Origin of the sequence: Duganella caerulea (assembly GCF_040362985.1) — a bacterium.
GTDB lineage: Bacteria > Pseudomonadota > Gammaproteobacteria > Burkholderiales > Burkholderiaceae_D > Rugamonas > Rugamonas vulcania.
The window spans coordinates 57,018-114,688 of sequence record NZ_BPWJ01000012.1 but is presented as its reverse complement, the minus strand read 5'-3'; the positions used below and the strand labels follow the sequence as shown (position 1 = coordinate 114,688).

Sequence of the window (57,671 nt, the reverse complement as noted above, 5' to 3'; positions counted from 1 at the left end):
GCAGGCCGCGCAGCGCGCCGCCGGCGCCGCCGTGGCCGCGACCGACGCGGTCATCGACGGCGAGATCGACAACGCCTTCTGCTCGGTGCGTCCGCCCGGCCACCACGCGCGCCCGATCGAGCCGATGGGCTTCTGCCTGTTCAACAACGTGGCGGTGGCGGCCAAGCACGCGTTGGATGTGCGCGGGCTGGCGCGGGTGGCGGTGGTGGACTTCGACGTCCACCATGGCAACGGCACCGAGGAGGCGCTGCTGGACGAGCCGCGCGCGCTGATGGTGAGCTTCTACCAGCATCCGTTTTATCCGTACACCGACCCGCTGCCGATCAGCGGGCACATGGTCAACGTGCCGGTGCCGGCGCACACCAAGGGCGACGGGGTGCGCAAGGTCGTGCTGGAGCAATGGCTGCCGGCGCTGCACGCGTTCAAGCCGGAGATGATCTTCATCTCGGCCGGCTTCGACGCCCACCGCGAGGACGACATCGGCGGCATGGGGCTGGTCGAGGCGGATTATGCGTGGATGACGCAGCAGGTGATGGAGGTGGCCCGGCTGTACGCCAACGGCCGCGTGGTCAGCTGCCTCGAGGGCGGCTATAACCTGTCGGCGCTGGGCCGCAGCGTGGTGGCGCACGTGAAGGCGCTGGCCGACCTGTGAGCGCCGCTGGCGGTCAGTGATCGTCGGTCAGTTGATCGAATGCGCGGCGATAGCGGGGCAGGCGGCGCTCCAGCGTGTTTTGCGATTGATGGTTGGCGTGCTCCACCAGCGCCAGCGCGGTGGTCAAGGCGTCGCTCATCGATTTGGCCGCGGCCGTCATGGCGTCGGCGGCTGACAGGGGCTGCTTCGCGGCGCGCTGTTGCAGCTGGTTGCGCAGGCGGGCGGCGCTGGCCCAGTTTTTTTCGCCGGGCAGGAGTAGCCAGAGATCGCGCCAGGCGTTGCGGCCGTCGCCGGCGATTTGCACGGCCATCTGGCGCGGCGATACGGCCTCGCCCCGGAAGATGATTTCCTCTTCGACCACTTCGGCGTAGTACGCCATTCCGTTGTAGCTCATGCGCAGGCGGCTTGTTTCCGGAATGAAGAGCTGCTTCCATTGGTAGCCGCGCACGGGGGCTGCTGCGGCGCGGGTTTTTTCCATCCAGTCACGAATGGCGATGATGATCGCTTCCGCCGGCGACAGCGTGCTGCCGTTCTTGCGGAGAAAACTTTCCAGCTCGGTGTATGCGGCGGGTGCTATCTCACAGGTCCTTGCGGCATTCATGCTCGTTCTCCTTGTGCGTTCTGTCTCGTTTTGTCTCGTTCTGTCTCATTGGACCTTGTGCGCCGCACAAAGTTCAAACGAGACAAAACGAGACAGAACGAGACAAGCAAACGAGCACGAATGCCGCAAGGGTGGATTTCAGGACCCGGCGTCTATACTCCCGGCAAGGAAGCGGGCTGTACGCTAAGGCGCGAGAGCGAGTCGCAGGTTGGCGAGGATGGCGGCGTAAAGTTCCGGTGTGAGCTCGCCCGACAGGCTGTAGACATCGGGCGCGTTATCAACGAACAAATAGGCGTATTGCGAATTTGGGGGCGTGGACTGAATCCAGTACGCATGCACCTTATCGCGCGAGGCGTGCGTGTAGCTGATCGCGCTGTCCAAGCCTTCCACTTTTCTGATTTTCGCCCATGGACTGGTTTCATTCACTGGTTGGCCTAGTTGGTTGAGGAACTGATACGCAGACAGTTTTTGCCCGTATTTGCCCGCCAGCTCTGGTGCCGGTATGCTGGAGAGGACCACGTCATGCCTGGCGTCCCCGTCGGCAGGAACCAGATGCACCGAGGAGGCCATGCTGGCGGAGATAAAGATCTTGCCAATGAGCGCGGGCGGCAGCTGGATTTCCAGAGTGCCGAATTGGAGTGTCATGCAGCCGGTGCAACCTGCTTTTTCTGGCCATTCGATCTGTTCCAGGGTGACGGGGTGTGCTGCGTATGCGGGAACAAGCCAGCCGCTTACCGTCAGCAGCAACAAGGGGCGTGTCAGGCGCATCGCGACGACCTTGATAACAACTTCGACGATGCTATGCCAAGTGCCGCCATGTCCAAGGCCGTTCTCCATTTGTAAATCACTGTCCGAGCGCAGGTGAAAGATAACCGTTTTCGGTATGCATTGAAAAGGCCCCTGCCAAGTTGGCGGATCAGCCATGCAATGGATGCCTGGCCGCCGGGCGGGGAGGGGATCCAGCAGAACGCAGACGAACATTTTTGTGTTTCTGCCAGCATGATGCCAAATACTTTTGCAACGTCTTCATTGACGTCGCCGTCCCAAACCGGCAGGACATTCGCATAGCGGTAAAGCGCTTGAATCATACCTTTGATTTCAGCCTTCTCTGCGTCGGTTGTCATTTTCACTCTCCATTGCGCCGGTGAATTCCAGCGGAACCTCCACTGTAGGTAGGTATCCAGCGAGGATGTTGATCGCTATTAAAGGCGCAGACAGTTGCGTACTCATGTCCAGACAGTATGCTGTCAAATGAAAACGCCCTGCCGGGCGGCAGGGCGTTGGATATCACGCTGCGGGCCGCATCAGGCGGCGACGTTGCGCCCGCTCCTGGCCGACCAGCGGTACAGGCCCCACACCATGGCCACGCCGAGGATCAGCGCCACGATCATGGTCTGCGCCTCGCTCAGCGAGTTGGCGATGGCCAGCGGCTCGCCCTTGCCGGTGACGACGATCAGGCCGGCCAGCGCGACGTTGAACAGGCTCTCGCCGACGATGAAGCCCGACATCACCAGCACGCCCAGGCGCTTGGCGGTGTCGCCGCCGACCTTGTGCTCCATCGCGCGGTCGAACAGGTAGCCGGTCACGGCGCCGATGCACACCGGCGTGATCACCGCGCTGGGCAGGTAGATCGCCAGACCCACGCCCAGCGGCGGCAGCGAGTACTTGCCGTTGCTCGAGCGCTTCAGGCCGAAGTTGATCAGCACCAGCAGCAGGCCGACCAGCGCGCCGTAGCCCAGCAGGTCCCAGCGCAGCTGGCCACCGATCACGCCCTTGGCCAGCGTCGAGATCAGCAGCGCCTGCGGCGCGGCCAGCGGCTGGTCCGAGATCGAGTTGAGGTTGGGCGCGCCGACGAAACCGTTGGCGTGGTTGAGCAGCTCCAGCACCGGCGGCACCACGCAGGAACCGGCCACCACGCCGATCAGCAGGCCGACCTGCTGCTTCCACGGGGTGGCGTCGACCAGCTGGCCGGTTTTCAAGTCCTGCAGGTTGTCGTTGCCGATCACCGCCACCGCCAGCACCACGGTGGTGACGAACAGCGCGTAGGCGATCAGCGCCTGCGCCACTTCCGGGCCCATGATGCTGCGCCCGACCATGCCCACGCTCAGCGCGGCGCCGAGGATGGTGAGGATGGCGATGCCCGACACCGGCGAATTGGAGGAGCCGATCAGGCCCGCCATGTAGCCGCAGACGGCGGCGGCGAACATGCCGGCGATCAGGATGTAGCCGATGCCGACCGCCACCAGCGGGAAGGCCAGCGACGACAGCGGCCCGCCTTGCAGGAAGGAGGCCAGCAGCCAGCCGGCCGGCACCATCGACAGCAGCGTGACCAGGCCGACCACGAAGATCGGCAAGTCCTGCTCGGTGCGGTCCAACACGCCGCCATTGAGCTTGGCCTTGCGCGCCGATTCCATGGCCGACTTCAGGCCGCCCAGGATAGGCTTGGCCAGGCCGGCCAGCGTGATGATGGCGGCCATGCCGATCACGCCGGCGCCCATCATGCGCACTTCCTTGGACCAGATGCCCAGCGCGTGGGCCGAGGCGTCGACGCCGGCGGCGGCCGGCGACAGGTGGGTCATCAACGGCACCATGATGCCCCAGGCGATGACCAGGCCGGCCAGCATCGCGATGCCGACCGTGATGCCCATCAGGTGGCCGGCGCCGATCAGCGCCAGCGAGCTCGAAGCGCCGATGCCGGTGGCGCCCGCGCCCGCGCCGCTGCCGGTGCGGAAGTAGATCGCGACCTCGCCGGCCATCAGCTTGACGGCGGCGCCGGCCGCGAACACGGCCGATGCCAGGCTGCCCCAGATGACAGCCCACAGGCCGGCCTTGCCCTCGGCCGCGCCAGCGCGCGAGGCCATGCCGACCTTGAGCACCTCGGCCGCGGCCACGCCCTCGGGATAGGGCAGGTCGGACTGTGACACCAGCGCGCGGCGCAGCGGCATGGTGTACATCACGCCCAGCACGCCGCCGATGGCGCAGGCGCCGAAGGTGGGCCAGAACGGCACCTTGGCCCACCAGCCGATCATCAACAGGCCAGGCAGCACGAAGATCACCGAGGCCAGCGTGCCGGCCGCCGAGGCGATGGTCTGGACGATGTTGTTTTCCTGGATGGTGGCGTCCTTGAAGGCGCTCAGCAGCGCCATCGAGATCACGGCGGCGGGGATCGAGGTGGCGAAGGTCAGGCCGACCTTCAGGCCCAGGTAGACCTGCGCGGCGGTGAACACCAGCGTAATCAGAATGCCCAGGATGATCCCGCGAACGGTGATTTCCTTGGGGTTGGATGGTGCAGCTATGCTCATCTTCAGCACTCCGGTGGAGAAAATAATATTGTTGATATGGTCAGGAAACGGAAAAAGCGCCCCATGATATCCGAAGTCCAGACGGGGTAGCAGGTAAAATAGCGGATTGTCAGAACGAATTTGAAGGTCAGAGCATGTCGATACAATGGTACCCGGGGCACATGAACGCCGCCAAGAAGAAGGCGGCCGAGCAGATGGAGAACACCGATCTGGTGATCGAGGTGGTCGACGCGCGCCTGCCCGAGGCCAGCACCAACCCGATGGTGGAGGAGCTGCGCAAGTTCCGCCAGCGTCCATGCCTGAAGATCCTCAACAAGATCGACCTGGCCGATCCTGCCGCCACGGCGGCCTGGGTGGCCTACTACAACGCGCAGGAGGGCGTGACCGCGTTCGCGATGACGACCAAGAAGCCGGCCGACGTGGCGCGCGTGCCGGAACTGGCCAAGCAGCTGGCGCCGCACCGCGGCGTGCCCACCAAGCCGCTGCGCATCATGATCATGGGGATCCCCAACGTCGGCAAGTCGACCCTGATGAACGCCCTGCTGAAAAAACGCGTGGCCAAGGTCGGCGACGAGCCGGCGGTGACCAAGCAGCAGCAGAAGCTCTACCTGGACAAGAACACCATCCTGGTCGACACGCCCGGCATGCTGTGGCCGAAGATCGCGCTGCCGAGCGATGGCCTGATGCTGGCCGCCAGCCACGCGATCGGCTCGAACGCGCTGATCGAGGAGGAGGTGGCGGTGTTCCTGGCCGACGAGATGCTCAAGCACTACCCGCAGCTGCTGGTGGCGCGCTACGGCTTCAAGGACATCGAGAGCTTCGACGGCATCGCGGTGGTGGAGGGCGTGGCGGCCAAGCGCGGCTTCCGCCAGAAGGGCGGCGACCTGGATTTCGAGAAAGCCTCGCACACCTTCCTGGGCGACTACCGCAGCGGCATCCTGGGCCGCATCTCGCTGGAGACGCCGGCCACCCGCAAGGAGCGGCTGGAAGAGCACAACGCCGAGATGGCGGTGAAGGCCGCCGAGAAAGCCGCCATCGCCGCCGCCAAGGCCGAAGCCTACGCCAACGGCAAGCGCGGGACCTAAGCAGCTAAGCCGCTTCGCCGCCTAGCCGAAGCGGAAGCTCGACACCGCCAGCGATCCCATGAACGCGTCCTCGTGATACGGCACGGACGCCGCGTCATTCTCCGCCGCGCCCAGCGCCACCATCAACGGCAGCAGATGCTCCTCGCGCGGATGCGCCATGCGCGCGGCCGGCGCCTGCTCCCACGCCAGCAGCTGCGCCGCACGCTCCCGCGGCGGCAGCGCCATCGCCGCGCGCAGCCAGCCGTCGAAGGCGTGCGAGGCCGCCGCGCCCTGCGCGTTGAAGGCGCGCAGATTGTGGTAACTCAGCCCGCTGCCGACGATCAGCACTCCCTGCTCGCGCAAGGGCGACAGCAAACGGCCCACCTCCAGGTGCGCCGACGGATCGAGCCCGCGCTTGAGCGACAGCTGCACGATGGGTACATCCGCATCCGGATACACCGGATACATGGCGCTGAAGGTGCCGTGGTCGAAGCCGCGCTGCGGATCGAGCTTCGCCGGATGGCCGCCGGCCTCCAGCAGCTGCTGGACCTGCGCCGCCAGCTCCGGCGAACCGGGCGCCTGGTAGCGCACTTCGTAGGTGTGCGGCGGGAAGCCGCCGTAGTCGTAGATCATGGGCGGCGCGGCCGACGACGACAGCGTGAACTCGTGCTCCTCCCAATGCGCGGTGATCACCAGCACCGCCTTCGGCGTCACGCCGATCTGGCGCGGCATGTCGCGCAGCGAGGCGTCCAGCCGGGCGTACAGATGGCCGACCTGGTCCATCATGAACGGCCAGGGGCCGCCGCCGTGGGACAGGAAATAGGTGGGCAAGACTTTCATGGCAAAGCTCCGGTATGAGTATGACACCACTATAAGCACCGGCGCGGCGCCGATCAATGCACGAAATGTAGATAGGTCCTATCTAAAATGTGAATGATCGTGGCGCGCGCGTATAATCCCCGGCTTCCGCCGCCCGCCACCATGCCCATGACCACCATCACCTATGAAGCGCGCCTGTTGAGCACTGCCTTGCTGGCATGCGCCACAGTGTGCGCCATACCCGGCGCCCACGCCGGCGTCACCGTGCGCGACGACGCCGGCAACAGCGTCACCGTCGCCAGGCCCGCGCAGCGCGTCATCGCGATGGCGCCGCACATCACCGAGCTGCTGTTCGCGGCCGGCGGCGGCGAGCGCGTGGTCGGCGTGATGAACTACAGCGACTACCCGGAAGCGGCCAAGCGCCTCCCGCTGGTGGGCAGCAACGCCACCATCGACATGGAGCGCGTGCTGGCGCTGCGCCCGGACCTGCTGGTGGTGTGGAAGAGCGGGAACACCGCCGGCCAGCTGGAGCAGCTCAAAAGCCTGGGCATCCCGATCTTCTACAGTGATCCGCAAAAGCTCGAGGAAGTGGCCACCAGCCTGACCCGCCTGGGCCAGCTGATGGGCACCGAGCCCGCCGCGCGGAAGGCCGCGCAGGACTACCGCCAGCGGATCGCCAAACTGTCCGCCACCTACGCGCAGCGGCCGGTGGTGCGGGTGTTCTACCAGATCTGGGAAAAGCCGCTGTTCACGCTCAGCGGAGAGCACATCGTCAGCGACGTGATTCGCGTCTGCGGCGGCCAGAACGTGTTTGCCGCGTTGAAGGCGCCGGCGCCCACCGTCAGCACCGAGGCGGTATTGCAGGAGGACCCGGAAGCGATCATCGGCGGCGTCGCCCACGACGCCGAATCGGGCATCAACATCTGGAAGCAGTACCGGGGCATGCAGGCGGTCCAGCGGGGCAACCTGTTCATGCTGGGTGGCGAACAGCTGGTGCGCGCCACGCCGCGCATCGCCGACGGCGTGGCGGCGCTGTGCGAACGGCTGGAGACGGCGCGCCGGCGCCGGCCCTGAGGCTTAATGCCGCCCTAATTTGCACGGCGCGGAAAAAGTGGTAACCTCGCGGCGTTTGCCACTCACCTGATTGAAGGACTGTTATGCGTTTCCTGAGCTTCCTGCGGCCGCTGATCGCCACCGCCGCCTTCGTGGCCGTCGCCGCCGGCGCCCATGCCGCCGAATTCAAGAACGGCGTGGACTTCAGCACGGTGGACCTGACGACCCGCCCGGACACCGGCAAGAAGGTCGAAGTGCTGGAAGTGTTCATGTACCACTGCCCGCACTGCAACGCGCTGGAGGCGCCGCTGGCGGACTGGGTGCGCAAGCAGGGCGACAAGATCGTGTTCCGCCGCATGCACCTGGGCGAGGACGCGCAGGCCAAGGCCTTCTTCACGCTGGAGGCGATGAACGCGCTGGGCAACGGCATGCACGAGAAGCTATTCCACGCCATCCACGTCGAGCATAACCGCCTCAATACCGACCAGATGATCCTCGACTTCGTCGTGAAGAACGGCGTCGACAAAACCAAATATCTGGAATTTTTCAATTCGTTCGCGGTCCAAACGAGGATGAAGCGCGGCACGCAGGTGACCAATCAGTATAAAATCGACAGTGCGCCAACCCTGGTGATCGACGGCCACTACACGACGTCGCCCGCGCAGGCCGGGCACGACCTGGCATCGGTCCAGGCGGCGCACGCGGCACTGTTCGCGGTGATGGATAGCCTGGTAGCCAAGTCGGCCCAGGAACGCGCCGGTAAAAAGTGAGGATAGCCATGAAACAGATCAGCGACGAACAGAAGGCGGCCGAGGGCGAGGTCATGAAGATCTACAAGGAGTCTTCGCCGGTCATCGAGACCTTGTTCGAGTGGGCCTATATCAACCACGTGGCCTGGAGCCTGGCGGTGCTGGCGCTGGGCTTCATTGTCTGGCTGCTGATCGCGCTGACCAACGCCGAGAACCAGCGCAACGCGCTGATGACCAAGCAGTGCGCCGATCCCGTCTTCAAGGGGGAACTCGACAAGAAGTGCCTGCACACCGTGCACTCGCGCGAACACTGGTGGCAACACGTCGGCTACGCGCTGACGCACGTCAGCCCGGAACGATAAACCTTCCCCAAGCCCGCAGCAGCGGGCTTTTTGCTTGATTGTGTGCCCGATGAAACAAGTGATGGTGGTGACCGGCGGCGGCCGGGGCATAGGCGCGGCGACCGCGCTGATGGCGAGCCGGCGCGGCTACGCGGTCTGCATCAACTACCTGCGCGACGCGCAGGCGGCCGAGCTGCTGCGCGCGAAGATCCTGGCCGAGGGCGGCGAGGCGATCGCCGTGCAGGCCGACGTCGGCGTGGAGGCCGACGTGCTGCGGCTGTTCGCCACCGTCGACGCGGAGCTGGGACCGTTGACGGCATTGGTCAACAACGTCGGCGTGCTGGAACGGCAGTGCCGTTTGACGGAGATGTCGGTGGAGCGCCTGCAGCGCGTGTTCACCACCAACGTGATCAGCTACTTCCTGTGCAGCAGGGAGGCGGTGAGGCGCATGTCGACCGCCAGCGGCGGGCAGGGCGGCGGCATCGTCAACCTGTCGTCCGGCGCGGCCCGGCATGGCGGGGCGAATGTCTACATCGACTACGCCGCGTCCAAGGGCGCGATCGACGTGCTGACCCTAGGCCTGTCGAAAGAGGTCGCGGCGGAAGGCATACGGGTGAACTGCGTGCGGCCGGGGATCATCTATACCGATATCCACGCCAGCGGCGGCGATCCGGATCGCGTGGCGCGGCTGGCATCGACCGTGCCGATGCAGCGCGGCGGCCAACCGGAGGAAATCGCCGAGACCATCCTGTGGCTGCTCGGCCCACAATCGTCCTACGTCAGCGGCGCCATCGTCGACGCAGGCGGCGCGCGCTAACGCACGGCGATCTTCAACCGCCGCAAGCAGCTGTTTCAACGGCCAGGCCAATTCCGGCGCGGCGGCGGGCGGCGCACAATCCGGGCCTCCCCACAACGAAAGGACTGCCCATGAAACGCTCCCTCCTGCTGACCGCCTTGCTGCTGGCCGGCGCCGTCAACGCCAACGCCACCGACCTGACCGAGCAAGCCGCCCGGCGCTACGCCGCCTTCTGGAACATCGGCGACCCCGCGCTGGCCAAACAGGCGCTGGCCCCCGACTTCATGGACCGCACGCTGCCGGCTGGCCGCGAACAGGGCGTCAACGGCCCGCTGCAGGCGTCGAAAGGCTTCCGCACCGCCGTCCCCGACCTGAAGGCCGAGATCACCGACATGGTGGTCAACGGCGACCGCGTGGCTGTGCACCTGCACTTCACCGGCCACTTCACCGGCAGCTTCGGCGCCACCAGCGGCAAGGGCCAGCCCATCGACTTCCGCGCCTTCGACCTGTACCGCGTGGCCGACGGCCGCATCGCCGAGAACTGGCACCTGGAAGACAACCTGACGCTGTTGCAGCAGATGGGCGTCATGCCAGGTCCGCAAAGCGCTCCAGCAAAAACGCAATAAGCAGCGCGATGCGCGGCGGCTGGTATCGGTTGCGGTGATACAGCAGGTTGAGCGGCGCGCTCTCCGTGAAGTACTCGTCGAGCACCGTCTCCAGCCGCCCGGCGCGCAAATCGCCGGCGATGTCGAGGATGGACTTGTAGGCGTAGCCCTGGCCGGCGATGGCCCACTTGCGTATCACCTCGCCGTCATTGCTCTGCTGCGTGCGGCGCACGCGCACCGCGCGCTTCTCGTCCGCCTCGTCGTTGCTGCAATAGCGCCATTCCTGCATCGGCCCCAGCGCCGTCACCAGCACCAGCGTCGGCAACCGCGCCAGCTCCTCCGGCGTGGCCGGGCCGCCCGTCTGCGCGATCAGCGACGGCGCCGCGCACACCACCCGCCGGCTCGGCGCCAGCACGCGCGCCACCATCTCGCTGTCGGCCAGCTGGCCGTAGCGGATCGCCAGGTCGATATCGTCCTGCACCATGTTCGCGGTCGAATCGCTCAGCGTCAGCGCGTACTGCAGCTCGGGATGGCGGGCGCGGAATTCGTCCAGCATCGGCATCAGTACATTGCGGCCCAGGTCCGACGGCGCCGAGATCTTCACCATGCCGCGCACATTGTCGCCGCCCGCGTGCAGGCCGGCTTCCGCTTCCGCCATCAGCGCCATCGCCTGTTCGCTGAAGTGGCGGTACATCTGGCCCTCCTCGGTCAGGCGCAGCTGGCGCGTGGTGCGCTCGAACAGCTTGACCTGCAGCGAGGCCTCCAGCCGCTGGATGCAGGCGCTGGCCGCCGCCGGCGACATGCCCTGCTTGCGGCCTGCGGCGGAAAAACTGCCCAGCAGCGCCGCGTCCAGGAACAGGCGGATGGTGCTGAAACGATCGGCGCCGTTATCCATGGATCACCACCGTGCAGGTCGTGCCGGCCACCAGGTCCAGTCCCTTCGGCAGGTGGTCGATGTGGATGCGCACCGGCACCCGCTGCGCCAGGCGCACCCAGTTGAAGGTCGGGTTGACGTCGGCCAGCAGCTCGCGGCCGGTGTTGGCGTCGCGGTCGGTGATGCCGTGGGCGATGCTCTCGATATGGCCCTGCAGTTGGGCCGCGCCACTCATCAGGTGGACCTCGACGGCGTCGTTCACCTTCAGCAGCGGCAGCTTGGTCTCCTCGAAATAACCGACCACGTAGAACGAGGCGCTGTCGATCATCGCCAGCTTGGCCGCGCCGACGGCGGCGAAGTCGCCCGCGTGCACATTCAGGTTGGTGACGTAGCCAGTGACCGGCGCGCGCACCACCGTGCGTTGCAGGTTCAGCTCCGCCAGCCGGCGCGCAGCCAGCGCGGCCTGGTACTGCGCCGCCGCCGTGCCGACCGCGTATTGCGCCATCTCCTTGCTCTCGGCCGAGACCACGGCGTCGTCCAGCCCCGCGCGGCGGCTGGCTTCCTTGCCGCGCCGGCCTTTCTCCACCTGCTGCGAGGCCAGCATGGCGTCGGCCTGCGCCAGCGCGTCCTGGTAGCGCGCCTTGTCCACCTCGAACAGCACATCGCCCTGCTTGACCAGCTGGTTGTCGCGCACCTTCACCTCGGTGACGGTGCCGGCGACATCGGCGCTGATGGTGACCACGTCGGCCTTGACGCGGCCGTCGCGGGTCCAGGCGGACTCCATGTAACGGTCCCAGGCCGAACGCCCCATCCACAGGGCGGCGGCCACCAACAGCATGGTCAGGAAAAAGCGGAAGATTTTGGATGCGCTCACGGCGGCCTTTCTGATAAGGGGTGGATTATTTGTACAGCGTGACCAGCAGGGCGCTGAAGATGCAGACGAACAGGCAAAGCCGCGCCAGCGCCGGATGCCAACTGTGGCGGTAGGCGCCGAGGTGGCTCAGGGCGCTGTTGAGCACCAGTTGCAGCAGCACGCTGACGAGGAACAGCGGCAGCACGCCGGGCAGCAGCACGCCAAAAAAGTCTATCTCACGCGGCATCGGCGGTTTCTCCTGTAGTGATCTGGTCCAGCAGGGACGTGTAAATGGAATGCAGGTCGGTCAGCGCGGTTTGCAGGCGCAGCTGGCGTTCCGGCGTGGCGGTGGGCAGCGCGGCGCGCACGCTGGCGCCGGCGTCCAGTATCGATTGCAGCGCCGCCTGGCCGCTGGCGCTGGACGGCCCCCGCAGGTGGGCGGCCAGTTCGGCCACCACCCGCTTCAGTGCTGCCGGCACCGGGCCCGGTTGCGACGTGGCGATCAGCTGGCGCAGCTCGATCACGGCGTGGCCCAGCTCCAACAGCGTCAGGCCCTGGCGCACCACGGCGCGCACCGGCGCGCCGGGCGCGGGGCCGGAGGCGGCGTTCAGTTGGCTGAGCAGGTCGCGCACGCGGTTGTCGAAGCGGCGCTTCAGGCGGTACATCGGGGCGGTGCAGGCGCGCTGCGCCTCGCGCCACAGCGCGGCGGCCACGTGATCCTTCTGGCCCATGGTGTGCTCGGGCAGCACCACCTTGAACATCAGGTAGGCCACCGCCACGCCCAGCGTCAGCGACAGCTCGCTGCTGATGAAGCTCTCGACGTCGTAGTGCATCAAGTTGGTCGGCACCACCAGCGTGGCGCAGAACATGCAGATGCCGATGCCCACGCCGGCCCAGCGCGGGCTGGTGATCAGGTAGCTGCCCAGCGCGAAGATCGGCAGCGCGGCGATGACCAGCGTCGGAAAGTCGTTGGCGCGGGCGACCAGGAAGAATTCGGTGACGAAGGCCAGCGGCGTGGCTACCAGGAAGCCGGTCAGCACCTGCTGCACCATCGCGGTCGGGCGCGGCGAGGACGAGGCCAGCGCGCAGAAGATGGTCGCCATCAGGATGGCGTTGCCGACGTAGGGCCAGGCCAGCCAGTACCACGCGGCGGCCGTCAGCAGCAGGGCGACGCCGGCGCGGAAGCCGCTGGCGGCGACGATGGCCGGCGGCGTCTTCGGCGAGTAGGCGCCGGGATCGCTGACCTGCTGGCGCTTCTCCTGCGTCAGGCCGTGGTACAGGCAGGCGAAGGCCTCCATGTCGCGCGCGTAGCGCTCCAGCAGCTCCACCGCCGTGTCGAAACTAATGCGCTGCGCGCGTTCCAGCGGCACCGCGCCATCGGCGGCCGGCCGTGCGTCTGCGGCGGCCAAGTGCGCGTCGGCGGCGGTGCCGGCCAGCGTCCCGTCGGTGCCGGTGGCCGGCTGCGCGCCAACGGCATCGTTGGGCTGTCGCACGTCAGCAGCGGCATCCATCTGCGCGCGGGCGGCGGCGGTGTCGGCCGCCAGCCTTGCACGCATTTGCGCCATGCGCTGCGGCGTCAGCTCGTCGCGCATGGCCTGCGCCAGGTGGGCGTGCATCGGTTCGATCAGCGCCAGCACTGGCTGCGCATGGGCCGGCGCCGCGCCGCGCAGGCGGTGGATCAGGCGGTGCAGCGTGTAGAAGGTGGTCAGCACCGCCATGAACGCGGCATTGAAGGCGTGCAGTTGGCGCGTGTGTGCGCGCGCGTGCCCGGCCTCGAAGAAGGCGGCGGCGCGGCCCGATTCCAGCGCGGCGATGTCGGCGGCGAACTTCAGGTGATTGAGCTCCGTCTCGGCCGGCGACAGGCGCTGCTCCAGCACCTGGATGCTGAACGCGATGAAGCTGGCGTAGCGCGCCTGCACCGTGCGCATCACGGCATGCGAATGGCGGCGTGGGAAGACCACATCATGCACCACGGCGGCGCAGATGATGCCCAGCCCGACCTCGGTCACGCGCGTGACGGCCAAGGTGAACACGTGTTCCGGCGCGTCGATCGCGGGCACGGCGATCATGCAGGCGGTGTACCCGGCCAGCACAAAGCTGTACGACTGCTGGTTGCGGTGCATGGCCGCGCCGGCGGTGCACAGGGCGATCCACAGCGCCACGCCGACGAACAGCAGCGGCGGCGATTGCGGGAACAGCGCCACCAGCAGCAGCGCCGCCGAACAGCCGACCAGCGTGCCGAGAAAACGGTAGAACGCCTTCTCCAGCACCATGCCGCTGCTGGGCAGCGCCAGGATGACGGTGGTGGCGAGGGCGGTGTAGGGAGCGTCGAGGCCGAGGCGGAAGGCCAGCCACAGCGCGGAGAAGGAAGCCAGCATGGTCCTGGCGACGAACAGCCAGCGCGGGCCCTCGGTATTGAACCAGCCGGCCGTCTCCTGCGCCAGCCAGCGCCATGCTCCCCTTGCCGCGCTTGGGTCCTGGTTGGGAGTGGCGGCTTGGGGAGGGTTCATGGCGGTCGGTTCAGGCTAGGTTAGTGCTTCCAGGTTGTCCAGCTGCCTTTTGAGCAGCGCTTCAAGTACTTTAACTTCTTCGGCGGTGTAGCCGTCGTAGGCGCGGGTGGTGGTGCCCCAAACTTCCGGCAGCACCTTCGCGGCCAGCTCGCGGCCGGCGTCGGTCAGCGTGATCATCACGCAGCGGCGGTCGCCGGGCCGGTTGCCGCGCGAGATCAGGCCCTGGGCTTCCAGGTCGTTGCACACGCGCGTCAGGTTGGCCGGCTTCTCCATGCAGGCCTCGCCCAGCGTGGACGCCGTCGAGGTCTCGTCGTCCGAGCCATACAGCACGGCCAACACCATGTAGCTGGCGTCGACCAGATCGTATTTGCGCAGCGCCGCGTTGCTCAGGTCTTTCATCCGCTTCTGGATGTGATAAGTCATGCGCAGCACGCGCATCAAATCCTCTGGGAACTCCGGCATTCGGGCATGGATGTTTTTAAGGCGTTTTTTAGTCGCTTCAAAACTGCTCATTGCCTGCTCCTCACTAATTTTCAAGGATTTGATTGTACTATCTAAGCGTCAGGGCAAATCCAGTTTTATGCCGCCGCCCAGCGCAGCCATCAACAATGTGTAGTTATCCAGTTGTTTGCTCGCCACTTGCGCCATCTGCTGCTCTTCGTTCAATAAGGTGATCTGCGCATTGATCACATTCAGCGCGTCGGTCATGCCGGCGCGGTAGGCGCGTTCGGCCAGTTCCTGCTGGCGCCGCGCCGCGGCCAGCGCGCGCTGCGCCAGCCGGTCCTGCCGCCGCACCGAATCGATGCGCACCACCGCGTTGGCCACGTCGGCCATCGCCTGCACCACGGCGGCGTTGTACTGCTCGACCGCACCATCATAGAGCGCGGTCTGGTTGCCGAGTTGGGCGCGCAGCCGGCCGCCTTCGAACACCGGCAGGCTGACGGCCGGCGTCACACCGCGCATCGCCGAGCCGCTGTCCAGGAAGTGACCGAAGCCCAGCGACTGCAAGCCGACAAACGCCGCCAGGTTGATGTTCGGGTAGAACTCGGCCTTGGCGCCGGCGATGCGCGCGCCGGCCGCTTCCACCCGCCAGCGCTGGGCCGCGATGTCGGGCCGGTGGCCGACCAGCTCCGCCGGCAGCGAGGCCGGCACCGCGCCGCCATGGCCGGCGTCGAGGGCCAGCATCGGCCGGGCGATCGCGTCGCCATCGCCCGGTCCCTTGCCGATCAGTGCCGCCAACTGGTTGCGCAGCAGGGCGATCGACTCGCCGATCTGCTCATGCTCGCGCCGTCCGGCCGGCAGCGTGGTCTCGATGCTCGCCACCTCGATCTCGCTGGCCAGACCGGCGGCCTGACGCTTGCGCGTGATCTCCAGGATGCGCTGGCGCTGCGCCAGGTTCTGCGCCACGCTGTCCTGCAGCGCGTACTCCAGCGACAGCTGGATGTAGCTGCGCACGACCGCCGACGCCAATGTCAACCGCGCCATCTGCGCCTCGGCCGACGCCATGTGCACCTCGTCCAGCGCGGCGGCCAGCGCGTCGCGGTTGCGCCCCCACAGATCCAGGTCGTAGGCGCCGGATAGCGTGGCCGTGTTCTTCCACGCGTAGTTGCCGGCCAGCGGAGCGGGCACGGTGCTGTGCGCGGAATACAGTTCGCGGTCGGCGCTGGCGGAGGCGGTCACCTGCGGCAGCGTGCCGGCTTTGGCGACGCCGGCCAGCGCCTCGGCCTGGCGCACGCGCGCCTGCGCGGCGCGCAGCGTCGGGCTGTCGGCCAGCGCGGCGGCCACCAGGCGGTTCAGCTGCTCATCGTGCAGCGCCTGCCACCATTGCTGCTCCGGCCATGCCACATCGGCGCTGGCGGCGGCGATGGCCTTGCCGGGATTGAGTTCGGCCGGTTTCAGCGCGCTGGCCTGCGGATGGATGCGGCCCATGTCGGCGCAGCCGGCCAGCAGCGCCAGCGCGAAGGCGGCGAGGGCGGTTGACTGGATGGCGCGCGGCGGTTTCACTGGACGGGCTTCCGATTACTTGACGTGGTGTTTCTTGGTCTGGGCGACGTCCATGTCGGCTTCGTTCTCGATCAGCGTGCCGTTCTTGCGCGCTTCCAGGAATTCGGCCTGCACTTGGGCGCGGGTCAGGCCGGCCGGTTGGGCTTTGGTGGTGGTCGCCAGCGCGCCGTTGGCGACGGCCGTTTGCGCGGCGGCGCTGCCGGCGGCGGTGCTCGTGGCGGCGGTGGTGGCCGGCGCGGCGTTCTGCGCGAAAGCGTTGGTGACGGTGGTGGCCGTGGCGGCGATCGCGAAGGCGGCGGTGGCGGCGGCTTTGATCAGGTTTTTGGTCGTGATGCTCATGGCGTTGCTCCTTGGTTTGGCTGCTGGGATGGAGTAACTATAGAGATGAATATTACATTTGTAAAGTAAAAAATACCTATGAGAACGATAGCCTTTATGCGCGATCCCGCACGGAACGGCCACGGCGGCGGTGGTCAAATGGGTGTTTTCAGAGGGAGGGACAGATCATGTCTGACAGTACCTTGGACCCGGACAATATCCCGGTCGGCACCGACCGCACACTGGGGCGCGGCCATGGCTCGCGGGCGCTGGGCCCCAGCGACAACTCCGACAGCGGCAGCGATGTCGCAGGCGAGCCGGATATCGGCCTCGATAGCGACACCGATGCAGAAGGCACCGGCGAGCGCGCCGGCGTGGACGTCGAAACGCTGCCGGCCGATACCGACATCGGCTTCGATCACGTCGAAGCGATCCCGGTGGTGGATGGCGAGTTCCACGAGGAGGTGCCGGAAGAGGGCACCGAGACCGAGCGCCCCGAGCGGCGCGACTGGTCGCGCACCGGCTCGACGCCGGCCGCGCGGCCTTAATGCGGGCTATCTGCGGGCGATCTGCGGGCGATTTATTTGTGGCTGGACGATCCGGCCCACAGATTGATGTCGCCTTCCTTGGCCAGCTGGTCGATGTCGGCCAGCTCCTTGGCGGTGAAGGCCAGGTTCTGCAACGCCGCCACGTTCTCGCGGATCTGCGCGCTGCTGCTGGCGCCGATCAGCGTGGACGTGACGCGCGGATCGCGCAGCACCCAGGCCAGCGCCATCTGCGCCAGCGTCTGGCCGCGCGCCTTGGCGATTTCGTTCAGGCCGCGCACGCGCGCCAGGTTTTCATCGCTCAGGTGCGCTTTCTGCAGAGAGCCCCCGCCCGGGCGGTTCACGCGTGAGTCCTGCGGAATCCCGTTCAGGTATTTGTCGCTCAGGATGCCCTGCGCCAGCGCGGTGAAGGTGATGCAGCCCATGCCCTGCTTGGCCAGCGTATCGAGCAGGTCTTCCTCGATCCAGCGGTTCAGCATATTGTAGGATGGCTGATGGATCAGGCACGGCACCTTCCACTCGGCCAGCAGGCGCGCCGCCTCAGCGGTCTTCTCGGCCGAATACGACGACACGCCCACATACAGCGCCTTGCCCTGCTGGACCGCGTGCGCCAGCGCGCCCATGGTTTCCTCCAGCGGCGTGTCCGGATCGAAGCGGTGCGAATAGAAGATGTCGACGTAGTCGAGGCCCATGCGCTTCAGGCTCTGATCCAGGCTGGCCAGCACGTACTTGCGCGAACCGCCGCCCTGGCCGTAGGGGCCGGGCCACATGTCCCAGCCGGCCTTGGTGGAAATGATCAGCTCATCGCGATACGGCTGGAAGTCGGCCTTGAACAGATGGCCGAAATTGGATTCGGCCGAGCCGTACGGCGGCCCGTAGTTGTTGGCCAGGTCGAAGTGGGTGATGCCCAGGTCGAAAGCGGTGCGCAGCATGTCGCGCTGCGAGGCGAGCGAGTTGGTGTCGCCGAAGTTGTGCCACAGCCCGAGGGACATCAGCGGCAGTTGCAGGCCGCTGCGGCCGCAGCGGCGGTATTGCATCGCTTCGTAGCGGTGCGGCGAGGCGTGGTAGGTCATCTGGATACTCCGGGATGGAAGAGAGGTGTTCCGGATTATAGGCATGCCGGCCCGATTGTGCAGATCGTGGCGTGCAATCCAGCCGTCGATTCCGGCAAACCATCGCGGCTGCTGGCGTTTCGTCGCATTCCGCAGGACGCCACGCGGCGGTTTTGGCAAGCTGCCGGTTTTATCCTGGAAGCCGGCCAGATGTTCAGACTATCGTTATCCATGCTGCGGCGCGACTGGCGCGCGGGCGAGTTGCGCTTCCTGCTGGCGGCGCTGATGCTGTCGGTGGCGGCGTTGTCGTCGGTGAACTTCTTTACCGCGCGCATGGGCGCCGGCATCGCGCGCAACGCCAACCAGGTGCTGGCCGCCGACCTGGTGCTCGCGTCCGACCAGCCCTTGCCCGCCGACCTGCGCGCCGAGGCCCAGCGGCGCGGCCTGCGCAGCGCCGACACGGTCGCGATGCTGAACATGGCGCTCGCCGGCGCGGACGGGCAGGGTGCGTCGATGCTGGTCGCGCTCAAGAGCGTGAGCGACACCTATCCCTTGCGCGGCCACATGAAGCTGCGCCGCGACGGCCTGCCGGATGCCGCGGCCGCGTCCATCCCCGCGCCCGGCACCGTGTGGGTCGATCCGACCCTGACGGCGGCGCTGAACCTGCGCGTCGGCTCCACGCTGCGCATCGGCGAGCGCACGCTGACGGTGGCCGGCGTGATCGCCTCCGAGCCCGACGCCGCCGCCTCCTTCCTCACGCTGGCGCCGCGCGCGATGATCAACAGCGCCGACCTGCTGTCCACCAATCTGCTCCAGCAGCATGCCATCGCCACTCACCGCCTGCTGGTGGCTGGCGAACCGGCGCAGGTGGCCGGCTTCGAACAATGGGTGAAGGCGCGCATCGCCGCCACGCCCAAGCTGGGCATCGAAATCAGCACGCTCGCCTCGGCGGGCAAGGAGAGCCAGTCCATGCAGGACCAGGGGCGGCAGTTCCTGTCGCTGGTCGGGCTGTTGTCCGCGCTGTTGGCCGGGATCGCGGTGGCGATGGCCGCGCGCCGCTACGTGCAGCGCCACCTCGACGCCTGCGCCGTGCTGCGCTGCCTCGGCCAGACCCAATCGCAGCAGATCCGCATGTACCTGCTGGAGTTCCTGATGCTGGGCGTGGCCGGCAGCGTCATCGGTGTGCTGCTGGGATTCGGTTGCCATTTCGTGCTGCTCGAATGGCTGGGCAAGCTGGTGGATGCCGACCTGCCGCCGCCCGGCTGGCAGCCCGCGCTGCAAGGCCTGGTGGCGGGGCTGGCGCTGTTGCTGGGCTTCGCGCTGCCGCCGCTGCTCCAGATGCGCAACGTGTCGCAAGTGCGGCTGCTGCGCCGCGAGCAGGAAGCGCCGCAGGCGCGCACCATCGCCAGCTACGCGCTGGGCGCCGGCGTGTTCGCCGCGCTGCTGGTGTGGCAGACCGACGACGTCATGCTCGGCCTGATCGCGGCCGCCGCCTTCGCGCTGTGCGGCTTGGTGTTCGGCCTGGCGGCATGGCTGGGCGTTGGCGCGCTGCGGCCGATGCGCGGCCTGTTCAACCATCCGGCCTGGCGCTTCGCCATCACCGACATGCGCCGCCGCCCGGCGGCCAGCATCACGCAGATCGTCGCGCTGGCGCTGGGCCTGACCGCTTTGCTGCTGCTGACGGTGGTGCGCGCCGATCTGCTGTCCGCATGGCGCCAGGCCACGCCGGACGGCGCGCCGAATCACTACATCATCAACATCGAGCCTGACCAGCGGCAGGCGCTGGAGGCGCGCCTGAAGCGCTACGGCCAGCCGACCATGCATGTGCTGAGCCGTGGGCGGCTGGTCGGCATCAACGGCAAGCCCGCCAAGTCGGACGATCCGCGCGCCAAGGAGATGGTCGAGCGCGAAATGGAGATCGAGCAGGCCGATACGCTGCAAGCGCCGAACACCATCACCGCCGGCCGCTGGTACGAGGGCGCCGCCGCCGAAGTATCGGTCGACCAGGGCATCGCCGAAATCCTCGGCATCAAGCTGGGCGACCGCCTGACCTTCGACGTGGCCGGCGAGACGCTGGACGTCAAGGCCACCAGCCTGCGCAAGGTGGACTGGCGCGCGCACCAGGTGGGCGCCGCCTTCGAAGTGGCGCCCGGCCTGATGACCACCATGCCGGCCACGCTGGCGACCACCGTGTACGTGCCGGCGGACGACCAGCGCTTCTCCTACCTGCTGGCGCACGACTACCCGAATGTGAGTGTGCTCGACATCAGCGCCTTCATCCAGCGCATGCAGGACACGCTGGCGCAGGTCAGCGCGGCGGTGGAATTCCTGTTCGCGTTCACGCTGATGTCCGGATTGCTGGTACTGTACGCTGCGATGGCGGTATCGCTGGACGCGCGCAAGCGCCAGGCCGCGCTGCTGCGCGCGCTGGGCGCCACGCGCCGGCAGCTGTCGCAGGCGCAGTGGATCGAGCATCTGCTGACCGGCGCCCTGGCGGGCGTGTTGGCGGCCGGCGGCGCGACTGCCGCCAGCTGGGCGCTGGCGCGCTTCAGCTTTCACCTGGCGTGGCAATGGTCGCCGTGGTTGTGGACCGCCGGCCTGCCGGCAGGCGCCTTGTGCGCGCTGGCGGGCGGCTGGGCGGGCTTGCGCAACGTGCTGAATCAACCGCCCTTACTCAGTCTTCGGGAAAATTAGGAGTAGCAATGACGAATTTGAATCTCGCGGCCAGCCTGCTGCGGCCGGCGATAGCGGTAAAAAACCTGGGCAAGCGCGTGAGCGACGCCACCGGTGAACTCACCATCCTGCACGACATCGACCTGACGGTGCAGGCAGGGGAGACGCTGGCCATCGTCGGCGCGTCCGGCTCGGGCAAGTCCACGCTGCTGGGCATCCTGGCGGGGCTGGACCTGCCGACCAGCGGCACGGTGGAACTGGAGAACACCGACATCTTCCAGCTCACCGAGGACGGCCGCGCCGTGTTCCGCCAGCAGAACGTGGGCTTCGTGTTCCAGTCGTTCCAGCTGCTGCCGCACCTGACCGCGCTGGAAAACGTCATGCTGCCGCTGGAACTGCGCGGCGAGGCGCACGCGAGCGAGAAGGCGAAGGCCATGCTGGAGCGGGTGGGCCTGTCGGCCCGCTTGCGCCACTATCCGAAGTACATGTCCGGCGGCGAGCAGCAGCGGGTGGCGCTGGCGCGCGCCTTTGTCTGCGAGCCGCCGTTGCTGCTGGCCGACGAGCCGACCGGCGCGCTGGACGCGGCCACCGGCGCCGCCGTGATCGAGTTGATGTTCGCGCTGAACCGCGAGCGCGGCTCGACGCTGGTGCTGGTCACGCACGATTTGTCGATCGCCGCGCGATGCGGCCGAACCGTCACCATGAACGCCGGCCGCCTGAGCGCCGCCTGAGAGAGGAACGAATGCGATTGCCACAGCTGATGTTGATCCCTGTGCTGGCGCTGGCCGGCGCCGCCGCACACGCCGACGGCCTGGCCGATTTGAAGGCGGCATTGGAGCACCTGCAGGAACCGGTGCCGTTGAAGGCCACGCTGGATTCGAACGTCTGGCGCCGCAACGGCGAGGGCAAGGACGCCGACGAGACCAGCGGCCAGGCCGCGGTCGGCATCGAGGATGGCCAGCGCGGCATGCAGCTCAGTTATAGCCGCGACATGCTGGCCAGGCTCGATGCGGAAGCGACGGCGGTCGCCCGCAATCCCAACGCCAAGACGCCGACGCTCAACGCCGCCCGCGAATTCAGCCCGACCGACCTGCGGCCCATGATCTCGGCCGCCAGCAGCCTGGCGCAGATGCTGGAGAAGACCAGCTTCCTGAGCGAGAAGGCCGACGTCTACCAGGGCAAGCCTGCGCGCGTGCTGACCTTCGCGCAGGGCATCGACGTGCTGGCCGACAGGGACCGCAAATACGTGAAGGAATTCGATGGACGGCTGAACGTGTGGATCGCCGCCGACGGCACGCCGCTGGCCAGTCGCATCACGCAGAGCATGCATGGCCGCGCCTTCATCGTCATCACCTTTGAGGCGAAGAACGAGGAATCCAGCGTCTACGCGCTGGCGGGCAACCGCCTGGTATCGATTCGTAAGGAGAGCCGCAACACCGCATCGGGCGCCGGCGAGAAGAGCGAGTTCAAGATCGTAAAGACCCTGCAGCTCCAATAAAAAAAGGGCCAAGTCCTGGACTTGACCCCTTGGCCTGCAAGCTTACAATCAGGCGAAGTTGGCTGCTGCGAAGTCCCAGTTGGCCAGCTTGAAGAAGGTCTCTACATACTTAGGACGCGCATTGCGGTAGTCGATGTAGTAGGCGTGTTCCCACAGATCGCAGGTGATCAGTGCTTTGGCGTCGGTGGTCAGCGGGGTGGCGGCGTTGGAGGTGTTGACGATGTCCAGCGAACCGTCGGCTTTCTTCACCAGCCAGGTCCAGCTCGAACCGAAGTTGCCCACGCACGACTTGGTGAACTCTTCCTTGAACTTGTCGAACGAACCCCACTTGGCGTTGATCGCGTCGGCCAGCGCGCCCGATGGTGCGCCTTTGCCGTTCGGGGTCAGGCCGTTCCAGTAGAAGGTGTGGTTCCACACCTGGGCCGAGTTGTTGAAGATGCCGCCGGACGATTTCTTGACGATCTCTTCCAGGGACAGGTTTTCAAACTCGGTGCCCTTGATCAGGTTGTTCAGGTTGGTGACATACGTTTGATGGTGCTTGCCGTAGTGGTATTCCAGTGTCTCTTGCGAGATGTGCGGCGCCAGGGCGTCGATGGCGTATGGCAGTGGTGGCAGGGTATGTTCCATTGTTCTTCCTTGTGTTGGTTTGACGATGTGAAAAAATCGAGGTGATTCTTGCCGAAACGTCCGTCATTGTAAAGCGGTTGCGCCATCGGTGCAGAAAAGGCCAGATTTCCGTGTGGCTATCTCGATCAGCGCACGCGGCGGGTGGTTTCGCGCACGATCAGCTCCAAAGGCGGCACTTCGCCCCGTGCTTCCTCGCCGTTGATGATGCGCAGCAGCGCCTGGGTGGCGATGCGGCCGATGTCATACAAGGGCTGGCGTATAGTCGTTAGTGGCGGCGTGGTATAGGACGAGCCGGGCAGATCGTCGAAGCCGACCAGCGAGATGTCGTCCGGCACGCGGATGCCCTTGCGGTACAGCGCCAGCCGCGCGCCATACGCGCTCAGGTCGTTGGCCGCGAACACGGCGGTGAACTGCTGGTGCGTGTCGAACAGCCGGTTCATCGCCAGCATGCCGCTGGCCTCGTGGTAGTTACCCTCGACGATCAGGTCCTGGTCCAGTTCGATATTCGCCTCGCGCAGCGCGCGCGTGTAGCCGGCCAGGCGCTCGGTGGCGTCGATGTTGTTGGCCGGGCCGGAGATGAAGGCGATCCGCCGGTGGCCCAGCTCGATCAGATGATGCACCGCCATGCAGGCGCCCGATTCGTTGTCCAGCTTGAAGCCCAGCGCGCTGCGGGTCTGCAATGCGCGGCCGGTGGAGACGATGGGGCGCTGGCTGGCGAAGCCCAGCACGGCCTGGTCCGACATGCGGCCCGACAGCAGGATGATGCCGTCCACCTTGCGCGCCAGCAGCAGGCGCATGCGATCGGCCTCCTCGTCCGCGTTCCAGTGGCCGCTGACGATCACCGAGGCGTAGCCGGTGCCTTTCAAGCCGTCGTCCACGCCGCGCAGCGTTTCGTCGAAGAAGGGGGAGGAGATGTCCTGCACCACGATGCCGATGGTCATCGAGCGGCCTTTTTTCAGGCCCTGCGCCATCTGGTTGGGCGCGAACTTCATCTTGTCGATGGCGGCCAGCACGGCCAGGCGCTTGTCGTCGGACACCTTGGCGGTGCCGTTGAGGATGCGCGACACGGTGCTGGGGGACACGCCCGCCTGGCGCGCTACATCCATCAGGGTCGATGGGCCGGAAGAGTGGGGGACGTCTGCCAAGGCAATTCCTGTTGTGATCGTTATTCTGTGAAAACCTTTTCGCCGAAGATTACCATAAAATTCACGCTTTCCCGGCCAAATCCACCCCCGATGCCGCATTGACTTTCACGACGATACGGTATTTAATGAAAAAGGCGCTTGAAATCGTTTTCATAAGCGATGTGACATATAATCAATCCGCCGGCAAACTACAAGAAACCAGGAAGAGACATGCAACGCGAATCGTTTTCGCACCTCGCCAACGGCCCGCGCCTGCTGGCCGACATCGGCGGCACCAGCGCCAGCTTCGGGCTGGAGACGGCCCCCAACCGGATCGAGGCGATCTGGATCACCGACTGCGCCGCCTATCCCACGCTGGGCGCGGCGCTGGTGGCCTACCTGTCGCAGCCGGCCACGGTGGCGGCGGGCGGCTACCAGGCGCGCTTCGCCGGCATCGCCATCGCCAATCCCATCGACGGCGACTGGGTGACGATGACCAACCACCACTGGTCGTTCTCGATCGAGGCGGTGTGTTCGCAATTCAGCCTGAAATCGCTGGTGGTGGTGAACGACTTCACCGCGCTGGCCAGCGCCTTGCCCTACCTGGCGCCGGACCACAAGCGCCAGATCGGCGGCGGCGTCGCGCGCGCCGGCGCCACCATCGGCCTGGTGGGCGCGGACGCGGGGCTGGGCGTGTCCGCCCTGGTGCCGGCCGGCGAGCGCTGGATCGCCATCGACAGCGAGGGTGGCCACAGCACCTTCGCGCCGATGAACGAGCGCGAGATCGACATCCTGCGCTACGCGCGCCGCTACCACGAGCATGTGTCGAGCGAGCGGCTGGTGTCGGGCATCGGCATCGCGCTGGTGTACCGCGCGCTGGCCGAGCGCGCGCGCGTCGAGCCGCAGGACCTGAACACCGCGCAGATCATGGAGCGCGGCCTGCACCGCCTGTGTCCCGTGTGCGAGGAGACGCTGGACGCCTTCTGCGACATGCTCGGCACCGTGGCCGGCAACGTCGCGCTGACCTTGGGCGCCAAGGGCGGTATCTACATCGGCGGCCGCATCGTGCCGCAGATGAGCGAATTCTTCGAGCGCTCCGGCTTCCGCGCGCGCTTCGAGCAGAAGGGCCGCTTCTCCGACTACCTGTCGCACATTCCCACCTTCGTCATCACCGAACAATATCCCACGCTGATCGGCATGTCGGCCATGCTGTCGGCCGGCTGATCGCAGCATCACAGCGCCATCTGCGGCTCCAGCGGCAGGCATAGTTCGCAATCCTGCGCCTCCACGCAGGCGTCGCGCTGCTCCGGTTCGTAGCGCTCGAAGCAGGGGCGGGCGGCCGCCTTGTAGCGGCCATACAGCACGCCCTCATGCAGCAGCCGGTGCCACGCATCCTTGCTCAACACCCTCGGGCCGATGAAGCGCAGCACCGCGTGCGCGCCACCGGCGATGGTTTTGATCGGCATGCCGGCCGGCGCCACGAAATCCCCCGGCACCTCCACGCAGACATCGTAGCGGCACTTCTCCGGTGCCGTGATGTCGGGATCGTCCAGCCCCATGCCGAAGCGCGGCGACGGCGGCAGGTTGTGCTGGCGGCACCAGGCGTCGAGCTGCGACCACTGCGCCGCGCTGTCCTCGTCGTAGGGGCCGAAGTGGCGCGTGTAGGCCACGCGCGCGGTCGGCAGACGGACTATGCGCACCGGCCCGTTCTGGCCGGCCACCGGACCCTGGCTGCTGGCGGCCGCCATGTCGCGCTGCCGGTCGCGCCAGCGCGACGGCGACAGCCCGAAGTGCTGGCGGAAGGCGCGGGCGAAGCCGTCGGCGGTGTCGAAGCCGCAGTTCTGCGCGATCGCGGCCACCGAATCGGACGAGTACAGCAGCTGCGAGGCCCCGGTCTCCAGCCGGCGCCGTCGCACGTAGGCGTGCGGCGCCTCGGCGCTCCACTGCTGGAAGCGGCGCAGAAAATGGTAGCGCGACAGATGCGCCTGGGCGGCCAGGCAGTCGAGGTTGAGGTTCTGGCCCAGATGCCCATCGATATAGTCCAGCACCTGGTTGAGCCGGTGCTCCAGCGGACGGGACGTCGGGGATGGCATGTGCATGGGTACTTGCTCCGGATTATAAAACGGGAAATGCTGTCAATATAAAAAGACAAGTGAAACGTTTCCATCATAGTCATCTCTTTTCGTCAAGGCCAGCACCGTTACATGTGTGTGGTTGAAAAGACACTCCGAAGGCTGCGCAACTTTGAACGGGTGGAGGGCTGTCGATCTGTCTATGCTTTATCTGTGTGCAATGTTGTTTTTGATATCGCACACGGAAGATCTCTTAAAAATAACTATGGAGACTAAGCTATGACAACAAGCAGACTCTGCAAACTATCGCTCGCGGCCGCCATCACGCTGGCCTACAGCGCACCCGGCATGGCCGCATCCAGCTGCGACCGTTACGTCTCGTACCCGGTGCTGGGCGAGACCTACACCGTCATCAGCAACTTCTGGAACGACAAGGCCACCGGTTCCCAGTGCATCAACGTCAACCAGGACACCGGTGAGTGGAACCTGAGCAGCGCGCCGTCCTCGCCCGACAGCACGCCGGCCGCCTATCCGGCCATCTACAAGGGCTGCCACTGGCACTCGTGCACCAAGGACAGCGGCCTGCCGCTGCAGCAGAAGGCGCTGACCTACGCGCCGACCCGCTGGCGCACCACGCCCGGCGCGGCCGGCGGCTGGGACGTGGCCTACGACATCTGGTTCAACACCACGCGGGAGGCCCCGGCCAGCGGCCAGCCGGACGGCGCCGAGATCATGATCTGGATTAACCACAACGGCACGCCGCAGCCGGCCGGCAGCAAGACCGGCAACGTTAACCTCAACGGCATGAACTGGGATGTGTGGACCGCATGGAACACGCCGAACGGATGGCCGCGCTGGAACATCGTCTCCTACGTCGCCACCTCGCCGGTGAACGAGGTCAACTTCGACCTGGTGCCGTTCTTCCGCGACTCGGTCGCCCGCAAGGCGGTCGACAGCAACTGGTGGCTGTTGGACGTCGAGGCCGGCACCGAGATCTGGCGCAACGGCTCCGGCTTCAGCAGCAGCAACTTCGACGTGCAGTTCCACACCGACCCGGTCGCCGGCATCGACCCGACCAAGTGGTACGCCGTGGTCAACAAGAACAGCGGCTCCTGCGTCGACGACGCCGAATACGGCACCAGCAATGGCGCCGTGGTCCAGCAATGGGCCTGCGACAGCCGCGGCGCCGCCAACCAGCAATGGCAGTTCACGCCCACCGACAGCGGCAACTACCGCGTCAGCAGCCGGCAGGCGCCGGCGCTCGCGTGGGACGTGGCCGGCTGGGGCACGGCCAACGGCTCGGCGGTCCAGCTGTGGACCTACGGCGGCGGCAGCAATCAGCAATGGCAGGCGGTGGACCAGGGCGACGGCCACTACAAGTTCGTCGGCCGGGCCAGCGGCAAGTGCCTGGACGTGCCCGGCGCCTCCACCTCCGACGGCGCGCGCTTGCAGGTCTGGGACTGCAACGGCACGCCGGCGCAATCGTTCAAGTTGATCGAGCAGTAAGCAGGGAGCAGTAAAAGTTCATCGCTTCGCCCGCCGCGAAGTTGCCGGCCCCGATGCGGGGGCCGGCTTTTTTACAATAATAAACAGGAGACCTATTTTGCACGCGATGACGAAGAAAACAATAATGAGCCTGGCGATAGCCAGCGCCTTCAACCTGGCCGCACACCACGCCTACGCCGCACCGGCGGACGCCGCCGACGCCGCACCCAAGGTGGTCGGCACCGACACCGACAAGGACGGCATCCCCGAAGTGAAGGTGACGGCGACCCGCTACTCCACCTCGCTGCTGAAGACCCCGCTGGCGGTGACCGCCTTCACGCAGGACAAGCTGACCCGCCAGGGCATCACCACCCTCAAGGGCATCTCCGGCGAACTGCCCAACGTGCAGATGACCGAGGCCAACGACTCGGCGGTGCAGATCACCATCCGTGGCATCAGCGCCACCAACTTCACCGAGATCGGCGACCCGTCGGCCGGCCTGCACGTGGCGGGGCTGTACTCGCCGCGTCCGCAGGGCGCGCAGGCGCTGATGTTCGACCTGGAGCAGGTGGAAGTGCTGCGTGGCCCGCAGGGCACGCTGTTCGGCCGCAACTCCACCGCCGGCAGCATCAACATCATCCCGGCCAAGCCGGAATTCGGCAGCACCTACGGCAGCAGCTCGTACGAGATGGGCAGCCTGCACATGAAGCAGCTCAACATGATCCAGAACATCGCCGTCAACGACTGGCTGGCGCTGCGCGCGACATTCATGAAGGTGAAGAAGGACAGCCGCCTGAACCAGCTGCAGGACTTCACCGGCTACACCGACAAGGGCTTCGCCTCGGTCTTCCCGCCCGGCACGCCGCTGGTGGACCAGCGCTACAACACCAAGGTGGACGCGGCCCACGCCTACAACAACCAGGACGAGTGGGCCGGCCGGCTGGCCGCGCGCATGAAGTTCGGCCGCGATGTCGAGTGGCTGCTGACGGGCGAGAAGTTCCAGAACAACGGCGCCGGCTACGTCAACGTGCGCGATTGCGACCAGGGCGCCGGCACCCGCTACGCCTGCACGCGCGGCCAGTGGGATGTGCTGATCAACGTGCCGGGCCAGACCGACATGACGATCAACACCGTGCGCTCGCAGGCCACCTGGAACGTCAACGCCAACACCACGCTGGACTACGGCTTCGCCTGGGCCGACCAGCAGCGCAGCCAGGTGCACGACGACGACAACGGCTTCCATCCGCTGCCGTTCCAGGTCGAGGTCAGCCTGCCGCTGCAATCGGGCGGCAACTGGGGCACGTGGCCGGTCAAGGACAACGCCACCCGCACCCACGATTCGCGCTACAAGTCCACGGTCAACGAGCTGCAGCTCAAGCAGAATTTCGGCGCGCTCAAATACGTCGCCGGCCTGTTCTGGATGCACGAGAAAAACCAGATCAACTTCTCGCAGGAGACCTTGGTCTACGGCCCGTACGGCGCGCCGATCTCGCAGTATTACGCGCAGCCTGACCGCGAGATCGACGCCAAGGCCGCCTTCGCGCAGGCCGATTGGACCTTCGCGCCGACGTGGACCGGCACCGTGGGCGGCCGCTTCAGCCGCGACAGCAAGTCCGACAAGGGCGGCCTGAATTACGGCGGCGACAGCTGGGGCGGCAACTACCCGAACGCCTACTATCTTGGCCTGTACAACCCCGGCGTGCCAGGCTCGCCGGGCTGGCGTCCGCATAACGGCAACGACCTGACCACGGCGATGGGCCCGAACAACGGCCCGCAAGCCTTGCTCGGCTTCGGCGCCCCGACCCCGAACGACCACGCCGACAGCTGGCGCAAATTCACGTGGCGCCTGGGCCTGAACAAGCAGATCAACGCGCAGGAGATGGCGTATGGCTCGGTCTCGACCGGCTACAAGTCCGGCGGCTTCGGCGACAAGCACGACCTGTGCGGCGGCATGCAGTGCGTGAACGGCCCATCGCCCAACATCTCGTACACGCCGTACGGCCCGGAGACGGTCATCAACTTCGAGCTGGGCTACAAGGCCAAGCTGCTGGAGAACCGTTTGGGCCTGTCCGTGGTGGCCTTCTTCCAGCGCTACAAGGACATGCAGATCACCGGCGACAACTTCTTCGCGCAGGTCATACCGAAGAGCCCATGCACCTCCGATCCGGCGTGCGACATCCAGCACGGCTGGCAGACCGTCAACGTGGCCAAGGTCAACATCCCCGGCCTGGAAATCGAGTGGGACTACAAGCCGTGGGCGGGCGCCAAGATCGGCGGCTTCGCCAGTTACATCAAGCCGACCATCCACGACTATGATTCCTACAACGACGGCTACCTGTGCAACGAGCGCATCGAGTTCAACTCGGTATCGAAGTGCCCCGAGGTGTACAGCGGGCCGGAGGCGCGCCTGCGCGGCCGCCGCGCGCGCAACCTCGAAGGCAACACGCTGCCGAACGCGCCGAAATACACCTTCGGCCTGAACATGTCGCAGGACTTCCCGCTCGACAGCGGCTACAAGCTGACGGCATGGGGTGGCATGCGCTACCAGAGCAAGATCTACTTCGACCTGCTCAACTTCGACGATCCGCATATCGGCCTGTCGCAGAAGGGCTATGCCAAGGGCGATGTCTCGCTCAAGCTGGCCAGCCCGGACGACAAGTGGTACGTGGAAGGCTACGTGCGCAACGTGACCGACACCTGGGCCAAAACCTGGGGCGGCGCGGCGACGGGCGGCCAGATGCAGGCCGGCTACATCGAACCGCGCACGGTGGGCGGACGGCTGGGCATCAACTACTAACGCACTTGTGGCACGGCAGGCGGCGGTTCGCCGCCGCCTGTTTTTAAAGGAGATATCTTGAATTCAGAATTGAATCTGCGCCCGCTGGCCATCGCGCTGGCCGCGGCCCTGACGCTCGCCGCCGCCACGGTCATCGTTATCGCCGCAGGCTTGCCCGCATATGCCGCCGACGCCGCAACGCCCGCCGCCGTTCCTGTGGCCGAACGTACTTGGATGGACACCTCGCTGAGCGCCGACCGCCGCGCCGAACTCGCGTTGAAGGCGATGACGCAGAAGGAGAAGCTTAGCTGGGTAATGGGTTGGTTCGGCTCAGACTTCGGCGACAAAAAACGCAATCCCGCCGCGCTGCCTTTCTCGGCGGGTTATATCCCCGGCACGCCGCGTCTCGGCTTGCCGGCCTTGTTCGAGACCGACGCCGGCTTGGGCGTCGCCTCCCAGGCCACCAAGACGCCGCGCGAGCGCACCTCGCTGCCATCCGGCCTGGCCACCGCCGCGACGTGGGACCGCAAGCTGGCCTACAACGGCGGCGCGATGATCGGCGCCGAGGCGCGCGCCTCCGGCTTCAACGTGATGCTGGCCGGCGGCGTGAACCTGCTGCGCGAGCCGCGCAACGGCCGCAATTTCGAATACGCGGGTGAAGACCCGCTGCTGGCTGCCACCATGGTGGCGCAGCAGATCAAGGGCATCCAGTCGAATCACGTGATCGCGACGATGAAGCACTTCGCCGTCAACGACCAGGAGACCGGCCGCTTCATCCTCGACAGCCGCATCGGCGGCGCCGAGAACCGCATGTCCGACCTGCTGGCCTTCCAAATGGTGCTGGAGCAGTCCGACCCCGGCTCCGTCATGTGCGCCTACAACCGCCTGAACGGCGCCTACGCCTGCGAGAGCGACTACCTGCTCAACCAGGTGTTGAAGAAGGACTGGGGTTACAAGGGTTACGTCATGTCCGACTGGGGCGCGGTGCACAGCACCGTGGCCGCCGCCAACAACGGCCTCGATCAGGAATCGGCGTGGGAGTTCGACAAGACCACGTACTTCGGCGTCGCGCTGGAGGAGGCGGTCGCCAACGGCCATGTGCCGCAGGCGCGCCTGGACAACATGGTGTTCCGCATCCTGCGCGCCATGTTCGACAAGGGCGTGGTCGATCATCCGGTGGCGGAGGGCGGTGCGATCGACTTCGCCGCGCACGGAGTGGTCAGCCGCACCGATGCCGAGGATGGCATGGTCCTGCTGAAGAACGCCGGCGGCGTGCTGCCGTTGAAGGCCGGCGCGAAGAAGATCGTCGTCATCGGCGCGCATGCGGATGTGGGCGTGCTGGCCGGCGGCGGATCGTCGCTGGTGTATCCGGTGGGCGGCAGCGCCGTCACCGGCATCGGACCGGCCACCTGGCCAGGTCCGGTGGTCTACCATCCGTCGTCGCCATTGAAAGCGATCCAGGCGCGCGCGCCAGGCGCCAGCGTGGTCTATCACGATGGCGTGGACGCCGCCGCAGCAGCCCGCGCGGCGGCCGACGCCGATGTGGTGCTGGTGTTCGCGCAGCAGTGGACCGGCGAATCGTTCGATGCCGCCTCGCTGTCGCTGCCGGACAATCAGGATGCGCTGATCTCCGCCGTGGCCAAGGCCAATCCGAAGACGGTGGTGGTGCTGGAGACCGGAGGCCCTGTGCTGATGCCGTGGCTGGGCCAGAGCGCAGCCGTGCTGCAGGCGTGGTACGCCGGCACCAGCGGCGGCGAGGCCATCGCCCGCGTGTTGTTCGGCGAAGTGAATCCGTCGGGACGGCTGCCTGCCACCTTCCCGGTATCGGCAAGCCAGTTGCCACGGCCTGTGCTCGATGGCGATCCGAAGGACGAGAGCAAACGTTTCGACGTCAACTATCACGAAGGCGCGGCGGTCGGCTACAAGTGGTTCGACCTGAAAGGACTGAAGCCGCTGTTCCCGTTCGGTCACGGCCTGTCGTACACGCAGTTCGCCTACTCCGGCCTGGCCGCCAGCCAGAAGGACGGCAAGCTGCAGCTGCGCTTCAAGGTGACCAACACTGGCGCCGTGAAGGGCAAGGATGTGCCGCAGCTGTACGTGGCGCCGCAGGGTGCGAAGTGGGAAGCGCCCAAGCGCCTGGCCGGCTGGGACAAGGTCGAACTGGCGCCGGGCGAAAGCCGGGAAGTCAGCGTGAGCGTCGACCCGCGCCTGCTGGCGACGTACGACAGCGGCAGCAAAAGCTGGCGCATCGCCAAGGGCAGCTACAAGGTGCTGTTGGCGCACAGCGCGGCCGATGCGGATGCGGCCAGCATCAACATCGCACTGGAGGCGCGCACGCTGAAGCCTTAAGAGATCCCGCTTGCCGCCAAGGCGTCATTCCCGCCTGCGCGTGAATGATGGCTTGGGGCGCTAAGGGCCTGTAGATAGCAACCGGGCCAGCGTCTTATCGATATCGATCGCGTAGAACGCGGTATGGAATTGATACGGCGACTGGCAGGGGACTGTCAGCTTGCCGCCGTCCTTCAAGCCGAACGTCACTTCGTGGCGCGTCTGGCAGGCGCTGGTCATCGCCGGACCGGTGGCGGCGTCGCCGAACACCGGATGGCCCTCGATGCTGGTGGCGTAGCTGTCCTGATGGATGGACTTGCAGACCTTCATGCCGTCGAGGATGATGCCCTCCGGCGTTTCGGTGGTGCCGCTGCGGCCCGCGCAATCTTCGGTCATCAGTTTGACCACGGCGCGCAACACCATCCGGTCGCGCAGCGCCTGGCTCGGCGGGCGTTGCGTCGCCAGCCCGGTCTTGGACAGCACGTCGTTCCACTGCTGTTCCATGGTCGCGCCGGACGACAGCAACGCCGGCAGCACCTGCGCCTTGCAGTTCGCCGTGTCGCCGCACTCCAGCGCCTGCGGGAAGTCCGGCACCTGGCCTTGCCGCAGCTGGTGATACAAGCTGTCGAAGCGCGCCAGCGCGCTGCCGGAGCCCTGGCGCGCGGCCAGGCTGTAGACGTAGGCCGGCAAACCGCACAGGTATTCAAGCCGCTGGCTGCCGATCTGGCGCGGCGTCAGTGCGCGCCAGCTTTTGCCCTCGGTGTACAGCATGCATTCGGCCAGCGCCTTGTCCAGTTGCGCCGCCGCTTCCGGACGCGTGAGCCAACCCTGCTGCACCGATGTGAGCCAGCGCAGGAACTCGGCGCCGCCCTCGTTGACCAGGCGCGCGTCGGGATAGACATCGACCGCGTCGCGCAGCTGGAAGCGGTGGCTGAATTCGTGCGAGACCAACAGCGTCAACTTGGCGTTTTCCTCAGGCCCGGGCGCCTGCGGCCAATTGAACAACGCCAGCCGCAGGATGTTGCCGGCATCGCCGCCGACATTCGGGCCGCCTGGTTCGCTGGCTGCGATGGCCGCGATCACGGGACGGTTGACGACTGCCAGCGGCAGCTGCTTGCTCAGGTACGCGATCGTGCCGTCGGCCACTTCGCGGATCCGCGCGACCGTCGCCGCCGACAGGCGCGGATCGAAGTAATCCAGCGAGGCGTTGGCCTGCGGCGTGAGCATCAGCATGGCGGGCGTGTCGCCGCCGGTGGCTGCTGGCGCGATTGCGACGTCGCGGTAGCGGTGTCCGTCCATGACGATGTCCGCCGCGTGGTAGCGGTAGGCCACAGGCCCGCAGCTGTCCGCCAGCGCGTAGTTGGAGCTGTGGACGTACATGCCGCCGGGAGCGGGGAAGGAGCCGGGGTAGCCGGTGATCTTCTGCATCGTCGCCGGCACGCGGAAGCGCGCGGTGCAGGCGCCGGCGCTTTTCAGCTGATCGCCTTCGGGCACGGCGCAGTCGTTCTGCTTCTGCCATGCGGCGCGGATCTGCTGGGCGCCACGTTCATCCTTGAGGAAGGCGAGGGCGGTGCATTGTTCCGGCAGCGCGAAGCTCACTTCCAGCGCATCGGCGGAGACCAGTTTGATGTCGACATCCACCGATGCCGAGTGGGCGGTGAGCGGCAGCAGTGCTGCGCCCAGCAGGAAATGCCAGATACGCGGATTTTTCATGGACGTCCGAAGTCGTGAGAGGTTGCGAAAAATATCACAACCTCCGGTACGACACAAGCCGTCCGCAGCCTGCTAGTCCAGCGAAGGCTGCACCGACTCCACGCTCACTTGCGCGCTGCCCTCGGCCAGGCGCAAGTTCAGCGTGCTGCGCGGCTTCAGTTGCGCCGGCGCGCGGACGATGGCGCCTTGTTCGTCGGTGACGATGGCATAGCCGCGTTCAAGCGTGCGCTGTGGATTCAGCAGCTCCAGCTGCGACGACAGCGCGGCCAGCGCATCGCGCCGCTGCGCGAGCTGAGTGGTGACGCTCATCGTCATCCGGTGCTGGAAGTCCGACGCCCGCGAGCGCGCCGCCGTCACATCCGGCTTGCGCGCGCCGAGACGGCCGCTCAAGCGGTCCAGTTGAAAGCGCGCCTGCGACAACGGGGCACGGTTCGCGTGCGTCATCGCGGTGGACAGCGCCAGCAGTTTCAGTCGCTGCTGGCGGATCTGCGCGCCGGGGCTGAGCAGGCGGCGCGTGTAGTTATCCAGGTTTTGCGACGCGTCGCCGACGCTGCGCCGCATCGCGCGCCGCAGGTCGATCACGTCGGCGCGCAGGGACGCCATCCAGTCCGCGCGGGGCGTCACCGCCAGTTCGGCGGCGGCGGTCGGCGTGGCGGCGCGCAGGTCGGCGGCGAAGTCGCAGATCGTGAAGTCGGTCTCGTGGCCGACGCCGGAGATCACCGGCATGCGGCAGTTGGCCACGGCGTAGGCCACATCCTCGTCGTTGAACGACCACAGGTCCTCGATGCTGCCGCCGCCACGGCAGACGATCAGCACATCGCAATCGTTGCGCAGCGAGGCGGTGTCGATGGCGGCGGCGATCTTCTCGCCCGCGCCCTGGCCCTGCACCGGCGTCGGGTACAGCACGACATGCACATGCGGCGCTCGCCGCTTCAGCGCGGTCAGCACGTCGCGCAGCGCCGCCGCCTGCGGGCTGGTGACGATGCCCACGGTGCGCGGGAACAGCGGCAAGGCGCGCTTGCGCTCCGGGTGGAACAGGCCGGCCGCGTCCAGTTTTTCCTTGAGCCGCTGGAAGGCCTCGAACAGCGAGCCGACGCCGGCGCGGCGTATCGCCTCCACATTGATCTGGTAGTCGCCGCGCGCGCCGTACAGCGTGACCAGCGCCCGCACCTCGACCTTGTCGCCCTCGCGCGGAATGAAGCCGGCATATTGGGCGCGGCCGCGGAACATCACGGCGCGCACCTGGGCCGCGTCGTCCTTGAGCGTGAAGTACCAGTGGCCGGAACTGGCCTTGGTGAAGTTGGACACCTCGCCGGAAATCCACGTGAGCGGGAAGGTGCGCTCGAGCAAACGCGCAACAGCCTGGTTGAGCGCGGTCACGGTCATTACGGGGGCGGCGGCAGGGGCGGGGGCGTTGTGGTCGTCGAAGTTCATAGGTTTCAATAAAGGAAACTATCCACACTTTGCGATTTAGGTCACACAGCGGTCATAGAGCATCTAAAGCGGTAGGTATTATAGGTAGGTATATGATTTTAAAGGGTAAACATTTCTGCCGTATTTGCGTGCAACGAGGAAAAACCCTTATGGATCAAGCACTTTGGCCTGGCCACCGGCAGTTACGCACAAAGTTATCCACAAAAGATGTGTGGAACTTTTGTGAGCGATAGCTATTTTCTTCTTGTTTATTTTGCCATGCCTAAAATTTACGCAAAGCAAGTATATTGAGATAAATCAAGGGGTTAGATAGTGATGCATGGTATTACGCACACTTTTATCCACAGAAGGTGTGCAAAACTCTCGACTTGCCCCCAGGCTCCGTATGACGGTGAATGGGGGCGGCGGAGTCGTCCGCATGGTCGAGCCGCCGGGCTGGGGATAAAAAATCGCCTGCTTCCTTTTTGTGCAGGATAATAAAAACGATATAAATCAATGGCTTTGATCATGCTGTACTGCCTTGCTCACAATCTTATCCACATAAAATGTGCAGAAGTGACAGCTTTGCTGCGATAGCCGGGCATTATCGATAGTCGACTTGCACAGGCCGGTGGAAGACCCGGTTTCCGCTATGAAAAGTGGTTAAAACAGGTACCTTGCACGATTTTTACTCACGGCAAAAATTCCCTTATAAATCAACGATCTTTCACTATGTGGGAGGCGTTGCTCACAATCTTATCCACATTAAGTGTGCAGAAGTCCACAACCATACCAGCCCGTTTTTGGCCCGTTTTGCCTGCGTTATTTTTACGCATGGAAAAAATGTCCTTATAAATCAATGGGTTTACCGGAAGTGGGTGGCCTTGCTAACAATCTTATCCACATTTTTTGTGCAGAACTCCACAGGCCGCGTCGAATGGCCACTTTTGGTGGCTGACTAAGTCATAAACCGGCCATATGCGGCCATATGCCAGATTTTTGCGCACGGAAATAAAATTGATTGAAATCAACCACTTGAGGTAGGGTTGAGTGCCTTGCTCACAATCTTATCAACAGAATATGGGCATAACTGGGCACAACTTTTGCAGAGCAAAAAGCGGGCCCGAACGCTTCAGCTGCGCTATTTTTGAGCTTTGAAATTTTGTCATTTAAAATCAATGGCTTGGGTTGCCATGCCGGGCATTGCACACACAATTGTCCACAGAAAATGTGCAGAACTCCGGCGGCGCCTGGGTGCGGGCGTTCCGCCTGTCATCCGCCACTTGCCGTGGACGGCCCAACAAGATACATTGCGCCTTCGGGTGTTTATCTAGACAGGAGTCCCTTTTGCTCGCCATATTACAAGCCGCCGGTTGGCCTATCTGGTTGTTGTTGGTCGCATCGATCGTCGCGACCGCGCTGATCATCGAACGCTTGCTCTATCTGCGCCGCAGCAAGATCCTGCCGAAAAAGCTGCTCGATGAAGTGGTGCAGGTCTACCGCGGCGGCAATATCACGCCGGACGTCATCGACAAGCTGGAGAAGAGTTCGCCGCTGGGCGTGGTGCTGTCGGCCGCGCTGCGCAACATCGATTCGCCGCGCGAGGTGATGAAGGAATCCATCGAGGAGGCCGGCAGCGGCGTGGCGCATACGCTGGAACGCTTCCTGACCACGCTGGGCACCATCGCGACGCTGGCGCCGCTGATGGGCTTGTTCGGCACGGTGGTCGGCATGATCGAGATTTTCGGCGCGCAGAACGCGACCGGTTCCAATCCCGCGCAGCTGGCGCACGGTATCTCGGTGGCCTTGTACAACACCGGCTTCGGCCTGGCGATCGCGATGCCGACGCTGGTTTTCTATCGCCACTTCCGCGCGCTGGTGGACAGCTTCATCATCGAGATGGAGCAGCAGGCGGTGAAGTTTGTCGATGTTGTGCACAGCAAGCGCAAGTAAGGACGCCGCATGAACTTCCGCAAAGGCCGGCATCGCGAAGACCCCGAGATCAACCTGATCCCGTTCATCGACGTGCTGCTGGTGATCCTGATCTTCCTGATGGTGACCACCACCTACAGCAAGTTCACCGAACTGCAGATCACGCTGCCGACCGCCGACGCGCAGAAGGCGACCGACAAGCCGTTCGAGCTGGACGTGACAGTGGACGCTAAGGGCAACTACACGATCAACGGCGAGCCGGTGTCGTTCCATGACGTGGCCGGCTTCGCGCAGGCCATGAAGAACGCCGCCGACAAGGGCGGCGCGGCCGGCAAGTCGCCGGTGGTGATCGTCAACGCCGACCAGTTCGCGATGCACCAGATGGTCATCAACGTGATGGAAGCGGCGCGCATCGCGGGCTACGAAAAGCTGACCTTCGCCGCGCAGACCAGCGCCGCGAAATAAGTGTCGACCTCTCCCACCAAATCGTCAGCGCTGGAAACGACGCTGACGCGCAACTGGCTGCGGCGCGGCCCGCTCGCTTGCGCCTTGTGGCCGGTGTCGCTGCTGTTCCGCGCGCTCAGCGGCCTGCGCGCGGCCCTGTTCCGTGCCGGCGTGCTGAAGTCCTCGCGGCTGCCCGTGCCGGTGGTGGTGGTGGGGAATATCTACATCGGCGGCACCGGCAAGACGCCGCTGACCATCTGGCTGGTGCGAGCCCTGCAGGCGGCCGGCATGAAGCCCGGCGTGATCTCGCGCGGCCATGGCAGCGATGGCGGCAGCACGCGCGAGGTGGGCGCCGCGTCCACGCCGGCGCAGGTCGGCGACGAACCGCTGCTGATCAAGCAGCGCACCGGCTGCCCGGTGATGGTGGGCCGCGACCGCGCCGCCACCGGCCGCGCGCTGCTGGCCGCCCATCCCGAAGTGAACATCCTGCTGACCGACGACGGCCTGCAACACTACGCCCTGCAGCGCGATGTGGAGATCATCCTGTTCGACGGCCGCGGCGCCGGAAATGGCTGGCTGCTGCCGGCCGGCCCGCTGCGCGAGCCGGTATCGCGCCGGCGCGACTTCACCGTCATCAACACGCCGGTGCTGTCGGCCGAGCTGGCGCGCTCCGTCGGCGCGGCCGGCGCGGCGCCGATCCAGATGACGCTGGCCGGCGCGCACGCCGAGCAACTGCGTGACCGCAGCCAGCGCCGCACGTTCGCCGAACTGTCCGAAGCCAGCAACGCCAGCCACGGCGCGGCCCTGCGCGTGGCCGCCGCCGCCGGCATCGGCAATCCGGCGCGCTTCTTCGGCATGCTGAAGGCCGCCGGCCTGCACATCACGGAGCTGCCTTTGCCCGACCATCACGACTTCCAGGACCGCCCGTTTGACGCGCTCGACGCCGACCTGATCTTGATGACCGAGAAGGATGCAGTAAAATGTGCGCAAATTGAAGAACTCAGAGACGACCCGCGACTATGGGTCGTCCCGGTGACGGCGCACCTCGACGGCGCGCTGGCCGACCAAATTGTGGAGAAATGTCGTGGACGCTCGATTGCTTGATATCCTGGTATGCCCGGTCTGCAAAGGCCCCCTGGAGTACGATAAAAAAGCCCAGGAAATGATTTGCAAGGGCGACCGCCTGGCCTTCCCGATCCGCGACGGCATCCCCATCATGTGGGCCGACGAGGCGCGCACGCTGCAGGACAAGGCGGACTAACGGTGTCCTTCATCGTCATCATCCCGGCCCGCCTGGCCTCGACCCGCCTGCCGAACAAGCCGCTGGCCGACCTGGGCGGCAAGCCCATGGTGGTGCGCGTGGCCGAGCGCGCGCAGCAGTCGGGCGCCGCCCGCATCATCGTCGCCACCGACCACGAAGATATCCGCGCCGCCTGCGAACAGCACGGCGTGGAAGTATGCATGACCCGCGCCGACCATCCGTCCGGCACCGACCGCATCGCCGAAGTGGCGCGCGCGTTGAACCTGCCGGCCGACGCCGTGGTGGTCAACCTGCAGGGCGACGAGCCGCTGATCGACCCGGCGCTGCTGCAAGCGGCCGCCGCGCGCATCGGCGCCGACGTGCCCATGTCCACCTGCGCCCATCCGCTGCACGACGCCGCCGACGCCTTCAACCCGAACGTGGTCAAGGTGGTGCTGGACAAGGCCGGCAGGGCACTTTATTTTTCGCGCGCGACCATACCCTGGAACCGCGACGCATTTGCGCAGTCCAAATCCACACTGCCGGACGGTTACGTACCGCTTCGCCATATCGGACTGTACGCCTACCGCAACGACTTCCTGCAAGCCTACCCGGCGCTGGCAGTGTCGCCGCTGGAATCGATCGAAGCACTGGAACAGTTGCGCGTGCTGTGGCATGGCTATCCCATCGCGGTCCACGTGACCGACTCGGCCCCGGCGGCCGGGGTGGATACGCCGGAAGACCTGGCCCGCGTCCGACAGTTCTATTGATTTGCATCAAACAACCGTCAGGCAGTAGTCAGTAATAACTGATATAACGAAGACAATGGTGCGATATTCATACGGAATATCTCTCCATACCCCGGTTTCGCCAGCTAAGAACGGTACAAACCGTCACAAATTGGCGTTGAGACGAAGTTTTGTGGTAAGTTTCGTACGATCCAATACCAACTAACCCACATTCTGTTTTAGGAATTTTTCATGCGTCTTATTCTTTTAGGAGCACCAGGTGCCGGCAAGGGCACCCAGGCTAATTTCATCAAGGAAAAATACAACATTCCGCAAATCTCGACCGGCGACATGCTGCGCGCCGCGATCAAGGCGGGCACGGAGATGGGCTTGGCCGCCAAGAAGGTGATGGACGCGGGTGGTCTGGTATCGGATGACATCATCATCGGCCTGGTCAAGGACCGTCTGGCCGAGCCGGACTGCGCCAACGGCTACCTGTTCGACGGCTTCCCGCGCACCATCGCGCAAGCGGATGCGATGAAGGACAGCGGCGTCGTGGTCGACTACGTGCTGGAAATCGACGTGCCGGACGAGTCGATCATCGAGCGCATGGACGGCCGTCGCAGCCATCCGGCCTCGGGCCGCGTGTACCACGTCAAGTTCAACCCGCCCAAGGTCGAAGGCAAGGACGACGTCACCGGCGAGCCGCTGGTGCAGCGCGACGACGACAAGGCCGAAACCGTCAAGAAGCGCCTGGACGTCTACCATAACCAGACCGAAGTGCTGCTCAGCTACTACAACAACTGGGCGCAATCGGGCCAGCCAGGCGCGCCGAAATACCGCCGCATCGCCGGCGTCGGTCCGGTAGAGCAAATTCGTGACAGCGCGTTTGCCGCGCTGGCGGAATAAGCGTTAAAGTAGAGCGGACCGAGTGTCCGCTTTTTTTGCGCTTGCAAATCGGCTGGATGCCATCCCGTTTTATGAAGTGATGCAGTTCGCAGGTTTAGTTGGCTGCGCTTGCCTACCCGGCGGGCGTTGGTTTTCTGAAGTGTGGGTTTGTAGGCTCGATCAATAAAAATAAGGGGACACTATGGCAGCTAGTCTTTGGCTTGCAGTTGCGTGCGGCGTGATCGCCGTGGTTTATGGTTTATGGTCTCGAAGCTGGATTTTGCGCCAGGACGCGGGCAACCCGCGCATGCAGGAAATCGCGCTGGCCATCCAGCAGGGCGCCGCCGCCTACCTGGCGCGCCAGTACCGCACCATCGGCATCGTCGGCGTGGTGCTGCTCATCCTCATTGCCGCCTTGCTCGACATGAAGACCGCGATCGGCTTCCTGATCGGCGCGGTGCTGTCCGGCGCCTGCGGTTTCATCGGCATGAACGTCTCGGTGCGCGCCAACGTGCGCACGGCGCAGGCTGCCACCAAGGGCATGAACGAGGCGCTCGACGTCGCCTTCAAGGGCGGCGCCATCACCGGCATGCTGGTGGTCGGCCTGGGCCTGCTGGGCGTGGTGCTGTTCTATATGTTCCTGACGTGGACGTCGCCGGGCGCGCCGAATCCACCGCTCAACCCGCACGATGTGATCAAGCCCTTGATCGGCCTGGCCTTCGGTGCGTCGCTCATTTCGATCTTCGCCCGGTTGGGCGGCGGTATCTTCACCAAGGGCGCGGACGTCGGCGCCGACCTGGTGGGCAAGGTGGAGGCCGGCATCCCCGAGGACGATCCGCGCAACCCGGCGGTGATCGCCGATAACGTCGGCGACAATGTCGGCGATTGCGCCGGCATGGCGGCCGACCTGTTCGAAACCTATGTGGTGACGCTGATCGCCACCATGCTGCTGGGCGCGTTGCTGATCACCTCGGCGCCGACCTCGGCCATCGTTTATCCGCTGCTGCTGGGCGCGGTGTCCATCATCGCCTCCATCATCGGCTGCTCGATGGTTAAGGCCAAGCCGGGCAAGAAGATCATGTCGGCGCTGTACACCGGGCTGTGGTGGGCGGCCGGCCTGTCGCTGATCGGCTTCGCGGTCGTCACCTGGCAGATCTGGCCGGACGAGGCCATGCGCATGAAGATGATGGGCTGCACCGTGGTCGGCATCGTGCTGACCGGGCTGATGGTCTACATCACCGAGTACTACACCGGCACCGATTTCCATCCGGTCAAGCATATTGCCGAAGCCTCGACCACCGGCCACGGCACCAACATCATCGCCGGCCTGGGCGTGTCGATGAAGTCCACCGCCTATCCGGTGCTGGCGGTGTGCGCGGCGATCCTGGTGTCGTACCAGCTGGGCCAGCTGTACGGCGTGGCTATCGCTGCCACGTCGATGCTGTCGATGGCCGGCATCGTCGTGGCGCTGGACGCCTATGGCCCGATCACCGACAACGCCGGCGGCATCGCCGAAATGTCGGGCATGCCGGAATCGGTGCGCGCCATCACCGATCCGCTGGACGCGGTGGGCAACACCACCAAGGCCGTCACCAAGGGCTACGCGATCGGCTCGGCCGGCCTGGCCGCGCTGGTGCTGTTCGCCGATTACACGCATGCGCTGGAATCGAGCGGCAAGAGCGTCACCTTCGACCTGTCGAACCCGATGGTGATCGTCGGCCTGATCATCGGCGGCCTGATCCCCTACCTGTTCGGCGCGATGGCGATGGAGGCCGTGGGCCGCGCGGCGGGCGCCGTGGTGGTGGAGGTGCGCCGCCAGTTCCGCGACATCAAGGGCATCATGGACGGCAGCGGCAAGCCGGAGTACGACAAGGCGGTCGACATGCTGACCGCGTCGGCGATCAAGGAAATGATCATCCCGTCGCTGCTGCCGGTGGTGGTGCCGATCATCGTCGGCATGTTGCTGGGAGCGGCCGCGCTGGGCGGCATGCTGATGGGGACCATCGTCACCGGCCTGTTCGTGGCGATCTCGATGACCACCGGTGGCGGCGCCTGGGACAACGCCAAGAAATACATCGAGGACGGCCACTTCGGCGGCAAGGGTTCGGACGCGCACAAGGCGGCCGTGACCGGCGACACCGTGGGCGATCCGTACAAGGACACGGCGGGTCCGGCAGTCAACCCGCTGATCAAGATCATCAACATCGTGGCGCTGCTGCTGGTGCCGCTGCTGCCGGCCTCGGGCTGGCTGGCGGTGTCGGCCCCTGCGCCAGTCACGGCGATTACCGCGCCGGCGCCGACAATGATCACGTCGCCAGCTGACGGCATGATGAAGCCGGCCGAAGTGCCGCCTCCACCACAGCCCTCGGCGTCGGTGCCGATGACGGAAGGCGCGCAACCGGCGCCGGGCGCACCGGCAGTGGAGCCTGCCGCGGCAACCCCCGCCGCGTCGGTGGAGGCGCCACCGCCAGGCAAGTAAGCGTTACCAATTGTTTCAAACGCTTCCCTCTGGTGCTACACCTGCTAATAATGAAAGGTGTAGCACTACGCGAGGTGAGACCATGAACTTGTTGAAACCGGCATTGCTGTTGGCCTTCCTGCTGGGAGCGCTGACCTGCCCATATGCCTGGGCACAGGGCCATGGCCACGGAGGAGGGGGCCACGGCCATTTCCATGGCGGCTGGGGAGGCGGCCATGGCTATCACCACGGCCACGGCTATGTGCGCGGCGGCGTCTTCATCGGCGCCCCGGTCTACTGGCCGCGTTACCGCTACTACGGTCCCTACTACGACGGGTATTACTATCCGCCCGGCTACTACGCCGACGCGCCGCTGTACCTGCCGCCAGCCGACGCCGGCGTATCGTCGAGAAGGCTGTACTACTGCGACAATCCGCGTGGTTACTATCCCAACATCACAAGCTGCCTGCTGCCGTGGCGCATGCTGGTCGCCACCGTGGTGCCGCCGCCATGAAGCCGCGCGCCGCGCTCTGCATGATGCTGGCGCTGCCCGGCGCGCTGGTTATCGCCCAGACGCCGGCGCCGGTCCCCGCCAAGATCGCAGCTCCGGCCAGTCCCGAGCTGCGCGAATACGCCAAGCTGCCGGTCTGCACGCTGAGCGCGGACGGCCAGCGATTGGCTGTCGAACCCTGCCGCACAGCGCCCGCGCGCAAGCCGATGCCGCGCCGTCCGGTTCCGCAGATCATCCAGCGCATGCCGGTCGTCAAGCAGGCGCCGCAGGTTGCGATGCCCGCCGCGCCGCCATCGCAGTCGCTGCAAACGCTGCTGAATCCTCCCAACGCACCGAAGGCCCTGAACAACTGTGGCCCCACCGGCTGCAACGACGCCAACGGCACCCACATCAACAATGCCGGTCCCGGCACCGTCATCTCTCCTTCCGGCAAGGTCTGCAACCGGAACGGCGTCTGGGTGCAGTGCTAGTAGCCCAGGCCTAACCGCGAAGCCAGTGGTGGTATTTTCATAGAGATTTAGTATTTATTCTATTTTGTAATAAAGGTATTATGTCGGCGACATTCATCTCTTTTCATTTATGAGGACTCATGCGAAATATCCTAATCGTCTCGTCGCTGGCATTGACACTTATTAGCTGCGGCGGCGGTGGCGATTCCTCTTCACCGACGCCAACCCCAACACCAACGCCAACGCCAACGCCGACACCAACCCCGACACCAACCCCGACACCAACCCCGACACCAACCCCGGTAGGCACGATATCGATCACCTCTGGTGGCAAGGACGCGAGGGTGGGCGGCTCTTCGATTCCTTTGCGCGTAGAACTCGGCCAGCTTACCGGACCGGTCACCTGGTCTCTCGATAGCGGCAGTCCCGGAACATTGATCGGAACCACCGGGAACTTGAGCAACTATGCGCCACCGGATGACGGTAGTATTCTGGTTGACACTCTTGTTAGGGTGATAGCGACCGCAGGCGGCCAGACGGCGACTACCGAGATCCTGCTGCACCCGGTACAACCCCTGACGCAATTGCTGGGACCAACTGACGATCCGCAAGCGCCAGGCAATCCGTTGGAAAGCCCAGGAGGCATTGCACGTGACAGTAAGGGCAATATTTATGTGTCCGATCAAGTCCGCGGCACGATCACCAAATTGACCCCCAGCGGTGTGCCTAGCCAGTTTGCCAAGCTCTCCGGTGGAATAGGAGCTCTCGCTTTCGATGGTGCAGGCAATCTTTACGCTGCCTATGGCTCGTCGAGTATTCTTAAGTTCACACCCGACGGCAACAGCACGGTGCTGGTGGGGCGTGCTGGATTCGGTAGTGTCGATGGGCCGGCCGATGTGGCCACGTTGCGGGCGATTCGTGGCCTTGTCGCCACCAGCAACGGCACACTGTACGTCACCGACAACCGGACTGTTCGCAAGATCGACCCGACCGGCTACGTGACCACCATCGCCGGCCATTGCGATCCGATTGGCTCCCATGATGGGGACATCATTTGCGCGGGCGGTCCGTCGGTCGATGGCGATTCGGCCACTGCACGCTTTACCGCGCCGGACGGGATCACGGTGGATAACCAGGGCATACTGTATGTTCACGACAGCACAATACGTACTGTCGGGCTGGACGGTTCTGTCCGCACCTTGGTGTCAGGCGACGTGGTGTCGTATGGGGGGGGCGGCGGTATCGCACGCGACCCGGCTGGTAATCTCTACATCGCCGCCAGTGCCGCCAATGCGGTGCTGAAGGTCGCCCCCGACGGCAGCGTCACCACCGTGGCCTATGCTGTTGGTCAAGACATCTATCACTCTGTCGTTGACGTGAAGTATGTCGATGCGCACACCTTGCTGGTGCTAACGAGACTGAGCGTGCAGCTGCTCACGCTCCCCTGAAGTCAGGCCACGCCGGCGCGGCAGACTTTGCTGTCTGCCCGCTTGCCCTTGTGCTACAGCTCGGTGCATATGATTTTTTTTTGTGATCTATCGCTTCAGGGAGCCGATCGTACACCTGTTGATCGCTCTGGCCGCCATGACCATTGAGCACTTTTCCTCAACCCCGATGAAAAATTCGCTACAATTGCGATGTGACGTTAACGTAAACGTCAAATAAAAACAGATAGGGACACACATGCAAATTCAGAACAATGTATTCATCGTCACCGGCGGCGCGTCGGGCCTGGGCGCTGCCACCGCGCGCATGATCGTGGAGCAGGGCGGCAAGGTCGTGTTGGCCGACGTGCAGGTCGAGCCGGGCGAGGCGCTGGCCGCCGAACTGAAGGCCGTCTTCGTCAAGTGCGACGTCACCTCGGAAGCCGACGGCAAGGCCGTGGTCGACGCCGCCCTCGCGCTGGGCACGCTGCGCGGTCTTATCAACTGCGCCGGCGTGGCGCCGGCCGTCAAGACCGTCGGCAAGGACGGCCCGCACCCGCTGGACGTCTTCCAGCGCACCGTCAACATCAACCTGGTCGGCACCTTCAACATGGCCCGTCTGGCCGCCGACGCCATGGGCAAGACCGCCGCCACCGACAGCGGCGAACGCGGCGTGATCATCAACACCGCCTCGGTCGCGGCCTTCGACGGCCAGATCGGCCAGGCCGCCTACGCCGCCTCCAAGGCCGCCGTCGCCGGCCTGACCCTGCCGATGGCGCGCGACCTGTCGCGCAGCGCCATCCGCGTGATGACCATCGCCCCCGGCATCTTCGAAACCCCGATGTTGATGGGCATGCCGGAGGAAGTGCGCACCGCGCTTGGCAATATGGTGCCGTTCCCGCCGCGCCTCGGCCGTCCGGACGAATACGCCCACCTGGCCAAGACCATCATCGAGAACACCATGCTGAACGGTGAAACCATCCGCCTGGACGGCGCCATCCGCATGCAGCCGAAGTAAACGGTTTACACGATTTCGTGTAGGATGCCAGAGTGATCGGGCGCGCGGCCCTGGCCGCGCGCCTCTTATTTTGGAGAGTCCATGTTCCGTCTGAAGCCTTTGGCGCTGAGCCTCGCGCTGTCCCTTCCGCTGCTGGCCGCGTTGAACGCGCCGGTCTACGCACAACGCACCGGCGCCGACGTGGCGCCCGAAATCGCCACCGGCTACGCCGAAAAAGCCGGCAAGCCCGCGCAAAAATTCATGATGGCGGCGGCCAATCCGCTGGCCACCCAGGCCGGCTACCAGATGCTCAAGCAGGGCGGCGCCGCGATCGACGCGGCCATCGCCACCCAGCTGGTGCTCACGCTGGTCGAGCCGCAATCGTCCGGCATCGGCGGCGGCTCCTTCCTGCTGTACTCCGACGGCAAGCGCGTGCAATCCTACGACGGCCGCGAAACCGCGCCCGCCACGGCGGACGAACATCTGTTCCAGGACAAGGACGGCAAACCGGTCTCGCGCGAGATCGGCGTGATCGGCGGCCGCTCGGTCGGCGCGCCCGGCGTCCTGCGGATGCTGGAGCTGGCGCACAAGGAGCATGGCAAGCTGCCGTGGAAGGCGCTGTTCGCGCCGGCCATCAAGCTGGCCGAAGACGGCTTCAATGTCAGCCCGCGCCTGAACGCGCTGCTCAGCTGGGACCGTTATCTGGCGCGCGACCCGGTCGCCAAGGCCTACTTCTTCGGCGAGGACGGCAAACCGCGCCCGGTCGGCTACCTGCTGAAGAACCCCGAACTGGCGCGCACGCTGCGCGAGATCGCCGACGGCGGCGCCGACGCCTTCTACAAAGGCCGCATCGCGCGCGACATCGCCGCCAAGGTGGCCAGCCATCCGACCAACCCCGGCAAGCTGACCGCCGCCGACATCGCCGGCTACCAGGCCAAGGAGCGCACGCCGGTCTGCAGCGACTACAAGGCATGGACCGTGTGCGGCGCGCCGCCGCCATCGTCGGGAGGCATCGCCATCGCGCAGATGCTGGGCATCCTGGAAGTGAAGGACATCAGCCCGTACAAGCCGGTCAACGGCATGCTGACGGCCGAGGGCATCCACCTGTTCAGCGAGGCCGGACGCCTGGCCTACGCGGACCGCAACCGCTACGTCGCCGACACCGACTTCGTGCCGCTGCCCGGCAAAGGCGTGGCCGCGCTGCTGGACAAGGGCTACCTGAAACAGCGCGCGTCGCTGATCGGCGAGAAGTCCATGGTCCACGCCAACTACGGCACGCCGGCCACGATGCAGGTCGCGTGGGGCGCCGACACCGCCATCGACAAGCCATCCACCTCGCACTTGGTGGCGGTGGACGCCTACGGCGGCGGCCTGTCGATGACCACCTCGGTGGAAGACGCCTTCGGCGCGCGCCAGATGGTCGACGGCTTCATGCTGAACAACCAGCTGACCGACTTCTCCTTCGATTCGCAGGACGAAAACGGCCCGATCGCCAACCGCGTGCAGGCCGGCAAACGGCCGCGCAGCGCCATGTCGCCGACGCTGGTGTTCGACAAGGGCACGCACAAGCTGGTGCTGGCCACCGGTTCGCCGGGCGGCTCGGCCATCATCAACTACGTGGCCAAGGTGTTGGTCGGCACGCTGGACTGGCAGCTCGATGTGCAGCAGGCCATCAGCCTGCCCAATATCGGCAGCCGCAACGGCCCGACCGAACTGGAAGCGGGCCGCGTGGCGCCGGCGGTGGTGGAGCAGCTCAAGGCGCGCGGCCACCAGGTGCGCGAGTTCGAGCTCAACTCCGGCCTGCAGGGCATCCAGCGCCGCACGGTCGGCGGCAAGGAGCAGTGGTTCGGCGGCGCCGATCCCCGTCGCGAAGGTGTCGTATTAGGCGACTAAAGCCGTCAAACGCTCCCCAAATCCGGCATACCCTGCTAACCTTGTCGTATGGGAATTCAAAAGAAAACAGGATTGATCCTGACGGGCGGCGGCGCCCGCGCCGCCTACCAGGTCGGCGTGCTGCAGGCGATCTCGGAGATACTGTGGGAAGCGGGCTGGCCGCCGGCGCGCAATCCGTTCGACATCATCTGCGGCACCTCGGCCGGCGCCATCAACGCCACCGCGCTGGCCTGCCGCGCCGATAACTTCGGCGAGGGCGTGCAAAAGCTGCTCGACGTCTGGCAGAACATCGAAGTGGGGCAGGTCTACCGCGCCGATTCGCTGGGCGTGATCCGCTCCGGCGCGCGCTGGTTGTCGCTGCTGTCGTTCGGCTGGCTGCTGCGCAAATGGCGCGCCGCGCCGCCCGCGTCGCTGCTGGACAATACCCCGCTGGTCGGCCTGCTGCACCGCATGCTCGATCTGCCGCGCCTGGACACGGTGCTGTCCGAGGGCCTGCTGCACGCGCTGGCCGTCACCGCCTCGTCCTACACCGCCGGCAACCACATGACGTTCTACCAGACCGCCGCCGACATCGCGCCGTGGATACGCATGCAGCGCGTGGCGCTGCAGGACCAGATCGGCGTCGAGCACCTGCTGGCGTCGTCGGCGATACCGTTCATCTTCCCGGCCACGCCGCTGTACATGGGCGGCCACCGCGAATACTGCGGCGACGGTTCGATGCGGCAGCTGGCGCCGATCTCGCCGGCCATCCACCTCGGCGCCAGCAAGGTGCTGGTGGTCGGAGCGGGGCGCCTGACCGAGCCGGCCCGCAGCGCCGCCGAGAAAAGCGCGGCGCGCTATCCCAGCCTGGCGCAGATCGCCGGCCACGCGATGTCGTCGATCTTCCTCGACAGCCTGGCGGTGGACATCGAACGGCTGGAGCGCATCAACAAGACGCTGTCCATGCTGCCGCCGGAGCTGTTGTCGCAGACGCCGCTCAAGCCGGTGCAGCTGCTGGTGATCGCACCGTCGGAACGGCTCGACGACATCGCCAGCCGCCACATCGCCAGCCTGCCGGCGCCGATACGCACCATGCTGTCCGGGATAGGCGCCACCGAAACGCGCGGCGCAGCACTCGCGTCGTACCTGTTGTTCGAATCGACATATACTTGCGAGTTGATCCGGCTCGGACAGCGCGACACGCACGCGCGCAAGGACGATGTGCTGGCGTTTTTTGAATCCTGAATTTTGCGCACGGATACCTGACCGACGGGAGTTTTTTGCAGTTTTTAATACGCCTCTGTAGCCGCTTGCTGCTGCCCGTCCTGCTGTTGTGGGGCCTGGGCGGGGCCGCCGCATGGGCCGGGGCGCCACCGCGCACGCTGCGCTTCGAGCAGCTCAGCGTCGAACACGGGCTGGCGCAGGAATCGGTGCTGGCCATCGCCCAGGACAAGCAGGGCTTCATCTGGCTGGGCACCCAGGCCGGCCTGACCCGCTTCGACGGCTACCGCACCGTCACCTACAAGAGCGCCGTCTCCGACCCGCGCAGCCTGGCCGACAACTGGGTGCGCGTGCTGCACCTGGACCGCGCCGGCCAGCTGTGGGTGGGCACCGACGGCGGCCTGGATCGCTACGATCCCACCACCAAGACCTTCGCCCACTTCCTGCCGCACGAATCGGCGCAGCGCGGCAATGGCAACCGCCATGTGCGCGCCATCGCCGACGACGGCGAGGGTGGTTTGTGGCTGGCCAGCGCCGACGGCCTGCATCGCTTCAACCCGGCCACCCAGCGCTTCACCAGCTGGCACCACGATCCGGCCGATGCAGGCAGCCTGGCCAACGACCAGGTCAACGCGCTGGCGCTGGACGCCGCCGGTCGCCTGTGGGTGGCCACCGCCACCGGCCTCGATATGCTGGCGCCGGGCGAATCGCGCTTCCAGCACTTCACCATCGACGCCCACGGCGACAGCAAATTCAACGCCGTGCTGGCGCTGCAGGTCGACAGCGCGCAGACGCTGTGGGTCGGTACGCTGGGCGGCCTGGAACAATGGCGTTTGCTGGGCAAGGAGCCGCAGCGCCGCCGCCTCGGCACGCGCGAGGGCATGAAGCCGGGCATGAGCGTCACCACGCTGTACGTCGACGCCGAGACCAACGTCTGGGTCGGCACGCAGGCCGACGGCCTGCTGCGCTGGCTGCCGGCGGAGAACCGGCTGGTACAGTATCTACATCAATTCAGCGATAGCCACAGCGTGGCGGACAACCAGATTTCGGCGCTGTTCCGCGACCGTGTCGGCACCTTCTGGGTCGGCACCTGGAACGATGGCGCCAGCCGCGTGGACCTGGGCAGCGGCGGCTTCGCCCGCATCGTGCGCCAGGCCGACATTCCCAACACCCTGTCGGACAACAAGGTGCGGGCCATTGTCGCCGAGGCGCGCGGCCAGCTGTGGCTGGGCAGCAGCGGCGGATTGAATCTGTACGATCCGGTCAGCGGCGAGGGCAAGGTGTGGCGCCACGATCCGCAACGCGCCAACAGCTTGAGCGACGACCAGGTCACCGCGCTGTGGCGCGAGAAGAACGGCAATATGTGGATCGGCGGGCGGGCCGGCGTCAATCATCTGGACGTGGCGAGCGGCGCGATCAAGGCGCTGTCCTTCGTGCGCGGCGACCCGGCCAGCGACACCATCCGCAACATCGTCGGGGACCGCAGCGGCATCTTGTGGATCGCCTCGCGCGGCGGCTTGCACCGCCTGGACCCGCAGACCATGGACGTGCGCACCTTCCGCCACGATCCCTCCGACATGAGCAGCCTGGCCGACAACGTGGTGCGGCCTATCCTGGAGGACCGCAAGGGCCAGCTGTGGGTGGGCACCTTCAACGGCCTCGATCTGCTGGACCGCAAGACCGGCAAGTTCCGCCACTTCCGGCGCGACCCGACCGACCCGTTCAGCCTCAGTCACGACGAGGTCCACTACCTGTACGAGGACGGGCGCGGCACCATCTGGGTCGGCACGGCGGCGGGCCTGAACAAGATGGAAGTGGCGGCCGACGGCGCCATCCGCTTCCGCCGCTACCTGCGCAAGGACGGCATCGCCGACGACGCCATCGCCTCCATCCTGCCGGACGACGCGGGCAATCTCTGGTTGAGCACCAACAGCGGCCTGTCGCGCCTCAACACCGAGACGGGCCTGGTGCGCAACTACGGCGGCGCCGACGGCACCATCGAAGGCGCCTACTTCGACGGCTCCGCGCTGCGCACGCCGGACGGCACGCTGTACTTCGGCGGCTTCAATGGCATCACCGCGTTCGCGCCGCCGGAGGTGCGCGAGAACAGCGTGGCGCCGACCGTCGCCATCACCGATTTCCAGATCTTTAACAAGTCGCTCAAGCCGGGGCAGGGCGACCATCCCGATGTGCTAAAGGTGGCGATCGAACACACCAACGCGCTGACACTGCTCGAAGGCGATTCCGTGTTCTCGCTGGAGTTCGCGGCGCTGCACTACGCCGCGCCGCAGCGCAACCGCTTCGCCTACCAGCTGCAGGGCTTCGACGAGGACTGGGTGGTCACCGATTCCACCAAGCGCTTCGCCACCTACACCAACCTCGATCCCGGCCAGTACACCTTCCGCGTCAAGGCCGCCAACAAGGACGGCATCTGGAACGACAACGCGGCCACGCTGGAGATCACCATCCTGCCGCCGTTCTGGAAGACCTGGTGGTTCCGCGGCGTGTTAAGCATGGTGCTGGCCGGCGCCGCCTGGGCCGCCTATCACGCGCGCGTGCGCAGCCTGCACCACCAGCAGCAGCGGCTGGAGGAACTGGTCGGCTCGCGCACGGCGGAAGTCGAGCAAAAGAACCTGCTGCTGCAACAGCAGAAGCGCGAACTGGAACAGCGCCGCCTGGAAGCCGAGGCCCAGCGCGCCGAGGCCGAGCAGCGCCGCGTCGACACCGAGCGGCAAAAGGTGGAAGTCGAACGGCAGAAGGAGAACGTCGAACAGGCGCACCGCAACATCTCGGTGCTGAGCGAACTGGGTCGCGAGATGAGCGCCACGCTGGACATGGAAACCTCCATGCGCACGCTGTACCGCCACGTGCACCACCTGATGGACGCGCAGATCTTCGGCATCGGCTTCGTGCGCGAGGACGAGGGCGTGATCGACTTCCCCTTCGCCATCGACGCCGGCGTGCGCACCTTGCCCTACCAGCGCCCGCTGGACCAGCCCAACCAGCTGGCGGTGTGGTGCCTGACGCAGCGCAAGCCGGTGTTTATCAACGACTTCCAGGCCGAATACCGCAACTACATGGATGAATCGGGCCTGGACATGCTGGTGACCTGCGTGCGCGAGGACGGCGCGCCGGCCGCCGTGGCGCAGTCGATGATGTACGCGCCGCTGGTGGCCAACGACAAGGTGGTCGGCCTGCTGTGCGTGCAGAGCGTCGAGAAGAACTGCTACCAGCAGGTGCACATGGACATGCTGCAAACGCTGGCCTCGCACGCCGCCGCCGGCCTGGAAAACGCGCGCGCTTACCAGCAGCTGGAGGAAACGCTGCAGGAGCTGCGCCAGACCCAGGCCCAGTTGCTGCAGCAGGAGCGCCAGGTGCGCCTGCACACCGAGGAGCTGGCGCTGGCCAACCGCGCCTTGCAGGAGAACGACGAGCGCCTGCGCCTGGCCAAGCAGAAGGCGGAAGACGCCACGCGCCAGAAGTCCGAATTCCTGGCCAATATGAGCCACGAGATGCGCACCCCGCTGGCTGGCGTGATCGGCATGCTGAACTTCGCGCTGCGCGACAGCCGGCTGGCGGTCGGCACGCGCGAGCAGATCCTGCGCGGCCAGGCCAGCGCGCAGTCGCTGCTGTCGATCATCAACGACCTGCTGGACTTCTCGAAAATCGAGGCGGGCAAGCTGACCATCGAGAACATCGACTTCTCGCTGTCGGCGGCGGTGGAGAACGTGGTCAGCCTGTTCGAGGAGCAGGCCGCCGCGCACAGCGTGGAATTCAGCCTGGAGTTCGGCGAGGGCCTGCCGCAGTTCGTCGTCGGCGATCCGACGCGCCTGCGCCAGGTGCTGGTCAACCTGGTCGGCAACGCCTTCAAGTTCACCGAGCACGGGTCGGTACGGATGCGCGTGGAGCGCGTGCCGCAGGAGGACGACGCGCGCGCCCGCGCCGGCTACAAGGGAGCGCTCAACCGCATCCGCTTCAGCGTCGCCGACACCGGCATCGGCATCGAGGCCGCAGCGATCCCGCGCCTGTTCCAGCAGTTCGAGCAGGCCGACGCCTCCACCACGCGCCGCTACGGCGGCACCGGCCTGGGACTGGCGATCTGCCGCCAGCTGGTCGAGCTGATGGGCGGCGGCATCAACGCCGTCAGCGCGCCGGGCGAGGGCAGCGTGTTCTCGTTCGAACTGCCGCTGGCGAACGGCGTGCCGCCGCCGCTGGTGCCGCACGTGCCGCGCGAGCCGCACAGCCACCAGCTCAAGGTGCTGTGCGCGGAGGACTTCCCGACCAACCAGATCATCATCCGCATGATGCTGGAAGACCTGGGCCACAAGGTCGATATCGCCGCCAACGGCGCGCTGGCCGTCAAGGCCTGCTCGCTGACGCGCTACGACTTGATCCTGATGGACGGCCGCATGCCGGAGATGGACGGCGCCAGCGCCACCCGCATGATCCGCTCCGGCGGCACCGAGGCGATGCCGGTGCGCGACCAGGAGCTGATGATCATCGCGCTGACCGCCAACGCCAGCGAGGAAGACCGCAGCCGCTACCTGGCCTCGGGCATGGACGACTTCCTCACCAAGCCGATCGACGAGGACAAGCTGCACTTCCAGTTGAGCCGCGCGATCGAACGCCAGCTGCAGCGGGGCTTCCAGCTGCCGCGCATGGAGCCGCGCCACGATCCCGCGCACGGCACGGCGGAACTCGATGCGCTGTTCGGCGTGGCGCCGGCCTCGGAGGAACCTGCGCGGCTGGCGCAACACAGCGGCGGCAGCGACCTGAAACTGCGCCTGCGCAGCGCCTTCCTGCAGGACGCGCCACTGCGGCTGGCGGACCTGGAGCGCGCTGTCGAACAGGCCGACGCCGATACCGCAAGCCGTCTGCTGCACGGTATGAAGGGCAGCGCCGGCTATCTGGAGGAGCAGGAACTGCAGGCGCTGTGCGGCGAGCTGGAACTCGACGCCGACCATGGCAACTGGGCGCGCATCGCCGAAGCCATGCCCGAGCTGCGCGCGTTGCTGGCGCGCGCCGGCGCGGTTAGTGAACTGTAACGCATAAATCGGGAGCGCCTGCCGCGCAGGCAACGCACATGGCGGCAGGAGTTCGCCCTTGCAAGGGCGAACCGTTGCGCGGGCGCGGGGCTCTGCCCCACGAAGTCCCCGCTGCACCGTTGCAAATGCTCGCGATAGCTCGCTATCGCTGTGCTTTGCGCCTTGCCCTGTGCGCTGCCTGCGCGTCCTTCGCTCCCAATTTAAGCGTTACAGTCCACTAGCACTTCGTAAGCTGACGTAATTCGCACAAATCCTTCGATGTCCAGGACATATTGACCCTGTTTTTCATGTAATATCGCTGCTAAGTGCCGTACTGAGGTCACACTAAAGTAGTCGTTAAGGGCACAGGGAGTCTCATGAAAGTTTTGGTAGTCGACGACGACGTCGTCTCGCGCATGGTGTTGATGCACCTGATCGACAGCTGCGGAAAATTCGATATCGTCGAAGCGGAAGATGGCGCGGACGCCTGGCGGCAGCTGGAAGACGGCTTGCGTCCTGCGATCTGCTTCTGCGACCTGCGCATGCCGCGCCTGTCCGGCATGGAGCTGCTGCAGCGCGTGAAGGGGCATGCGGAACTGAACACCATGCCCTTCGTGCTGGTGACGTCGGCCAACGACAAGGACACCGTGCAGGAAGCCACCAACGCCGGCGCGGCCGGCTACATCGTCAAGCCGTTCCAGGCCGAGCAGGTCCGGATCCACCTGGTCAATTTCCTCGACCAGGCGGCCAGCGGTTACGACCACCACGCGGAAGATCCCGCCGCCACCTTGCGCCGGCTGGGCATCAACGCCGAGCGCCTGCTGGTCTACCTGAGCGGATTCCAGAACCAGCTGACCGTCGCCACCGGCGACCTGGAAGCCTTGCTGGCCAAGGGGCAGCAGCAGGAGGCGCAGGCGCGCGTCGAACGCCTGCACGCCGGCTGCGTCACATTGGGGCTGGACGGTGCGGCCACTGTGCTGAAGAGCCTCGCGCCCGGCAAGCTGTCCAACGAGGCGGTGCAGGCCGTCCTGGCCGACGTGGTGCGCGCCGTGATCCATCAATCCGGCCTGGTACGGCAGAGCGGCGCCGCCTGAGCGATAGCACTTGATGCCGATATAGTTTAGGTTTAAAGTATCTGCTGCGTGAGCAGCGGCTACCGAACGACCTCCAACTTCAGGGCGACCATGACCAGCACCTCAGTCAGCAGCACCTCCGTCACCAGCAACGACAGCGCGCACACCGACCGCTTCGCGCGCGAGCACCTGCCGCCGCCGGCGTTGTGGCCCGAGCTGCGCTTCGACCTGCCCGAGCTGCAATACCCGCCGCGCCTCAATTGCGTGGCGGCGCTGTTCGACGGCGCGCTGGCCGGCGGCGCGGCCGGCCACGTCGCCATCCGCGGCGAATATCTCAGCTGGACCTACACCCAATTGCAGCAGCAGGTCGACCGCATCGCCCATGTGCTGCGCGGCGCGCTGGGGCTGGAGGCGGGCAACCGCGTGCTGCTGCGCGGCGCGAACAATCCGATGATGGCGGCTTGCATCCTGGCGGTGCTCAAGGCTGGCTGTATCGCGGTGCCCACCATGCCGCTGCTGCGTGCGCGCGAACTGGGCACCATCGCCGCCAAGGCCGAGATCAACGCCGTGCTGTGCGCCGACAGCCTGCGCGCCGAAATGGAAGCGGTGGACCTGCCCGCCGCCGTGAAGGCGAAAACGCTGTGGTTCGGCGCCGCCGACGGTGGGCTGGAGGCGCTGATGGCGCCGCAGCCGGACAGCTTCGACGCGGTGGACACGGCGGCCGACGACGTCTGCCTGATCAGCTTCACCTCCGGCACCACCGGCGTACCGAAAGGGACCATGCACTTCCATCGCGACGTGATGGCGATCTGCGACTGCTTCCCGCGCTCGGTGCTGGGATCGCAGCCGGACGACATTTTCATCGGCACGCCGCCGCTGGCCTTTACCTTCGGCCTCGGTGGCTTGCTGCTGTTCCCGCTGCGGGTGGGCGCGACGGCCGTCCTGCTGGAAAAACTGACGCCGGAAACGCTGCTGCAGGCGATCGAAAAATACCGCGCCACCGTGTGCTTCACCGCGCCGACCTTCTACCGGCAAATGGCGCCGCTGGCCGGCAAGTACGATATCGCCAGCCTGCGCAAGTCCGTCTCCGCCGGCGAAGCGCTGCCGCTGGCCACGCGCGAGAGCTGGCGCCAGGCCACCGGGCTGGCGATGATCGACGGCATAGGCGCGACCGAACTGCTGCACATCTTCATCTCGGCCTCCGGCGACCAGATACGGCCCGGCGCCACCGGCAAGCCGGTGCCCGGCTACCAGGCCTGCATCCTCGACTACGACGGCAACCCGGTCGGGCCGGGCGTGATCGGCCGGCTGGCGGTGAAGGGGCCGACCGGCTGCCGCTACCTGGCCGACGAGCGCCAGCGCGACTACGTGCTCAATGGCTGGAACCTCACCGGCGACGCCTACGAGATGGACGCCGACGGCTATTTCTACTACCGCTCGCGCACCGACGACATGATCATCTCGGCCGGCTACAACATCGCCGGGCCGGAGGTGGAGGACGCGCTGCTGCGCCATCCCGCCGTGGCCGAATGCGGCGTGACCGGCAGGGCGGACGAGGAGCGC

General features: G+C 65.9%; 48 protein-coding genes (2 of these 48 cut by a window edge). 31 read left to right on the top strand and 17 right to left on the bottom strand.

Features of this window, described 5'->3' with window-relative positions; translation table 11 throughout:
* Positions 1-652 carry the 3' portion of a histone deacetylase family protein gene (locus tag ACUJB0_RS28060; RefSeq protein WP_444848121.1) on the top strand. The gene continues 275 nt to the left of window position 1, outside the view, so only the last 652 of its 927 coding nucleotides appear in the window; its start codon lies off the left edge, out of view; the stop codon is at positions 650-652.
* 13 nt (positions 653-665) lie between these two features.
* Here ACUJB0_RS28060 and ACUJB0_RS28055 read toward each other — a convergent pair whose 3' ends face one another.
* The 3 genes from ACUJB0_RS28055 to ACUJB0_RS28045 all read right to left on the bottom strand — a co-directional run bounded on the left by ACUJB0_RS28055 (position 666) and on the right by ACUJB0_RS28045 (position 4,555).
* On the bottom strand, positions 666-1,253 hold the full coding sequence (locus ACUJB0_RS28055; protein ID WP_444848120.1) for a hypothetical protein: 588 nt from the start codon (positions 1,251-1,253) through the stop codon (positions 666-668).
* 183 nt (positions 1,254-1,436) lie between these two features.
* A complete protein-coding gene (locus ACUJB0_RS28050) occupies positions 1,437-2,177 on the bottom strand; it encodes a hypothetical protein (RefSeq protein ID WP_444848119.1) in 741 nt (246 codons plus the stop codon).
* Between the two features lie 380 nt (positions 2,178-2,557).
* Positions 2,558-4,555 (bottom strand): OPT family oligopeptide transporter, encoded by a 1,998-nt coding sequence (locus tag ACUJB0_RS28045; RefSeq protein ID WP_444848118.1) that lies wholly within the window; start codon positions 4,553-4,555, stop codon positions 2,558-2,560.
* A 134-nt stretch (positions 4,556-4,689) separates the two neighbouring features.
* Here ACUJB0_RS28045 and ylqF point away from each other — a divergent pair, with 134 nt between their 5' ends.
* On the top strand, positions 4,690-5,640 hold the full coding sequence (gene ylqF / locus ACUJB0_RS28040) for a ribosome biogenesis GTPase YlqF (RefSeq protein ID WP_161084933.1): 951 nt from the start codon (positions 4,690-4,692) through the stop codon (positions 5,638-5,640).
* 21 nt (positions 5,641-5,661) lie between these two features.
* Here ylqF and ACUJB0_RS28035 read toward each other — a convergent pair whose 3' ends face one another.
* Positions 5,662-6,459, bottom strand: coding sequence for a DODA-type extradiol aromatic ring-opening family dioxygenase (locus ACUJB0_RS28035; RefSeq protein ID WP_444848117.1), 798 nt, complete (start codon positions 6,457-6,459; stop codon positions 5,662-5,664).
* Between the two features lie 141 nt (positions 6,460-6,600).
* Between ACUJB0_RS28035 and ACUJB0_RS28030 the strand changes: the two genes are divergently transcribed.
* The 5 genes from ACUJB0_RS28030 (at position 6,601) to ACUJB0_RS28010 (ending at position 10,003) form a co-directional block, all read left to right on the top strand.
* Positions 6,601-7,512, top strand: coding sequence for a cobalamin-binding protein (locus ACUJB0_RS28030; protein ID WP_444848116.1), 912 nt, complete (start codon positions 6,601-6,603; stop codon positions 7,510-7,512).
* Positions 7,513-7,595: 83 nt separating this feature from the next.
* Complete coding sequence (locus ACUJB0_RS28025) at positions 7,596-8,261, top strand: thiol:disulfide interchange protein DsbA/DsbL (RefSeq protein WP_444848115.1); 666 nt, start codon at positions 7,596-7,598, stop codon at positions 8,259-8,261.
* Positions 8,262-8,269: 8 nt separating this feature from the next.
* Positions 8,270-8,602, top strand: a complete 333-nt coding sequence (locus tag ACUJB0_RS28020) for a hypothetical protein (protein WP_161084937.1) — start codon at positions 8,270-8,272, stop codon at positions 8,600-8,602.
* A 49-nt stretch (positions 8,603-8,651) separates the two neighbouring features.
* Positions 8,652-9,398, top strand: coding sequence for an SDR family oxidoreductase (locus ACUJB0_RS28015; protein WP_444848114.1), 747 nt, complete (start codon positions 8,652-8,654; stop codon positions 9,396-9,398).
* A gap of 110 nt (positions 9,399-9,508) precedes the next feature.
* On the top strand, positions 9,509-10,003 hold the full coding sequence (locus ACUJB0_RS28010) for an ester cyclase (protein ID WP_444848113.1): 495 nt from the start codon (positions 9,509-9,511) through the stop codon (positions 10,001-10,003).
* Here the strand turns inward: ACUJB0_RS28010 and ACUJB0_RS28005 are convergent.
* The 7 genes from ACUJB0_RS28005 to ACUJB0_RS27975 all read right to left on the bottom strand — a co-directional run bounded on the left by ACUJB0_RS28005 (position 9,963) and on the right by ACUJB0_RS27975 (position 16,562).
* The gene (locus tag ACUJB0_RS28005; RefSeq protein ID WP_444848112.1) at positions 9,963-10,877 is read right to left on the bottom strand and encodes a LysR family transcriptional regulator; all 915 of its coding nucleotides are present in this window, start codon (positions 10,875-10,877) and stop codon (positions 9,963-9,965) included. The genes ACUJB0_RS28010 and ACUJB0_RS28005 overlap by 41 nt on opposite strands.
* Complete coding sequence (locus ACUJB0_RS28000) at positions 10,870-11,730, bottom strand: HlyD family secretion protein (RefSeq protein WP_444848111.1); 861 nt, start codon at positions 11,728-11,730, stop codon at positions 10,870-10,872. Before ACUJB0_RS28000 ends, ACUJB0_RS28005 begins: the two co-directional genes overlap by 8 nt.
* Before the next feature lie 25 nt (positions 11,731-11,755).
* Positions 11,756-11,956, bottom strand: a complete 201-nt coding sequence (locus ACUJB0_RS27995) for a DUF1656 domain-containing protein (protein WP_117014721.1) — start codon at positions 11,954-11,956, stop codon at positions 11,756-11,758.
* Positions 11,946-14,219 carry an FUSC family protein gene (locus tag ACUJB0_RS27990; RefSeq protein ID WP_444848110.1) on the bottom strand — a complete coding sequence of 758 codons (2,274 nt, stop codon included), beginning with the start codon at positions 14,217-14,219 and terminating at the stop codon, positions 11,946-11,948. The genes ACUJB0_RS27995 and ACUJB0_RS27990 overlap by 11 nt, the downstream gene beginning before the upstream one ends.
* Positions 14,220-14,234: 15 nt before the next feature.
* Entirely contained in the window at positions 14,235-14,681 is a 447-nt protein-coding gene (locus ACUJB0_RS27985) for a MarR family winged helix-turn-helix transcriptional regulator (RefSeq protein ID WP_254442007.1), read from the bottom strand.
* A 99-nt stretch (positions 14,682-14,780) separates the two neighbouring features.
* The gene (locus ACUJB0_RS27980; RefSeq protein WP_444848109.1) at positions 14,781-16,223 is read right to left on the bottom strand and encodes an efflux transporter outer membrane subunit; all 1,443 of its coding nucleotides are present in this window, start codon (positions 16,221-16,223) and stop codon (positions 14,781-14,783) included.
* A 15-nt stretch (positions 16,224-16,238) separates the two neighbouring features.
* Positions 16,239-16,562 carry a DUF4148 domain-containing protein gene (locus ACUJB0_RS27975; protein ID WP_444848108.1) on the bottom strand — a complete coding sequence of 108 codons (324 nt, stop codon included), beginning with the start codon at positions 16,560-16,562 and terminating at the stop codon, positions 16,239-16,241.
* A gap of 167 nt (positions 16,563-16,729) precedes the next feature.
* On the opposite strand from ACUJB0_RS27975, the gene ACUJB0_RS27970 reads away from it, so the two are divergent.
* Positions 16,730-17,089, top strand: coding sequence for a hypothetical protein (locus ACUJB0_RS27970; protein WP_444848107.1), 360 nt, complete (start codon positions 16,730-16,732; stop codon positions 17,087-17,089).
* 32 nt (positions 17,090-17,121) lie between these two features.
* On the opposite strand, the gene mgrA is transcribed toward ACUJB0_RS27970, so the two are convergent.
* Positions 17,122-18,159, bottom strand: a complete 1,038-nt coding sequence (gene mgrA / locus ACUJB0_RS27965) for an L-glyceraldehyde 3-phosphate reductase (RefSeq protein WP_444848106.1) — start codon at positions 18,157-18,159, stop codon at positions 17,122-17,124.
* A gap of 189 nt (positions 18,160-18,348) precedes the next feature.
* Here mgrA and ACUJB0_RS27960 point away from each other — a divergent pair, with 189 nt between their 5' ends.
* From ACUJB0_RS27960 to ACUJB0_RS27950, 3 genes are read left to right on the top strand one after another with little or no spacing between them, the layout of a single operon-like run.
* A complete protein-coding gene (locus tag ACUJB0_RS27960; RefSeq protein ID WP_444848105.1) occupies positions 18,349-20,832 on the top strand; it encodes an ABC transporter permease in 2,484 nt (827 codons plus the stop codon).
* A gap of 8 nt (positions 20,833-20,840) precedes the next feature.
* The gene (locus ACUJB0_RS27955; protein ID WP_444848104.1) at positions 20,841-21,542 is read left to right on the top strand and encodes an ABC transporter ATP-binding protein; all 702 of its coding nucleotides are present in this window, start codon (positions 20,841-20,843) and stop codon (positions 21,540-21,542) included.
* An 11-nt stretch (positions 21,543-21,553) separates the two neighbouring features.
* A complete protein-coding gene (locus tag ACUJB0_RS27950) occupies positions 21,554-22,309 on the top strand; it encodes a hypothetical protein (RefSeq protein ID WP_444848103.1) in 756 nt (251 codons plus the stop codon).
* A gap of 48 nt (positions 22,310-22,357) precedes the next feature.
* Here the strand turns inward: ACUJB0_RS27950 and sodB are convergent, their stop codons facing one another.
* Together sodB and ACUJB0_RS27940 are read right to left on the bottom strand one after the other, a co-directional pair.
* A complete protein-coding gene (gene sodB / locus ACUJB0_RS27945; protein ID WP_117014711.1) occupies positions 22,358-22,936 on the bottom strand; it encodes a superoxide dismutase [Fe] in 579 nt (192 codons plus the stop codon).
* 125 nt (positions 22,937-23,061) lie between these two features.
* Positions 23,062-24,042: a LacI family DNA-binding transcriptional regulator gene (locus ACUJB0_RS27940; protein WP_444848132.1), complete on the bottom strand. Its 981-nt coding sequence runs from the start codon at positions 24,040-24,042 to the stop codon at positions 23,062-23,064.
* A 249-nt stretch (positions 24,043-24,291) separates the two neighbouring features.
* On the opposite strand from ACUJB0_RS27940, the gene ACUJB0_RS27935 reads away from it, so the two are divergent.
* On the top strand, positions 24,292-25,284 hold the full coding sequence (locus ACUJB0_RS27935; protein WP_444848102.1) for a glucokinase: 993 nt from the start codon (positions 24,292-24,294) through the stop codon (positions 25,282-25,284).
* 8 nt (positions 25,285-25,292) lie between these two features.
* On the opposite strand, the gene ACUJB0_RS27930 is transcribed toward ACUJB0_RS27935, so the two are convergent.
* On the bottom strand, positions 25,293-26,159 hold the full coding sequence (locus ACUJB0_RS27930) for an AraC family transcriptional regulator (RefSeq protein ID WP_444848101.1): 867 nt from the start codon (positions 26,157-26,159) through the stop codon (positions 25,293-25,295).
* 252 nt (positions 26,160-26,411) lie between these two features.
* Between ACUJB0_RS27930 and ACUJB0_RS27925 the strand changes: the two genes are divergently transcribed.
* From ACUJB0_RS27925 to ACUJB0_RS27915, 3 genes are all read left to right on the top strand, one after another.
* Positions 26,412-27,638 (top strand): RICIN domain-containing protein, encoded by a 1,227-nt coding sequence (locus tag ACUJB0_RS27925; protein WP_444848100.1) that lies wholly within the window; start codon positions 26,412-26,414, stop codon positions 27,636-27,638.
* A 124-nt stretch (positions 27,639-27,762) separates the two neighbouring features.
* Positions 27,763-30,414 (top strand): TonB-dependent receptor, encoded by a 2,652-nt coding sequence (locus tag ACUJB0_RS27920; protein WP_444848099.1) that lies wholly within the window; start codon positions 27,763-27,765, stop codon positions 30,412-30,414.
* Positions 30,415-30,627: 213 nt separating this feature from the next.
* A complete protein-coding gene (locus ACUJB0_RS27915) occupies positions 30,628-32,742 on the top strand; it encodes a beta-glucosidase family protein (protein WP_444848131.1) in 2,115 nt (704 codons plus the stop codon).
* A gap of 60 nt (positions 32,743-32,802) precedes the next feature.
* On the opposite strand, the gene ACUJB0_RS27910 is transcribed toward ACUJB0_RS27915, so the two are convergent.
* A complete protein-coding gene (locus tag ACUJB0_RS27910; protein ID WP_444848098.1) occupies positions 32,803-34,434 on the bottom strand; it encodes a hypothetical protein in 1,632 nt (543 codons plus the stop codon).
* A gap of 72 nt (positions 34,435-34,506) precedes the next feature.
* On the bottom strand, positions 34,507-35,868 hold the full coding sequence (xseA, locus tag ACUJB0_RS27905) for an exodeoxyribonuclease VII large subunit (protein ID WP_444848097.1): 1,362 nt from the start codon (positions 35,866-35,868) through the stop codon (positions 34,507-34,509).
* Between the two features lie 1,326 nt (positions 35,869-37,194).
* Between xseA and ACUJB0_RS27900 the strand changes: the two genes are divergently transcribed.
* From ACUJB0_RS27900 to ACUJB0_RS27825, 16 genes are all read left to right on the top strand, one after another.
* Complete coding sequence (locus ACUJB0_RS27900) at positions 37,195-37,800, top strand: MotA/TolQ/ExbB proton channel family protein (protein ID WP_161084956.1); 606 nt, start codon at positions 37,195-37,197, stop codon at positions 37,798-37,800.
* Between the two features lie 9 nt (positions 37,801-37,809).
* Positions 37,810-38,244: an ExbD/TolR family protein gene (locus ACUJB0_RS27895; protein WP_444848096.1), complete on the top strand. Its 435-nt coding sequence runs from the start codon at positions 37,810-37,812 to the stop codon at positions 38,242-38,244.
* Positions 38,245-39,327 carry a tetraacyldisaccharide 4'-kinase gene (gene lpxK, locus ACUJB0_RS27890; RefSeq protein WP_444848095.1) on the top strand — a complete coding sequence of 361 codons (1,083 nt, stop codon included), beginning with the start codon at positions 38,245-38,247 and terminating at the stop codon, positions 39,325-39,327.
* Positions 39,308-39,484 (top strand): Trm112 family protein, encoded by a 177-nt coding sequence (locus ACUJB0_RS27885; protein ID WP_117014700.1) that lies wholly within the window; start codon positions 39,308-39,310, stop codon positions 39,482-39,484. Before lpxK ends, ACUJB0_RS27885 begins: the two co-directional genes overlap by 20 nt.
* Positions 39,485-39,486: 2 nt before the next feature.
* The gene (gene kdsB, locus ACUJB0_RS27880; protein ID WP_444848094.1) at positions 39,487-40,233 is read left to right on the top strand and encodes a 3-deoxy-manno-octulosonate cytidylyltransferase; all 747 of its coding nucleotides are present in this window, start codon (positions 39,487-39,489) and stop codon (positions 40,231-40,233) included.
* Positions 40,234-40,443: 210 nt separating this feature from the next.
* Complete coding sequence (adk, locus tag ACUJB0_RS27875; protein ID WP_161084961.1) at positions 40,444-41,100, top strand: adenylate kinase; 657 nt, start codon at positions 40,444-40,446, stop codon at positions 41,098-41,100.
* Positions 41,101-41,281: 181 nt separating this feature from the next.
* Positions 41,282-43,558: a sodium-translocating pyrophosphatase gene (locus ACUJB0_RS27870; protein ID WP_444848093.1), complete on the top strand. Its 2,277-nt coding sequence runs from the start codon at positions 41,282-41,284 to the stop codon at positions 43,556-43,558.
* An 82-nt stretch (positions 43,559-43,640) separates the two neighbouring features.
* Positions 43,641-44,051 (top strand): hypothetical protein, encoded by a 411-nt coding sequence (locus ACUJB0_RS27865; RefSeq protein ID WP_444848092.1) that lies wholly within the window; start codon positions 43,641-43,643, stop codon positions 44,049-44,051.
* A complete protein-coding gene (locus ACUJB0_RS27860; RefSeq protein WP_444848091.1) occupies positions 44,048-44,518 on the top strand; it encodes a hypothetical protein in 471 nt (156 codons plus the stop codon). Before ACUJB0_RS27865 ends, ACUJB0_RS27860 begins: the two co-directional genes overlap by 4 nt.
* Before the next feature lie 119 nt (positions 44,519-44,637).
* The gene (locus ACUJB0_RS27855; protein WP_444848090.1) at positions 44,638-45,945 is read left to right on the top strand and encodes an NHL repeat-containing protein; all 1,308 of its coding nucleotides are present in this window, start codon (positions 44,638-44,640) and stop codon (positions 45,943-45,945) included.
* 235 nt (positions 45,946-46,180) lie between these two features.
* Positions 46,181-46,939, top strand: coding sequence for a 3-hydroxyacyl-CoA dehydrogenase (locus ACUJB0_RS27850; protein WP_161090309.1), 759 nt, complete (start codon positions 46,181-46,183; stop codon positions 46,937-46,939).
* A gap of 81 nt (positions 46,940-47,020) precedes the next feature.
* The gene (gene ggt / locus ACUJB0_RS27845; protein WP_444848089.1) at positions 47,021-48,811 is read left to right on the top strand and encodes a gamma-glutamyltransferase; all 1,791 of its coding nucleotides are present in this window, start codon (positions 47,021-47,023) and stop codon (positions 48,809-48,811) included.
* 48 nt (positions 48,812-48,859) lie between these two features.
* Positions 48,860-50,035, top strand: a complete 1,176-nt coding sequence (locus tag ACUJB0_RS27840; RefSeq protein WP_444848088.1) for a patatin-like phospholipase family protein — start codon at positions 48,860-48,862, stop codon at positions 50,033-50,035.
* A gap of 68 nt (positions 50,036-50,103) precedes the next feature.
* Positions 50,104-55,056, top strand: a complete 4,953-nt coding sequence (locus ACUJB0_RS27835) for a two-component regulator propeller domain-containing protein (protein ID WP_444848130.1) — start codon at positions 50,104-50,106, stop codon at positions 55,054-55,056.
* 356 nt (positions 55,057-55,412) lie between these two features.
* Positions 55,413-56,129 (top strand): response regulator, encoded by a 717-nt coding sequence (locus ACUJB0_RS27830; RefSeq protein WP_444848087.1) that lies wholly within the window; start codon positions 55,413-55,415, stop codon positions 56,127-56,129.
* A 90-nt stretch (positions 56,130-56,219) separates the two neighbouring features.
* Positions 56,220-57,671 carry the 5' portion of an AMP-binding protein gene (locus ACUJB0_RS27825; RefSeq protein WP_444848086.1) on the top strand. It continues 192 nt past the right edge of the window, so the window shows 1,452 of its 1,644 coding nt (coding positions 1-1,452); it begins with the start codon at positions 56,220-56,222; the stop codon falls past the right edge of the window.

What these genes read in the sequence shown, in the direction of transcription:
- ACUJB0_RS27935 (WP_444848102.1), top strand. Translation starts at nt 24,292, where the DNA reads ATGCAACGCGAATCGTTTTCGCACCTCGCCAACGGCCCGCGCCTGCTG.
- ACUJB0_RS28025 (WP_444848115.1), top strand. Translation starts at nt 7,596, where the DNA reads ATGCGTTTCCTGAGCTTCCTGCGGCCGCTGATCGCCACCGCCGCCTTC.
- ACUJB0_RS27895 (WP_444848096.1), top strand. Translation starts at nt 37,810, where the DNA reads ATGAACTTCCGCAAAGGCCGGCATCGCGAAGACCCCGAGATCAACCTG.
- ACUJB0_RS27850 (WP_161090309.1), top strand. Translation starts at nt 46,181, where the DNA reads ATGCAAATTCAGAACAATGTATTCATCGTCACCGGCGGCGCGTCGGGC.
- ACUJB0_RS27955 (WP_444848104.1), top strand. Translation starts at nt 20,841, where the DNA reads ATGACGAATTTGAATCTCGCGGCCAGCCTGCTGCGGCCGGCGATAGCG.
- ACUJB0_RS27990 (WP_444848110.1), bottom strand. Translation starts at nt 14,219, where the DNA reads ATGAACCCTCCCCAAGCCGCCACTCCCAACCAGGACCCAAGCGCGGCA.
- ACUJB0_RS27915 (WP_444848131.1), top strand. Translation starts at nt 30,628, where the DNA reads ATGGACACCTCGCTGAGCGCCGACCGCCGCGCCGAACTCGCGTTGAAG.
- ACUJB0_RS27995 (WP_117014721.1), bottom strand. Translation starts at nt 11,956, where the DNA reads ATGCCGCGTGAGATAGACTTTTTTGGCGTGCTGCTGCCCGGCGTGCTG.
- ACUJB0_RS27960 (WP_444848105.1), top strand. Translation starts at nt 18,349, where the DNA reads ATGTTCAGACTATCGTTATCCATGCTGCGGCGCGACTGGCGCGCGGGC.
- ACUJB0_RS27860 (WP_444848091.1), top strand. Translation starts at nt 44,048, where the DNA reads ATGAAGCCGCGCGCCGCGCTCTGCATGATGCTGGCGCTGCCCGGCGCG.
- ACUJB0_RS27920 (WP_444848099.1), top strand. Translation starts at nt 27,763, where the DNA reads ATGAGCCTGGCGATAGCCAGCGCCTTCAACCTGGCCGCACACCACGCC.
- sodB (WP_117014711.1), bottom strand. Translation starts at nt 22,936, where the DNA reads ATGGAACATACCCTGCCACCACTGCCATACGCCATCGACGCCCTGGCG.
- ACUJB0_RS27865 (WP_444848092.1), top strand. Translation starts at nt 43,641, where the DNA reads ATGAACTTGTTGAAACCGGCATTGCTGTTGGCCTTCCTGCTGGGAGCG.
- ACUJB0_RS27855 (WP_444848090.1), top strand. Translation starts at nt 44,638, where the DNA reads ATGCGAAATATCCTAATCGTCTCGTCGCTGGCATTGACACTTATTAGC.
- ACUJB0_RS27940 (WP_444848132.1), bottom strand. Translation starts at nt 24,042, where the DNA reads ATGGATGTAGCGCGCCAGGCGGGCGTGTCCCCCAGCACCGTGTCGCGC.
- ACUJB0_RS28020 (WP_161084937.1), top strand. Translation starts at nt 8,270, where the DNA reads ATGAAACAGATCAGCGACGAACAGAAGGCGGCCGAGGGCGAGGTCATG.
- ACUJB0_RS28045 (WP_444848118.1), bottom strand. Translation starts at nt 4,555, where the DNA reads ATGAGCATAGCTGCACCATCCAACCCCAAGGAAATCACCGTTCGCGGG.
- ACUJB0_RS28010 (WP_444848113.1), top strand. Translation starts at nt 9,509, where the DNA reads ATGAAACGCTCCCTCCTGCTGACCGCCTTGCTGCTGGCCGGCGCCGTC.
- ACUJB0_RS27930 (WP_444848101.1), bottom strand. Translation starts at nt 26,159, where the DNA reads ATGCACATGCCATCCCCGACGTCCCGTCCGCTGGAGCACCGGCTCAAC.
- ACUJB0_RS27910 (WP_444848098.1), bottom strand. Translation starts at nt 34,434, where the DNA reads ATGAAAAATCCGCGTATCTGGCATTTCCTGCTGGGCGCAGCACTGCTG.
- ggt (WP_444848089.1), top strand. Translation starts at nt 47,021, where the DNA reads ATGTTCCGTCTGAAGCCTTTGGCGCTGAGCCTCGCGCTGTCCCTTCCG.
- ACUJB0_RS28050 (WP_444848119.1), bottom strand. Translation starts at nt 2,177, where the DNA reads ATGGCTGATCCGCCAACTTGGCAGGGGCCTTTTCAATGCATACCGAAA.
- ACUJB0_RS27925 (WP_444848100.1), top strand. Translation starts at nt 26,412, where the DNA reads ATGACAACAAGCAGACTCTGCAAACTATCGCTCGCGGCCGCCATCACG.
- adk (WP_161084961.1), top strand. Translation starts at nt 40,444, where the DNA reads ATGCGTCTTATTCTTTTAGGAGCACCAGGTGCCGGCAAGGGCACCCAG.
- ACUJB0_RS27970 (WP_444848107.1), top strand. Translation starts at nt 16,730, where the DNA reads ATGTCTGACAGTACCTTGGACCCGGACAATATCCCGGTCGGCACCGAC.
- ACUJB0_RS27830 (WP_444848087.1), top strand. Translation starts at nt 55,413, where the DNA reads ATGAAAGTTTTGGTAGTCGACGACGACGTCGTCTCGCGCATGGTGTTG.
- ACUJB0_RS28055 (WP_444848120.1), bottom strand. Translation starts at nt 1,253, where the DNA reads ATGAATGCCGCAAGGACCTGTGAGATAGCACCCGCCGCATACACCGAG.
- ACUJB0_RS28005 (WP_444848112.1), bottom strand. Translation starts at nt 10,877, where the DNA reads ATGGATAACGGCGCCGATCGTTTCAGCACCATCCGCCTGTTCCTGGAC.
- ACUJB0_RS27840 (WP_444848088.1), top strand. Translation starts at nt 48,860, where the DNA reads ATGGGAATTCAAAAGAAAACAGGATTGATCCTGACGGGCGGCGGCGCC.
- ACUJB0_RS28015 (WP_444848114.1), top strand. Translation starts at nt 8,652, where the DNA reads ATGAAACAAGTGATGGTGGTGACCGGCGGCGGCCGGGGCATAGGCGCG.
- ACUJB0_RS28030 (WP_444848116.1), top strand. Translation starts at nt 6,601, where the DNA reads ATGCCCATGACCACCATCACCTATGAAGCGCGCCTGTTGAGCACTGCC.
- mgrA (WP_444848106.1), bottom strand. Translation starts at nt 18,159, where the DNA reads ATGACCTACCACGCCTCGCCGCACCGCTACGAAGCGATGCAATACCGC.
- ACUJB0_RS27985 (WP_254442007.1), bottom strand. Translation starts at nt 14,681, where the DNA reads ATGCCGGAGTTCCCAGAGGATTTGATGCGCGTGCTGCGCATGACTTAT.
- ACUJB0_RS27870 (WP_444848093.1), top strand. Translation starts at nt 41,282, where the DNA reads ATGGCAGCTAGTCTTTGGCTTGCAGTTGCGTGCGGCGTGATCGCCGTG.
- ACUJB0_RS27950 (WP_444848103.1), top strand. Translation starts at nt 21,554, where the DNA reads ATGCGATTGCCACAGCTGATGTTGATCCCTGTGCTGGCGCTGGCCGGC.
- ylqF (WP_161084933.1), top strand. Translation starts at nt 4,690, where the DNA reads ATGTCGATACAATGGTACCCGGGGCACATGAACGCCGCCAAGAAGAAG.
- ACUJB0_RS28035 (WP_444848117.1), bottom strand. Translation starts at nt 6,459, where the DNA reads ATGAAAGTCTTGCCCACCTATTTCCTGTCCCACGGCGGCGGCCCCTGG.
- ACUJB0_RS27975 (WP_444848108.1), bottom strand. Translation starts at nt 16,562, where the DNA reads ATGAGCATCACGACCAAAAACCTGATCAAAGCCGCCGCCACCGCCGCC.
- xseA (WP_444848097.1), bottom strand. Translation starts at nt 35,868, where the DNA reads ATGAACTTCGACGACCACAACGCCCCCGCCCCTGCCGCCGCCCCCGTA.